The sequence below is a fragment of the Pseudomonas sp. FEMGT703P genome (genome assembly GCF_002786345.1).
GTDB classification, from domain to species: Bacteria; Pseudomonadota; Gammaproteobacteria; order Pseudomonadales; family Pseudomonadaceae; genus Aquipseudomonas; species Aquipseudomonas peli.
In genome coordinates this window covers 336,304-393,974 of sequence record NZ_PGCM01000003.1, presented here as the reverse complement: position 1 = coordinate 393,974, position 57,671 = coordinate 336,304, and the positions used below count along the sequence as shown (strand labels likewise).

Below are 57,671 nucleotides of genomic sequence, written 5' to 3'. Positions count from 1 at the left end.
CACCTCAGCACCTGCCAGGTACTGGAAGCTCATCGGATCGACCACCAGACTCACGCCTTCGCGCTCGATGATGGTGTCATCCTCGGCCACTTCTTCATCGAAGGTGAAGCCGTACTGGAAGCCGGAACAACCGCCTCCCGTTACAAACACGCGCAATTTCAGACGCGGGTTGCCTTCCTCATCGACCAGGCTCTTCACCTTGTTCGCTGCGCCCTGCGTAAATTGCATAGCGCTAGGGGTGAAGGTTTCGACGCTCATGCTGATTAACTCCCGGCGCTACGCGCCATACTGCATTCTGATCGGCATTATCCGCTTACCCGAGAAAAGCGGTCAACTATTGTGCAGCATCCAGCGTTTCTGGTAATTCCAACGGCCGCGCTTCGTCCTGCAAGCGGCAGAGGCGGCCTTCGATCTGCGCACCCATGGCCATTTCCATCAACGCGTAATACAGATTGCCGCGCACTCGCGCTCGCGCGCCCAACTCAAGGTGACCACTGGCGTGCACATCGCCCATCACCTCACCGTCAATCACGATATGGGGGGCGCGAAGCTCACCTTCAACCCGTCCCTGCACACTGACGCGCACCATGCCTTCGCTGGCCACCAGGTTACCGATGACTTTGCCATCGACCTGCACCGCGCCTTGAAAGCGCAAATCGCCATGCAGCTCGGCACCTACCGCAATCAGGCTCGTCTTGCCCGCGAAACGCTGCACGTCGGTACGCGCCTTGTCTTTATTCCACATAAGGAACAGTTACTCCTCTTTGTTCCACTTGAATGTGCGCAGCAGAGGCTTCTCGCCCTGCACCTCGGCACGCACCTTGATCTCGCGCGGGACAAACCCTTCTGGCAACTTTAGCTCGGCAAACCGCCCAGCTTCAGGAATAGCCTGAAAGTGCTTGAACACGAAGATAATAGGCTGCTCAGGCAACGCATCGGGCAGGTCCGCAGACAGCGCAGCCAGTTCGAGCGTAACGTCCTGCTCGCCTTGCTTGCCGACGATCGACACATGCAACTGCCCTTCCAGCGGCGCCTCACCTTTGCCCACGCGACTGAGGAGTATCTTGTAGCGGAAAAGCTCGGGGCTGTCCGTGGCCTGCAGCTCAAAGGCCCGGATGCGCAAACCTTCACGACGACTAGCAGGGGCCAATACACCTTTGTAGAAGGCCAGATCCTGCTGCTGTTTATAGATCTGCTCTTCCAGCAGCTTGATACTCAGCCGGCTCTGCTCGTTGGCCTGCTGGCTGACTTTTTCTGCACTGCTCAATACCGCCACACGCTGCCGCAGCTCTTCGAGGTCACGCAGCAGTTGCTCATCGCGCTCTGATTCGACTGGCTGCCCCACTGTCACGGCAGGTTGCGTGTAATGCTGCCACCAGCTGCCCGCATAAAACGCCAGCGGAATACACAGCACCAGCAGCAGGACGAATACACGCCGGCGCCTGGCGCGCCCGGGATCGCTGAGGCGGACCTCCCAGCCCGCCATCAGGGCAGCATGGCTGCGTGAGATAAGCCCAGGCGCTCATCGAGTCCGAAGAGAATGTTCATGTTCTGCACCGCCTGGCCCGACGCACCTTTGACCAAGTTGTCGATCACCGAGAGCACCACCACTAGGTCGCCATCCTGTGGACGGTGCACGGCGATCCGACAGACGTTGGCACCGCGCACGCTGCGCGTTTCCGGGTGGCTACCAGCGGGCATAACATCAACGAAAGGCTCGTTGGCATAACGCTGCTCGAACAACGCCTGTAGGTCTACCGAGCGGTCGACAACGGTGGCGTAAAGCGTGGCGTGAATACCGCGGATCATCGGCGTCAGGTGCGGCACAAAGGTCAGGCCGACATCCTTACCCGCAGCCCGACGCAGACCCTGGCGGATTTCCGGCAGATGCCGATGACCTTTCACCCCATAAGCCTTCATGCTCTCACCGGCCTCGCTGAACAGCGAACCCACGCTGGCACCGCGCCCGGCACCGCTAACCCCGGATTTGCAGTCAGCAATCACCTGCGTGGTATCAGCCAGCCCGGCCTCAAGCAGCGGAATCAGCGCCAGCTGCGCGGCAGTGGGGTAGCAGCCCGGCACGGCGATTAGACGCGCCTGCTTGATCGCGTCACGGTTAACTTCCGGCAAGCCATACACCGCTTCCGGCAGCAGGTCCGGCGCGCCGTGCGGCTGACCGTACCACTTGGCCCATTCATCGGCGTCCTGCAGGCGGAAGTCGGCGGACAGGTCGATCACCTTGGTGCCGGCGGCCAGCAGCTCACCGGCCAGGGCATGCGCAACACCATGCGGGGTGGCGAAGAACACCACATCGCAGGCGCCCAGGGTAGCAACGTCCGGCACGCTGAACGCCAGGTTGTCGTAATGACCGCGCAGGTTCGGGTACATCTCATCGACACGTATGCCGGCCTCGGAGCGCGAGGTAATCACCTCGACCTGCGCTTGCGGGTGTTGCGCCAACAAACGCAACAGCTCGACACCGGTATACCCCGTGCCGCCGACGATTCCGACCTTGATCATCACTTGCCCCTTTGCAATACCAGCAGTGGAAAGCTGCCGATGATACGGCCGCTTCGGCCAGGGGCCAACACTTGAGCGCGGCATGTGATGACGGAGGCAGTCATGCCCACTACTATCGGGACACTTTCCTGTAACGAGTGCGCACGATGCTCTATCTATGGCTCAAGGCTTTTCACATCATCGCCATGGTCTGCTGGTTCGCCGGCCTGTTTTACCTGCCGCGCCTGTTCGTCTACCACGCTATGAGCACCGATGAAGTCAGCCGCGAACGCTTCTGCATCATGGAGCGCAAGCTCTACCGCGGGATCATGTGGCCATCACTGATTCTCACCGTCGGCCTAGGCCTTTGGCTGCTCAGCCTTAACCCGAGTTACTACTTCAGCCAGGGCTGGATGCACGCCAAGCTAAGCCTGGTGGCGCTGCTGGTGGTCTACCAGTTTATGTGCGGCGCCCAGCTCAAGGCCTTTGCCCGTGGCGAGAACCAACGCGGCCATGTGTTCTACCGCTGGTTCAATGAAGCGCCCGTGCTGGCCTTGCTCGGCATTGTCATTCTGGTCGTGATTCGCCCTTTCTAAATACTCCAAGAGGATTACCGCATGTCGCTTCCGGCCCTGCTTGAACAACGCCTGCGCCTACCCGTCGTCGCGGCGCCGATGTTTCTGGTGTCCAACCCACAACTGGTTCTGGCCTGCTGCAACAGCGGCATCGTCGGCAGCTTTCCGGCGCTCAACCAGCGTGACAGCGGCGGTTTCAAGGCCTGGCTGGAGGAGATTCAGGCGGGCCTCGACGCCAACTCCGCGCCCTATGCGGTCAACCTGATCGTGCACGGCAGCAACCCGCGCCTGCAGGCGGACCTCGCCATCTGCGTTGAACAGTGCGTGCCCATCGTGATTACCAGCCTCGGCGCGGTGAAGGACGTGGTCGATGCGGTGCACAGCTATGGCGGTCTGGTGTTTCACGACGTGACCACTCGCCGGCATGCTGAGAAAGCCGCCGAAGCCGGCGTCGACGGCCTGATCGCGGTAGCCGCTGGCGCAGGCGGACATGCCGGCACCTGGAGCCCGTTTGCGCTGATCGCCGAGATACGCCAGTTCTTCGACAAGACCCTGCTGCTGGCTGGTTGCCTCAATCAGGGCCATGAAGTGCTGGCCGCCCAGCTGCTCGGCGCCGACCTCGCTTACCTTGGCACCCGCCTGATCGCCACCCAGGAAAACGCCGCTTCCGCCGCTTACAAGCAGATGATTCTCGACGCCAAAGCCGCCGACATCATCCACACCCCGGCGGTCTCCGGGGTGCCCGCAAGCTTTATGCGCCAGAGCCTGGAGCTGGCCGGCTACGACCTCAAGCAGCTGCAGAACAAAGGCGAGGTCAACTACGGCGAGAAGCTCAAGCCGATGGACGAAGAAGCCAAGGCCTGGAAAACCGTGTGGTCGGCCGGCCAGGGTGTTGGCACTATCAACGACCTGCCCAGCGTCGAGCAGCTGATCGCCCGCCTCGACAGCGAATACCGGGCCGCCCTCAAGCAAAGCCTGCAGTTGCAACAACGCTGGGCGCGGTGAAGCGACGCAATCTGCTCGGTCTCGGCGCGCTGGGGCTGTTAGGTGGCTGGGCGCTGCGCCCGGGCGATCTCGGCCTGCCGCACGCGCCCTACTTTGCAGCACTCAACCAGTTACTGCGGCGTGCCGGCACTGGACTGCCGCTGCTGGTGGTAGACCTGGAACGCCTCGATCAGAACGCCGACCTGCTTGCTAGCCAACTCGGTCAGCAACTGCCACTGCGCCTAGTGGCCAAATCACTGGCCTCCACCGGGCTGCTCGACTACCTAGCAAAGAAGCTCAGCACGCAGCGTTTTATGGTGTTCCACCAGCCACAGATCAATCAGCTGGCAGTCAACTTCCCCCAGTCCGACCTGCTGCTCGGCAAACCCTTGCCCAGCGCCGCGGCCCTGAGTTTCTACCAGCAACTGCCACAAGGCAGCGGCTTTGTCCCGGCTGAGCAGCTGACCTGGCTGATCGACAGCCAAAACCGTCTGCAGGAATACGCCGCACTGGCCAACGCCCTCAACCAACCGCTACAGATTGCCTTTGAAATCGACATCGGCCTGGCACGTGGCGGTTTTGCGACGCCCGCAGAACTTGGCGCCGCACTCACCTGGCTGCGTAATACACCCAATCGGCTACGCATACGCGGCCTGATGGGCTATGACGCGCACCTCGCCCATACGCCGTTCTGGACAGACCCAACCAGCGCCTTTACCCAGAACGCCGCACGCTACCGCGCATTTATCACCAGCGCCGCCGCATTCAGCGAGCTATGGCCGCAACAACCGCTGCTCAATGGCGCTGGCAGCCTGACCTATGCCCTGCACACCCAGCTCGATACGCCGCTGAATGAAGTCGCAGTCGGCTCCGCACTGCTCAAACCCAGTGATTTCGACAGCGACCTGCTGGCCGCCCAACAAGCCGCCCTGTGGATTGCCAGCCCGGTGCTCAAAGCGTTACCCGGGCAGCTACCGTTTCTCGACGGCTCACAGCAACTGCTGCAGTGCTGGAATCCCAATCGCCAGCAGGCTTACTACCTGTATGGCGGGCAATGGCCAGCAACTCCGGTATCCCCGGCGGGGCTCAGTTATGACTCACTGTATGGACGCAGCGCCAACCAGGAACGCCTGATCGGCTCAGCCGGCACAGGCTTACAGGTCGACGACTGGGTGTTTCTCCGCCCACAGCGCTCGGAGGGCCTGTTCGAGTTATTCAACCAACTCGTTCTTCTGCGCAACGGCCGCTTGGTAGGCAGCTGGTCCGCCAGCAGAGCGTGAAGCGCCTCTAGACCCAGGCACATTTGCGCGCAGGCGGCTTGTTTACTGGCCTGCAGGCCGGCTAGTCTGTAGCGCAACTCTACCCTGGCACCGACAAGGACGCCGACATGACCCAAGCCCGCTTCAAGATTGTGTTTAACGGCGAGTTGATGCCTGACGTCAGCCTGGAAACAGCCAAAGAAAACCTCGCACGCCTGTTCAAGAGCGACCTGACCCGGATCAACTCGCTGTTTAGCGGCGGCAATGTCGATATCAAGCGCGACCTCAGCGAAAACGAGGCAGACCAGTACCTCAAGGCACTGCAGAGCGCCGGGGCCAAAGTGCGCAAGGAACAGGACCTGGCCGCCAGCCTGAGCCTGGTGGAAACCGATGATCATCGTACGGAAAGCAGCGAAGCCGAAAGCAACGTACTGATGACATGCCCAAAGTGCGGTCACCAGCAAAGCAAAGCCATCGAATGCTCGGCCTGCGGCATTGTTATCGAGAAATTTATCGCCCGCCAGGCCATGCTCGCAGAAAACCCGCCTGAAGTGGTCAGCGCGGCAGCCACGCCCTACGCCACACCGAAAGCAGCAGTAGCAGAAGCCCTGCCGGAGTTCGGCGAGCTCAAGGCTTTTACCACCGACGGGCGCATCGGTCGTTTGCGCTACCTGGCCTGGTCGATGGTGCTGATGCTGGCCTGCTTGCCGTTGTTCGGCATCGCCGGTGGGTTCTTCGCCGCATCGGAGATTCTCGGCGGTCTGCTGATGGTGGTCGTGGGTATCGCCGTGGCGGTAGTCGGCATCATGTTCGGTGTGCAACGGCTGCATGACATCGGCTGGTCGGGCTGGCTGCTGCTGGTCACCCTGGTGCCGATTGTCGGCGGCGTATTCTCCTTGCTGATGTTTATCATCCCCGGCAGCACCGCCGCTAACCGCTTTGGTCCGCCGCCACCGCCGAATAGCCGCGCGGTGAAAGTCCTCGCCCTGCTCTGGGTGGCCATCATCGTCATCGGTATTGTTGCGGCCATCGCCCTGCCTGCCTATATGGGCTACGCCGACGCTGGTCTGTAACCCACTCGCAACCTTGCGCGGTACATGGGGTCGAAAGGCCCCATCACGGAGAACCCTATGACCCGTTACGCGCTTATTACCGGAGCCTCCAGCGGTATTGGCTTGGCCCTGGCTGAAGCACTGGCTCGACGTGGCCGCAATCTGATTCTGGTGGCGCGCCAGCGCGACGCGCTGGAAAGCATTGCCTGCGAACTGACTCAACGCTTTTCCGTGGAAGTGCTGTTTCGCGTCTGCGACCTTAGCCAGCCACTGCAGGTCAGCGGTCTGCTGCATGAGCTGGAGCAAGGCGAACGCACCATCGACCTGCTGGTAAACAACGCCGGTGTTGGCACCTCGGGTGCCTACGTGGCCCAGGATTGGGCTCGCGAGCAACAGCTGATCGAACTGAATATCCTGGCACTCGCCCGCCTGTGCCACGCCATCGGCACTATCATGGCCGGCCAGGGCAGCGGACAGATTCTCAACGTCGCATCGGTCGCCGGCTTTCAGCCAGGACCAGGCATGAGCAACTACTACGCGAGCAAGGCCTATGTGCTGCACTTCTCCGAAGGCCTGCGCGAAGAGCTTAAAGCGTATGGCGTCAAAGTCTCCGTACTCTGCCCGGGACCAACCCGCAGTGCGTTTTTCCGCACTGCACAGATGGATATACAGGCCCTGCAGGGCGGCAAGCTGATGATGAATGCCGAGGAAGTGGCCCTGATCACCGTCAAGGCGCTGGAGAAGAACCGCGCGATCATCATCCCGGGCTGGCGCAATCGCCTGATTGCGCTCAGCCCTAGATTAGGACCGCGCTGGCTGGTACGGCGCATCAGCGCACGGCTCAATCGCCAGTTTGGCAAGCCGGTTAGGTAGCTAGCCGGCGTTGACCGTGCGTCCGTCCGCCCAGGCACGCAGGGCCGCCAGGTCTTCAGCCATCACCACCGACAGCGGCGCGGTGCTTTGAATGCTCTGCAGCAGCAACGCCTGATTGACCGTTTGTTGCTGGGCTTGCGCGGCATACAGGGCACTGACCACCGCCTGCTCGATCTCCGCACCGGAAAAGCCATCACAAGCGGCGGCCAGCTGGCTCAGATCAAACCCCGCCACATCCAGCTCACGCCGCGCCAGGTGAATACGGAAGATGTCGGCCCGCACCTCCGCGTCCGGCAAATCGACAAAGAACAGCTCATCGAAACGGCCCTTGCGCACCAGCTCCGGTGGTAGCCGCGAGATGACGTTAGCGGTCGCCACCATAAACACCGGTGCCTTGCGCTCGGCCATCCAGGTCAATAGGGTGCCGAGTACGCGCTGGCTGACGCCACCATCGTGATCACCACTGGCCAGGCCTTTCTCGATCTCGTCTATCCACAGCACACAGGGCGCCATCTGCTCGGCGAGCTTCAAGGCTTCACGCAGGTTGCGCTCGGTCTCGCCGAAGAATTTGTTGTACAGGCAGGCAAAATCCAGACGCAGCAGAGGCAAGCCCCACAGACCCGCGATGGCCTTGGCGGCCAGACTCTTGCCGCCGCCCTGCACACCCACCAACAGCACGCCTTTGGGCAAATCGACGCCTTTACCTTCAAGAAAAATGCTCTGCCGGTCACCCAACCAGCGCTTGAGGTTGCTCAGCCCACCAACCTCGGCGAAACGCGCGGTGTCGTACTCGAAACTCAACACACCATCGAGATCGAGCAACTTGAATTTGGTCTTGTTCAGCTCCGGCAGGTCTTCCTGGGTAATAGCGCCGTCATCGCAGATTACATTGCGCGCCAGCGCACGGGCTTCGGCATGGCTGAGACCACGGAGGTTTTTCACCACTTGCTGCAAGGTGCGGTTATCGGTGCGCACCCGGGCATTGCAGTTGCGCGCACTCCAGCCGGTGGCTTCCTCGCGCACGATGGCCAGCAACTCCTCCTCGGAAGGCAGAGACAGGCTGAAGCGTGAGGCGTATCGCTGCACCTCAGGCGGCAACTTGCAGGCATGGGACACCAGCACCAGCGTCGGCTTGCTGGGCTCCTCACTCATGGCTATTTCCTTGAGCAGGCGCACCAGTTTGGGGTTGTCGTCTAGAAACGGATGCAGATCGCACAACACATACAGCGTCGGCTGCGTGTCCGCTTTGATCAGACGCAGCGCAGTTTCCGGCTCCAGGGTGGCGCTGTCGACCGGTTCCTGAATGGAATAGCCCACACGCTGCAAACCCTCGGTCACCGACCACACCTGCAAACCAAGGCTGCGGCGCACGGCCAAGCTGGTCAGGGTTTCCAGCACCCGCGGCTCATCCCAGGATTCGATCAGCACCAGTTTGGTCTTGGAGTCCAGTACCAAGCCCAAATCATGAATATCGTTTTTCACCCACGCTCCTTGTCCACTAAACTCGGGCCTCTTTAAATACCGGCCGGGAGACTGTCCATGGACTGTCTATTTTGCAAGATCGTCGCTGGTGAAATACCGGCGCGCAAGCTTTATGAAGATGATCAGGTGATTGCCTTTCACGATATCGGCCCGCAGGCACCAGTGCACTTTCTGGTTATCCCGAAAAAACACATCAGCACCCTCAATGATCTGAGCGAGGCAGACAAGCCGCTGGCTGGGCATATCCTCTTTACCGCGCAGCGCCTGGCCAAGGAGCAAGGCTGCGAGGAAGGCTTTCGCGTGGTGATGAACTGCAATGACCTGGGCGGCCAGACGGTGCACCACATCCATATGCACGTGCTGGGTCAGCGGCAGATGGCATGGCCACCGGGTTGAGTCGTTCCTTACTCGGCGCACTGACCGTGCTCGCCCTGCTGGTCATCAACACTGCGCAGGCACATACGGTTGGCAGCGTATTCAGCGACGCCTTACCCAAGGGCCAGCAAGGGCCACAGTTGGTGGTGGTGCCTGCCGGGCGCTATCTGCTCGGTGATCACAGTGGCCGCGGCAACCATAACGAACGCCCGCTGACTCCGATCGAAATTTCTCAGCCATTTGCCATCGGTCGTTATGAGGTGACGTTCAGCGACTGGCAGCAGTATGCCGAGGCCACCGCGACGCCAATGCCAGATAACGAAGGCTGGGGCCTGTCAGCGCAGCGGCCGGTAATCCATGTGTCCTGGCATCAGGCCGCGGCCTACAGCCAATGGCTCTCAAAGGTCACCGGCCAGCGCTACCGTTTGCCCACCGAAGCCGAATGGGAATATGCCGCCCGCGCCGGCAGCACCAGCTATTACTGGTGGGGCGAGCAGCTCGACAGCCCAGAAAATCGGCCGCGTGCGCATTGCCGTGGCTGCGCCACCTCACGGCTGATCCAGAGCAAGACCGAACGTGTCGGCCAGTTCGCCGCCAATGCCTTCGGCCTGCATGACACTGCCGGCAATGTCTGGGAGTGGACCGCTTCGCGCTTCGCCAGCCCGTTCGATGGCAGTGAGCAACGCAGCGCCGGTTTAATGGATCAGAGCCCGCGAGCAGTTCGTGGCGGCGCCTGGAACAGTGGCCCAACCTACCTGCGCAGCAGCCAACGCGACATGAAGCAGCCCCAGCACAAGGACTACGCTCTGGGTTTTCGCGTGCTGCGCGAACTCTAATGGCGCCGACGTGCGGCAAGGCTGCGACGAAACGTCAACAGACCTTCTCCCGCGCGTGGAGTAAACTGAACGCCGTCATCATCGCCGGAGGTCCTTATGGCCAGCGAACGTCACTTCTCACCCGTTGATCGCCTGCTGCTGCAAGCCGATGCCGCCCTGCGCACGTTGCTGCCCTTTAGCGGTCAACCGACGCGGCCATCGCCGGCCATCGTGCAACCGGAAAGCGAGCTGGATGAGCAGCAAGCACAACACATCGCGGGCTTGATGCGTATCAACCACACGGGCGAAGTCTGCGCTCAGGCGCTCTATCAGGGCCAGGCGCTGACTGCCAAACTGCCGCAGGTGCGCCAGGCCATGGAGCATGCGGCTGATGAAGAAATCGACCACCTGGCCTGGTGCGAACAGCGCATCCGTCAGCTGGGCAGCCAACCGAGCATCCTCAATCCGCTGTTCTACGGTCTGTCCTTCGGCGTCGGCGCTGCGGCTGGCCTGATCAGCGACCGGGTCAGCCTGGGTTTTGTCGCCGCCACCGAAGATCAGGTGGTCAAGCACCTCGACGACCACCTGCAGCAGCTGCCTCAGGAAGACCAGAAATCCCGCGCGATACTCGAACAGATGCGCGCCGATGAAGAACAACATGCCTGCAACGCTCTTGAGGCCGGCGGCCTGCGCTTCCCGGCGCCGGTGAAGTTCGGCATGAGTCTGTTGGCCAAGGTGATGACCAGCACCACCTACCGCGTATAAGGCTGAATCGGCGGCACAAAAAAGGGCACTGATGTGCCCTTTTGCATCAACGGCGTTATCGCAGCAGGCTACTCGCCCAACTCGATAATTTCGTAGTCATGGGTGATTTCAACCCCGCCGCGGCCCAGCATGATTGAAGCGGAGCAGTACTTCTCGGCGGACAGCTCCACCGCACGTTTCACCTGAGCCTCCTTCAAACCGCGGCCCTTGACCACGAAATGCAGGTGAATCTTGGTAAACACCTTGGGTTCTTCCGTGGCGCGTTCAGCTTCCAGAAAGGCTTCGCAGCTCTCGACCGCCTGGCGGGATTTTTTCAGGATGCTGACCACATCGAAGTTGCTGCAGCCGCCCAGGCCGATCAACACCATTTCCATCGGGCGCACGCCCAGGTTGCGTCCACCGCTCTCCGGCGGGCCATCCATCACCACTGCATGGCCGCTGCCTGACTCTCCGATAAACAGGGCTTCACCGGCCCACTGAATACGCGCTTTCATTACCCAGGCTCCGCTGTTAAAAAGGGAGGCAGCTTAGCACAGCGCTTTTACTCGCCACCCAGCAGTCAGCGTGTAAAAAGTTCCGGGCTGAATGTTAGCCAGGTCGCAAAACAGGACCTCGCTACAGAGGGTTTGTTAAGCTGGCGCCTGATTACTGGCACACTTGTACGGATAACTATTATTAGAACTAGCCGCACAACGGCTCACCTTTATACATTCGGGATTCGGGCATGGTAGCTATTACCCTTACACCTAAAATAAAAAATCTCGACAAGCTTCTCGCACATTGCCACCGCCGTCGTTATACCGCCAAAAGCACCATTATCTACGCGGGCGATCGCTGCGAAACGCTGTTCTTCATCGTCAAAGGGTCGGTCACTATCCTGATCGAAGACGATGATGGTCGTGAAATGATCATTGCTTACCTCAACTCCGGCGACTTTTTCGGAGAAATGGGCCTGTTCGAGAAGGACGGAGCCGAGAAAGAACGCAGTGCCTGGGTGCGCGCCAAGACTGAGTGCGAGGTGGCGGAGCTGAGCTACGCCAAATTCCGCGAACTCACCCAACAAGACCCGGACATTCTCTACGCCCTGGGCAGCCAGATGGCTGAACGCCTGCGCAACACCACGCGCAAAGTGGGCGACTTGGCCTTTCTGGATGTCACCGGTCGTGTTGCGCGCACCCTGCTCGACCTGTGCAAGCAACCCGACGCCATGACTCACCCGGACGGCATGCAGATCAAAATCACCCGTCAGGAAATCGGCCGTATCGTCGGCTGCTCGCGTGAGATGGTCGGCCGCGTGCTCAAGGCTCTGGAAGAACAGGGCCTGGTCAACGTCAAAGGCAAGACCATGGTGGTGTTCGGTACACGCTGAGTACCAAAGCTGCAGCCATAAAAAAGCCGACGCATGCGTCGGCTTTTTTATGGCTTGATGATTTCAGTCCACGTCAGGAGCCGCGATCACTCGCTTGCGCTCCGGAAAAAACAGACGTTCTAGCTCAGCCCCTGGATTGTCGGCACGCATAAATGCCTCGCCAACCAGGAAGGCAAACACCTCACTGATTTCCATCAACTCGACATCGGCACGGTTGAGGATGCCGCTCTCGGTGACCACCAGGCGGTCACGCGGAATGCGGGGCAGCAGGTCGAGGGTGGTTTCCAGACTCAACTCGAAGGTATGCAGGTTGCGGTTGTTGATCCCCACCAGCGGCGTATCCAGGGTTTTCAGCGCCCGCTCCAGCTCATCGCCGTCGTGCACTTCCACCAGCACATCAAGATCGAAGGCTTTAGCCGTCGCGGCCAGCTCGGCCATCTGCGCGTCGTCCAGGGCCGAGACGATCAACAGCACACAGTCGGCACCCAAGGCACGGGCTTCAACGATCTGGTACGGATCAATCATGAAATCCTTGCGAATCACCGGCAGTGAACACGCCCCACGGGCTTCCTGCAGGTAACGATCCGCGCCCTGAAAGAAATCGATATCGGTCAGCACTGACAGGCAGGTGGCGCCACCGGCCTGATAACTCTCGGCAATCTCGGCTGGCACGAACTGCTCGCGCAGCACGCCCTTGCTCGGCGAGGCTTTTTTGATTTCAGCGATCACCGCCGGCTGCTTGCGCTTGGCCTGGCTTATCAGCGCCTCGGCAAAGCCGCGCACCGGATCGGCAGCACGGGCTTGCTGCTCAAGCTCGGCCAGCGAAACAACGGCGCGGCGTGCGGCGACTTCTTCAGCCTTACGCGCGAGAATCTTCTCCAGAACGGTTGGAATACTCACCCGGCATTCTCCTCTTTGAATACAGCGGTAAAGGACACCAACTCCTGCAATTTTTCCCAGGCCAGGCCAGTGTGCAAGGCGTCATGGGCCAGCTGCACACCCTGCTTGAGGCTGCTCGCCAGGTCCGCCGCATACAGCGCCGCACCGGCATTCAGGGCAATCATGTCGGCCGCTTTCTGCCCGGCTTCGCTCTTACGCTTCGTCAGGGCATCACGAATCAGTGCCAACGAGGCCTCCGGACTTTCCACCGCCAGGCCGACCAAACTCTGGCTCTTCAGCCCGAGGTCCTCCGGCAGCACTTCGTATTCGGTGATCTGGCCGTCCTTCAGCTCAGCGACATGGGTCGCCGACGCCAGACTGAATTCATCCAGGCCATCACGCGAATGCACCACCAGGATGTGTTGGCTGCCGAGGCGCTTGAGTACTTCGGCCAGCGGCCGGCACAGCGCCTGGCTGAAAACGCCCACCACCTGATGCTTGACCCCGGCCGGATTGGTCAGCGGGCCGAGCATATTGAAGAGGGTGCGCAGGCCCAGCTCACGACGTGGCACGGCGGCATATTTCATCGCCGAGTGATGCACCTGGGCAAACATAAAGCCGACCCCGACGCTCTCGATACAGCGTGCCACCTGCACAGGCGTCAGACTCAGGTAGATCCCTGCAGTCTCCAGCAGATCAGCACTGCCGCTCTTGCCAGAAACCGCACGATTTCCGTGTTTGGCCACCTTGCCGCCTGCAGCCGCAACCACAAAGCTTGCCGCCGTGGAGACGTTGAAAATATTCGCGCCATCGCCACCGGTGCCGACCACATCCACCACATGATCGAGGGTCTGCAAGTGCACATGGCTGGCCAGCTCACGCATGACCGAAACGGCACCGACGATCTCGTCGATGGTCTCGCTTTTCATGCGCATGCCCATCAGAAAGGCGCCGATCTGCGCATCCGTGCACTGGCCCGTCATGATTTCGCGCATGACGTCCTGCATTTCTTCGGTGCTCAGGTCGAGCTGGTTGACCACTCGATTGAGGGCTTCCTTGATGTTCATCAGCGCTGGCCTCCTTGTTGTTTGAGGAAGTTGGCAAACAGCTCGTGGCCCTGTTCGGTGAGGATCGACTCCGGGTGGAACTGCACGCCCTCAATATGCAGGGTCTTGTGCCGCAGGCCCATGATCTCATCTACCGAACCATCTTCATGCTGTGTCCAGGCGGTGATTTCCAGGCAGTCCGGCAAGGTTTCGCGCTTGACCACCAGGGAATGATAGCGGGTCACTGTCAACGGGTTGTTCAGGCCGGCAAAGACGCCCAGATCGCGGTGAAACACCGGGCTGGTCTTGCCATGCATCACCTGGCGCGCACGCACGACATCGCCGCCGAAAGCCTGGCCGATGCTCTGGTGGCCCAGGCACACACCGAGAATCGGCAGCTTGCCGGCGAAATGCATAATGGCCTCAATGGACACCCCAGCTTCGGTCGGCGTGCACGGCCCCGGCGAGACCACGATGCGCTCAGGTTTAAGCGCCTCGATCTCGGCAATCGACAGTTCATCATTGCGGATCACATGCACGTCTGCGCCCAGCTCGCCCAGGTACTGCACCACGTTGTAGGTAAAGGAGTCGTAGTTATCGATCATCAAAAGCATGGCGGGACTCCTCAGCGCGTGGACGGGTCAGTGACGGTTTGCTCGGCGAGCGCCACAGCACGGAACATGGCGCGACGCTTGTTCAGCGTCTCCTCCCACTCCAGCGCGGGCACCGAGTCGGCCACAATGCCGGCACCGGCCTGCACATGCAGCTCGCCGTCTTTGATCACCGCGGTACGAATGGCGATGGCGGTGTCCATATTGCCGTTCCACGCCAGGTAGCCCACGGCGCCGCCGTAGACACCGCGCTTGACCGGTTCCAGCTCATCGATGATTTCCATCGCGCGAATCTTCGGTGCGCCGGACAAGGTGCCCGCCGGCAGAATGGCGCGCAGCGCGTCCATCGCCGTCAGGCCTTCTTTAAGGTGGCCGGTGACGTTGGAGACGATGTGCATCACATTGGAATAACGCTCAATTACCATCTTCTCGGTCAGTTTGACGCTACCGGTGCTGGCTACACGACCGACGTCGTTACGGCCCAAGTCGATCAGCATCAGGTGCTCGGCCACTTCCTTGGCATCGGACAACAGGTCCTCTTCCAGGGCCAGGTCAGCCTCCTCGTTGGCACCACGCGGGCGGGTGCCGGCAATCGGGCGCACGGTGACCAAGCCATCTTCCAGGCGCACCAGCACTTCCGGCGAGCTGCCGACCACGTGGAAGTCGCCGAAGTTGAAGAAGTACATGTAGGGCGTCGGGTTGATGCAACGCAGCGCGCGGTACAGATCAATCGGCGCAGCCTTGAACGGGATCGACATGCGCTGCGAGATCACCACCTGCATGCAGTCGCCGGCGAGGATGTACTCCTTGATCGCCTTGACTGCATTTTCGTAGTCATCGCGTTTGAAGCTGGAGATAAAGTCCGGCTCGGCACCGGCCGGCGCCGCCAGGTCCACGCCCAGGCGCGGGGTAATCGGCTGACGCAGCTTGTGCAGGATGTCCTGCAGGCGCGCTTGGCCCTGCTCCAACGCATCGGCATCGCTCGGATCAACCAGCACGATGGCGTGCATCTTGCCGGCCAGGTTGTCGAACACCACCACCGCATCGGACACCATCAGCAGGATATCCGGTGTACCCAAGGCATCGGGGTTAACACCCTTGGCCAGTTTGGGCTCGACGTAGCGCACGCTGTCATAGCCAAAGTAACCGACCAGACCACCGTTAAAGCGCGGCAAGCCGGCCAGCGTCGGTACCTTGTAGCGATCTTTGAACTGCTCGACAAAGGCCAGAGGGTCTTCGCAGTGATGACGCTCCACTTCGACACCGTCGACGCTAATGGTCACGTCATGCTCGTACGCACGCAACACGGTGCGTGCCGGCAGGCCAATGATGGAGTAACGCCCCCACTTCTCACCGCCCTGCACGGACTCCAGCAGGTAGGTGTTGGCCTCATCGGCCAGCTTCAGATAGATCGACAGCGGGGTGTCGAAATCCACCAGGGTTTCGCAGGCAACAGGAATGCGGTTATAGCCGGCAGCGGCTAAACGCAGGAATTCTTCGCGGGTCATGATCAGCCTCGTGGCTTGAGGTAATTCGGTCGAGTGCAAACGCGCCGCCTAGGCGGCCAAGATCAGATCAGGGGCGCCAGCGCCAACGGGCCAGGGCCTTGATGATTTTCATGTCGGTGCTTGCCGACCAACGCGTGCAGGTAACCACCACGAAGCTCTCTTATTTCAGGCGGGATTGGAGTTCGGCCACACTAGCGCAGGGCCGGACCCGAATCAACCCGCAAACCCCGGCAAAATCAGGGCTCAGCCGGGCGCAGCAAGCCGCTCAGACAATCCAGCACATGCGCAGGATTCTCCTCGGCAATCGGTCGGCCGTGGTTATAGCCGTAACTCAGCGCCACACAGGGCACGCCGGCAGCTCTGGCCGCCAACACGTCATTGCGCGAGTCACCGACAAACAGCGCGTGCGCAGCGTCCACTCGGGCCAGTTGCAGCACATACAGCAGCGCTGCCGGGTCGGGTTTCTGCTGAGGTAGCGTGTCGCCGCCGACAATCCAGCGGAAATAGCCACCGAGGCCTTTATCATCTAGCAACGGCGCGACAAAGCGTTCGGGCTTGTTGGTGACAATCGCCAGCTCCACTTGCTGCTCACGCAGCCAGTCCAGGGTCGGCTTTACACCGGCATAGACCTGGGTCAGCGCGTGGTTTTCGGCGTAATGCTGCATAAACAGCTCCAGCGCCTGCTCGGCGAGGGCCTCATCTACATGCTCATGTTGCAGCCCGCCCGCCAGGGCGCGACGTACCAGCACCCGCGCGCCATTGCCGACCCAATTACGCACCTGTGCCACACCCGCTGCCGGCCGCCCCAAATCGCGCAAAGTCTTGTCGATGGCAGCGGCCAGATCAGGCACCGAATCCACCAAGGTGCCGTCCAGATCAAACATCACCAGGCGCGGCAACTCGCCCAGGAACAGCTCGCGCAGCAGACTCATCCGCGAGCCTGAGCCAATTCAGCGCGCATGGCGTCGATCACTGCTTTGTAGTCCGGCTGATTGAAGATCGCCGAGCCGGCGACAAAGGTGTCGGCACCGGCAGCGGCGATTTCGCGAATGTTCTGCACATTCACCCCGCCGTCGATCTCCAGGCGGATTTCGCGGCCAGAGGCATCGATCAGCGCGCGGGCCTCTTTAAGCTTTTCCAGGGTATGGGGAATGAATTTCTGCCCACCGAAGCCTGGGTTGACGCTCATCAGCAGGATCATGTCGACCTTGTCCATCACGTGCTTGAGCACCTCCAACGGGGTGGCCGGGTTGAACACCAGACCGGCCTTGCAGCCGCCGTCGCGAATCAGCTGCAGCGAGCGGTCGATATGCTCAGAGGCTTCCGGGTGGAAGGTGATGTACGTGGCACCGGCCTCGATAAAGTCGCCGATGATGCGGTCAACCGGCTTGACCATCAGGTGTGCGTCGATCGGCGCGGTGATGCCGTATTTACGCAGCGCAGCACAGACCATCGGGCCGATGGTGAGGTTGGGCACGTAGTGGTTGTCCATCACATCGAAGTGCACGATGTCGGCACCGGCGGCGAGCACCTTGTCGACTTCTTCACCCAGGCGGGCGAAATCAGCGGAGAGAATCGACGGGGCAATGGCGAAGGGTTGCATAACGCACCTCGGTGGCATTCACGAAAGGCGCGCATTGTACCCGAGCGGATTCTCAGGCGTCGCTGGGACGATGGTCGGCAGGTGGCGCGGAGGGTGGATGGCACCATTTCATCCACCCTACGATAACGCAGATAACGAAAGACCCGCCAAAGCGGGTCTTTTGTATGAGCGCTGCGGGCTTACGCCAGTTCGTCGAAGCACTCGGCGATGATCGCCAGGCCACGGTCGAGCAGCGCATCTTCAGCGGTCAACGGCACCAGCACGCGCAGGACGTTGCCGTAAGTACCGCACGACAGCAGGATCAAACCCTTCTCGCGCGCCTTGGCAACAATCTGCCCAGTCAGAGCGGCGTTGGGTTTGTGCACGTCGCCACCTTCACAAAGCTCCATGGCAATCATGGCGCCCAGGGCGCGCACTTCGCCGATGCTGTTGTGCTTGGTTTGAATGGCCTTGAGGCCAGTGACCAGGCGCTCGCCCACTGCTTTGCAGCGATCCAGCAGCTGCTCTTCCTCAAACACTTCCATCACGGCCAGGGCTGCGGCGCAGGCAATCGGGCTGCCGGCGTAGGTGCCGCCCAGACCGCCTGGGGCGATGGCGTCCATGTATTCAGCTTTGCCGCACACGCCCGCCACCGGGAAACCGCCGGCGATGGATTTGGCAAAGGTGGTCAGGTCGGCGGCGACGCCCATCTGTTCCATGGCGAAGAAGGTGCCGGTACGGCCCGCGCCGGTCTGCACTTCGTCAGCGATCAGCAGGATGCCGTGCTGATCACACAGGGCGCGCAGGCGCAGCATGAAATCTTTTGGCGCGACGTAGAAACCGCCCTCGCCTTGCACCGGCTCGATGATGATCGCGGCGATGTCGCGCGGCTCAGCATCATTCTTGAAGATGCGCTCGATGCTGGCGATGGCGTCATCGGTGCTCACGCCGTGCAGCTCGCACGGGTACTGGGCGCGGAAGATGCCGCCCGGCATCAGACCCATACCGGCCGAGTACGGCACGACTTTACCGGTCAAACCCAGGGTCATCATGGTGCGGCCGTGGTAGCCGCCGGTGAAGGCGATCACGCCAGCACGGCCGGTGGCAGCGCGGGCGATTTTGATCGAGTTTTCCACGGCTTCGGAGCCGGTGGTGACCAGCAGGGTCTTCTTGGCGAAGTCGCCTGGCACGCGTGCGTTAACTTTCTCGCACAGTTCAACGTACGGCTCGTACGCCAGCACCTGGAAGCAGGTGTGAGTCAGTTTGGTCAGCTGTTCTTGCACCGCCGCCACCACTTTCGGGTGCAGGTGGCCGGTGTTGAGCACCGCGATGCCGCCGGCGAAGTCAATAAACTCGCGGCCTTCAACGTCGGTTACGGTGGCGTTCTTCGCCGATTCAGCAAAGATCGGGTGGATCTGGCCCACGCCGCGTGGAACGGCAGCGGTGCGGCGTTGCATCAGGGATTCGTTGGTCTTGCTCATGCGGTCCTCGTTAGGAGTGCAGGTTGTTCAGGAGGTGGAAAACGCGTTGCGCGTCTTCCACCTTATGGATTCAGGCCACGCTTAGATTCCGAGGCACAGGTATTTGATCTCCAGGTACTCATCCAGGCCGTACTTGGAGCCTTCACGGCCCAGGCCGGAGGACTTCATCCCGCCAAACGGCGCGACCTCGGTAGAGATCACCCCGGTATTGATGCCGACCATGCCGTACTCCAGCGCCTCGGCCACACGGAATACACGGCCCAGATCACGGGCATAGAAGTAGGCGGCCAGACCAAACTCGGTGTCGTTGGCTTGGCGAATCACCTCAGCCTCATCGCTAAAGCGAAACAGCGGGGCCAGCGGACCGAAGGTTTCTTCACGGGCCACGGCCATCTCGGCCGTCACGCCGGTAACGATGGTTGGTTCAAAGAAATTGCCGCCTAAGCTATTGCCGCCCGCCAGCAGGGTAGCGCCTTTTTCCAGGGCGTCGTGCAGGTGGCGCTGCACCTTGATCACGGCGTCGGCGTTGATCAGCGGGCCGGTGGTTATGCCCTCGTCCATGCCGTTGCCGACCTTGAGCTTGGCCACTGCGGCTTGTAGCTTGGCGGCGAAGGCGTCATACACACCGTTCTGAATGTACAGGCGGTTGGCGCATACGCAGGTCTGCCCGGCGTTACGGTACTTGGAGATGATCGCCCCTTCCACGGCGGCATCCAGGTCGGCGTCGTCGAAGACGATAAACGGCGCGTTGCCGCCCAGCTCCAGTGAGAGTTTTTTCAACGTCGGCGCGCACTGCTGCATCAGTTTGATGCCCACGCCGGTGGAGCCGGTGAAGCTCAGCTTGCGCACGATGGGGTTGTCGCATAGCTCACCGCCGACCTCACGACTGGCGTCCACATCGGCCGGGATCACGCTGAGCAAGCCCGCCGGAATGCCCGCTTGCTCGGCCAGTGCGGCCAGCGCCAGCGCGGAGAACGGCGTTTGCGGCGCAGGTTTGAGTACCATCGCGCAGCCCACGGCCAGCGCCGGGCCGGCTTTGCGGGTGATCATCGCGCTGGGAAAATTCCACGGGGTGATGGCTGCCGTCACGCCCACGGGTTCTTTTTGCACCAGGATGCGCTTATCGCCGGCATGGGCGGGAATCACATCGCCGTAAGCACGCTTGGCTTCCTCGGCAAACCATTCGATAAACGAGGCCGCGTAGGCAATCTCGCCACGGGCCTCAGCCAAGGGTTTGCCTTGCTCGGCGGTCATGATCCGCGCCAGATCTTCCTGGTTAGCCATGATCAGGTTGAACCATTGGCGCAGGCGATTGGCTCGCTCCTTGGCCGTCAGAGCCCGCCAAGCCGGTTGCGCGATTTGCGCAGCTTCAATGGCGCGGCGGGTTTCGGCGCGGCCCATGTTCGGCACGCTGCCGATCACTTCATCGGTCGCCGGGTTACGGATCTCGGTTCGTGCACCGTTGTCGGCCTCACACCACAGGCCGTTCACGTAAGCCTGCTGGCGCAGCAGGCTGGGGTTATTTAATTGCAGGCTCATGGGACTCTCGTGTTCCGGAGGATTCAGGATGGCTGCTGCGTGCGCAGTTTCTCGCTACGGCCACGCAGCCACTCCAGGGTCAGCAGCAGCAGGATGGAGAAACCGATCAGCAGGGTCGCGGCGGCGGCAATGGTGGGCGACAGGTTCTCGCGAATGCCGCTGAACATCTGCCGTGGCAGGGTGGCCTGTTCGGGGCCGGCGAGAAACAGGGTCACCACCACCTCATCGAACGAGGTGGCGAAGGCGAACAATGCGCCACTGATTACCCCGGGTGCGATCAGCGGCAAGGTCACCCGGCGAAAGGCGGTCAGCGGCGAAGCACCCAGGCTGGCGGCGGCGCGTACCAGGTTGTAGTTGAAGCCTTGCAGTGTCGCCGACACGGTGATGATGACGAACGGCACGCCGAGCACCGCATGCACCAGGATCAGCCCCAAGTAGCTGTTGCCCAACCCCATGGGGGCGAAGAACAGGTAGCTGGCCACCCCGACTATGACCACTGGCGCCACCATCGGCGAGATGACCAGGCTCATCACCAGGGCCTTACCACGAAACTCGCCACGGGTCAGGCCGATGGCGGCCAGCGTACCGAAGAGCATCGCCAGGAGCGTGGCGGCGGGAGCAATGATCAGGCTGTTTTTCAGCGAACGCATCCACTCAGCGGAGGTGAAGAAGTCTTCGTACCAGCGCAGCGAGAAGCCCTGCAACGGGTACACCAGAAAACTGCCGGAGTTGAACGACAGCGGAATGATCACCAGAACAGGCAGGATCAGGAACAGCAGCACCAGCGCACACAGGCTGCGGTGGGTCCAGAACCAGGCACGTTCGATCGGCGATTTGTAGGGGCTCAGCATCTGCATTCTCCAATCATTCTCTAGCGGGGCAACGCCCCTCTCCCGCCCTGCGGGCACACTCGCCCGGAGGAGCGAGGGTCATCAGTTGGCCTGCTGCGCAGGCCTTTTTATCCCAGACGCAGGCGGCTCGCGCCCACCAACCAGCTGTACACCACATAGAGCAGCATGGTGGCCAGCAACAGCAGGCCGCCGAGGGCTGTGGCCATGCCCCAGTTGATGGTGGTGTTGGTGTAGAAGGCGACGAAGTAGCTGATCATCTGGTCGCTCGGGCTGCCCAGCAGGGCCGGGGTGATGTAGTAGCCAATGGACAGGATGAACACCAACAGACAGCCGGCACCGACGCCAGCCAGGGTCTGCGGGAAGTACACCCGCCAGAAGCTGGCGAAGGGATGGCAGCCAAGGGAAATCGCCGCACGCATATAGCTCGGTGAGATGCCCTTCATCACGCTGTAGATCGGCAGAATCATAAACGGCAGCATGATGTGCACCATCGCCACATAGACCCCGGTGCGGTTGAACACCAGCTGCAGCGGCTGGTCGATAATGCCCATGGCCATCAGCGCGCTGTTGATCAGCCCGCCCGACTGCAGCAGTACGATCCACGCCGCCACCCGCACCAGGATCGAAGTCCAGAACGGCAGCAACACCAGGATCATCAGCAGGTTGCTGGTGCGGGTCGGCAGGGTGGCCAGCAGGTAGGCCAGCGGATAGGCCAGCACCAGGCAGAGGGCGGTGATCACCAGGCCCATCCAGAAGGTACGGGCGAAAATGTCCAGGTAGATAGCCTGATCCGGGGTAGCCGGGGCCAGTTCGCCAAGGTCGTCAATGCGGTGGTCGAGGGCCGCCAGCAAGTAGTAAGAGGTGAAAGCGCTGTCGTTACGGCGGATCACCTGCCAGTAGGCTGGGTCGCCCCAGCGCTCGTCGAGGCTCTCCAGGGCATTCTTGTAGGAGGCCGGTTCCTGCTTGAACGGCAGCGCACGCCCGGTCTTGGCCATCAGGCTGCGGTAACCGGCCAACTCCATGTTCAGGCGCTTGGACAGATCACCAATGGTCTGCTGCTTGCGCGCCTCGGCCAGGTCGAGGCTGAGAGCCTTGTAGGCCGCCTCTTCCGGCAGGCCACGGCCATCCCAGGTGGCAATCGCCGCAACGGTACGCGGCAGGCTGCTCACCACCTCGGGGTTTTCCACGCTTTTATAGAGAAGAATGCCAATCGGCAGGATGAACACCACCACGAGGAACACCAACAGCGGCAGGATCAGGCCCTGCGCCTTGAGGCGGTTGATCCGCTCGGCACGCGCCAATTTCTGCTTCAGGGTGAGCCCGGCGAATTCGCTGAGGGGGACGGTTTCAGCCATTGCTAGCTCCGCTAAATCTGGCCGCGCGAGGCGGCAGGAAAAAAGAGACAAGGGGGCGCCAACGGCGCCAGCCCCATCCCCAGACCCTCTCCCGTAGGAGAGGGGGTGTTAGCAACTTACTTGGCGGCCCAGGCGTTGAAGCGCTGTTCCAGCTGTTCGCCGAAATCGGCCCAGAACTCCACGTTCATGGCGACCTGGCCGGCGATGTTTTCCGGGGTGGTCGGCATGTCTGCCAGCAGGCCCTTGTCGAGCAGCGCGACGGCGTTCTTGTTGGCCGGGCCGTAGGCGATATTCGACGAGTAGACCTTCTGCTGATCAGGCTGCACGGTGAAGGCAGCGAAGGCCTTGGCCGCATCAAGGTCCTTGGCACCTTTTGGGATAGCCCAGGAGTCGAAGTCGTAGACGCCGCCATTCCACACCACTTTCAGGTTGCTCTCCTTCTGCACGGCAGCGATGCGGCCGTTATAGGCGGAGCTCATGACCACGTCACCGGAAGCGAGGAACTGCGGCGGCTGAGCGCCGGCCTCCCACCACTGGATGTGCGGTTTGATCTGATCGAGCTTTTTGAAGGCACGATCCTGGCCTTCCTGGGTAGCGAGCACGCCATACACGTCTTTCGCTGCCACGCCGTCAGCCATCAGGGCGAACTCCAGGGTGTACTTAGCACCCTTGCGCAGGCCGCGCTTACCGGGGAATTTGGCCACGTTCCAGAAATCGGCCCAGCCGGTTGGGGCGCTGGCCAGCTTGTCGGCGTTGTAGGCGAGCACTGTCGACCAGACGAAGAAGCCCACGCCGCATGGCTGCACGGCACCGTCGATAAAGTTGGCGGCATCGCCGAACAGGGCCGGGTCGAGTTCCTCAAACAGACCTTCGTCACAGCCGCGCGCCAGCTCCGGCGACTCCACTTCCACCAGACTCCACGACACACTTTTGGTATCGACCATAGCTTTGACCTTGGCCATCTCACCGTTGTATTCACCGGCGATCACCTTACCGTTACCGGCCGCTTCCCACGGCTGGTAGAAGGCCTTGGTCTGCGCCTCCTTGTTGGCACCACCGAAGGAAATCACCGTCAGATCGGCGGCGGCCGCTTGGCCGGCGCAGGCCAGGCCGAGAGCCAGGGCGCCGAGGCGCAGGTTGCTGTGCAGTTTGCTCATTGTTGTTCTCTCCACTGTGCAGGGTTGTTAAACAGGCTCTGGGGTACTAAAGCACTCACTCCGCCAGCAGCGGGTCGAGAGCGCGAACGTGCTCCACATGCCAGCCAAGCGGCACCACATCGCCCACACCCATGGTGGGATCGAGCTCGGCGATCGGCTGCTTGACGAAGAAATCGGGCTTGCCGCACACCTCCATACGGATGCGCACGTGGTCGCCCAGGTAGATGAATTCCGCCACGCGCCCGGAGAAGCGGTTGGCGCACTGCTCGCTGGCACCGTTCAGGCGCACGCGCTCGGGGCGAATCGACAGGGTCACCGGCTCACCCAGCCCACCAACGTTCACCGCCAGCGCCTCGACCTGCTCGCCACGAGGCAGGCCAATCACGCAACGCTCGCCGTCGTGGCTGATCAACTGGCCGCTGAGACGGTTGTTTTCGCCGATAAAGTTGGCGACGAAGGTGTTCTTCGGCGACTCGTAGAGGTCACGAGGCGGGGCGATCTGCTGGATCTCGCCCTGGTGGAACACCGCCACGCGGTCGGACATGGTCAGCGCTTCGCCCTGGTCGTGGGTGACGTAGACCACAGTCACGCCCAGACGCTGGTGGATATGTTTGATTTCCATCTGCATATGCTCGCGCAGCTGCTTGTCCAGCGCGCCAAGCGGCTCGTCCATCAGCACCAGCTGCGGTTCGAACACCAGGGCACGGGCCAGGGCCACGCGCTGCTGCTGCCCGCCGGAGAGCTGCGCCGGATAGCGATTACGGAAGCTGTCGAGCTGGACCATGGACAGGGCTTTTTTCACCCGCTCGGTGCTGTCGGTACGCGACATGCCGCGCACACTCAGAGGGAAGGCCAGGTTCTCGGCCACGGTCATGTGCGGAAACAGCGCGTAGTTCTGGAACACCATGCCGATGTCACGCTTGTGCGGCGGCAGGCGGTTGAGCGAGCGACCGTCGAGCAGAATCTCGCCGGCAGTGGGAGTTTCGAAACCGGCCAGCATCATCAGGCTGGTGGTTTTACCCGAACCGGACGGCCCCAACAGGGTGAGAAATTCGCCCTTGCGGATATCCAGATTGAGATCTTTGACGATCAGGTTTTCGCCGTCGTAGCTCTTTTGCACACCACGAAAGCTCACCAGTACATCGTTTGCCTGAGACCCGCTCATCGCCACACCCTTGTTGTTGTCTGCACGCTGATGGCACAAGACTAGGGGGGTTAAAGCGGGGGCATAATCGGGCTGGATGACAACCTGCTGTCAGGCAGCAGGAGAACCTTCTGTAGGAATTGCCCTACAAAAACCAGCCCTCACTCAGCGCGCACAGAAGTCGTGCGCACGCCACGCCGGCCGGGCCTTGCAAGCCGGGCAAGGACACATCAAAGCATCCTTAAAGCACCGTTTTAGAGCAGTTTATGCTCCATGGCATAGCGCACCAGGTCTGCCACCGAGTGCAGCCCGAGCTTCTGCATCAGCCGCGCTTTGTGGGTGCTGACGGTCTTGTTGCTGACGGCCAGGTGCAGGGCAATGTCATTGACCCCTTCACCGCGCACCAGCCGCTCGAACACGGAAAACTCACGCTCGGACAGCTGCACATGGGGTGGGCGTGAGTCCGTCAGGCCCACCTCAAAGACCATGCGGTCGGCCAGTTCCGGATCAATGTAACGGCCGCCACTGGCCACCTTGCGGATGGCGGCGATCAGCAGCGCCGGATCGCTGTCCTTGGTCGCGTAACCAGCCGCTCCGATCTTCAGCGCACGCGCCGCCATCTGCGCTTCATCGTGCATGGACAGCACCAGAATCGCCGGTGGCCGCAGCAGCGCCCGGATCCGCGGAATGGCCTCAAGGCCGTTGACGCCGGGCATGGAAATATCCAGCAGCACCACATCACACTCAACCTTGCGTAAGGTCTCCAGCAACTGCTCGCCATTGCTCGCCTCCCCCACTACCTCAAGGTCGCGCGCCATACCAATCAGCTGCTTGATGCCTTCACGCACGATGGCGTGGTCTTCTGCCACCAATACCCGAATCACGTCAGTGCCTCCTCATCCAGCGCCACATGCGCCAGCAGCGTAGTGCCCTCGCCTGGCTGGCTGTCAATCTGTAAACGCCCGCCCAGCATTAATACCCGTTCCTGCATGCCGACCAGGCCGAACGATTGCCCGGCTTTGCGGGGTGCCTGCGCAAAGCCCTTACCGTCGTCAATCACGCACAGGCACAGCTCGCCCTGCTCCACGCGCAAGTAAACCTGCACGCTCTGCGCACCGGCGTGGCGCATCACGTTGGTCAGCGCCTCCTGCAAGATGCGGAACAGGCCAATGGCCTTGGCATCGCTGAGTGGCGGCAGGTGGTCGGGCACCTCCACCAGGCAGGGAATCTGGGTGCGCGCTTCAAAGCGGCGCACCTGCCATTCGATGGCCGAGGCAATGCCTGCATCCAGGATCGGCGGGCGCAACGCCGTGGCCACATCGCGGACCAACTGGAACAGATTAGCGATCAGCTTTTTCATGCTGGTCAGACGCTCATCCAGGCCCGCGACCTGACCGGCAAAGGCCAGCTCACACATGGCGGTTTCCAGCTTGAGCACGGTCAGCACCTGGCCGAGCTCGTCGTGCACCTCGCGGGCAATCCGGGCTTTTTCTTCCTCGCGGACGCTTTCCAGGTGGGCCGCCAGTTCGCGCAGGTGGGCACGGGACTCAGCCAACGCCAGCTCGACCTGCTTGTTCTCGGTGATGTCCCAGACGATACCGTCCCACACCACCCGCCCTTCACCCAAGCTACGCGCTGTGGCCTTGATGTCCGCCCAGCGCAGCTCGCCGTCGCGAGTCAGAATGCGACCCTGCCATTGCCAATCGCAGTCGCCCAGCAGCGCGGCATCCTGGGTCTGGTGATAGCGCGCTTGATCCTCAGGATGGACCAGGCTGCGGATGCCACGGTCTTCGCGCTGCAACTCGGCCGCTGGATAGCCCACCAACTCCAGGCTGGCTTCGCTGATGTAGGCAAACTCCACCGGTTGCTCGGCGCTGGCCCGCTCCAGCCGGAACACCAACCCCGGCACATTGCCGGCAATCCCTTTGAGGCGCGCTTCGCTTTCCTGCAAGGCGGCCTGTGCGCGGCGCCGTTCGGTGACATCAGTGATAAAAACCACGAGGTATTCCGATTGGTCAAAGCGCAAAAAGCTCAATGACACATCCACCGGCAAGCGGCTGCCATCGGCGCGCTGACAGTCGATCTCAAAGCCAGGCAAAGGCTCCTGGCTGCCACGGGCCTGCCGCCAGAGAGTCAACCAACGGTCCATGCTCAGCGCAGGTTCCAGTTGCACCAGCGGCATGTCGACCAACGCGTCGCGGCCATAGCCCAGCATGCGTTCAGCCGCCAGGTTGGCATAACGCACATGGCTGTCCCAATTGACCCAGAGGATGCCCACGGTGCTGTTATCAATCGAAAACTGGCTCAGCCGCAGCGCCTGCTCGGCAGCCTCGCGCTGGCTCAGCACTGCGCGGGCGTCCAGCAATTGACGCTCCAGGCTGCGGCGTTGCAGTAACAGGTAGCGGACAATCGCAGCCAGCGTCAGGAGGATGAGACCGAGAAACACACTGACGCCTTTCCAAAACGCCAGTGGGTTGCCCAGCTGACGCGTTGACAGGGGAAACCAGCGCGCTTGCAGCTGCTCAAGCTCTCCACCGGGCAACGCTTGCAAGGTGCGCTGGAGAATATCGGCGAGCAGCGGTGCATCGCGGCGACTGCCAATGCGCAGCAACTGCGGCAAGCCAATGTCACCGATGATGCTCAAGCCGGCAAACTGGGTTTCACGCAGCAACAAGCTCAGCCGCGCCTCGTCTACCACCGCGTAACTGACCTCTTGGCGCAACAACAGATCCAGCGCCTCACGTTCATTGCCCACCGGCTGCAACTGCACATTGCTGTGCGTTACGCGCAGGTATTCCTGTACGGCACTAGGCGCACGCACAGCAACTTTTTCATCGCGGCCGATTCGGTCAAGGTCCACCGCACTGCTGCCGCGCCGCTCGCCCACTACCAGATGCGGTACGCGCAAGTACGGATCAGAAAAGCGCCAACGCCTTAGGCCTTGCGGGGTTTGTTGTAGACCGGGGGCCAGGTCGACTTCGCCGCGTTGCAGGGCGGCTTCCAGCGCGTCCTGGCCGGCAAAACGTAGCCACTGCCCCTGCACACCCATGCCTTGCAGCAGGCGATTCATCAGGTCCACGTTGGCACCTGATAGGCGCTGCTGGCGGCGATCAAATTGCGCCCAGGGCGCCTGCATCACCAGACCAACCCGCAGGGTTTGGTGATCGCTCAGCCACGCACGCTGCTCGGCGCTAAAGGCCGGCCTCAGGGGCAACACATTACTCTCGGCCGCGCACAGCAGCGCCGGCCACAGTAAAAGAACAATCAACAGGCGCTTCAACGCAACCACACTCCACAGGGGGGAAACGACCGAGCAGGATCCAGCAACCCTTACCTTACTCCAGTCCTGAAGGGCTTAGAGCTATTCAGCCCTGACAAAGGCACGCCTAGGTATTAGGCTTCAGTGGCCTGCCCCGAGAAGGAATGCCTGATGCGCCGCTTTAGCCCGACATGGCCCACCCTGTTCAGCCTGCTCTTAGCACTGCTGCTGGTTCACCCCCTGCAGGCTGAGGAGAGCGACAGCGCCACCCCTGAAGCCAGCCCAGAGACTCCCGCCGAGACACCTCGCGCGCCCCTGCCCGAACGCAGCGAAGTGGACGCAACGGCGCTGGAGCAACGGGTGGAGCAGAAGGAGCAGCAACAGCTGAAAGCGGGCGAGGAACCCTTTCTGGCGCTCTGGCTGCCAGCCAACGTGGCCGAGCCCAGCGGCGCTGTGATTATTGTCCCGGGCGATGATGAGAGTGCCGACTGGCCACAAGGCGTCGGCCCCCTGCGCAGCAAATTACCCAATGGTGGCTGGCACAGCTTAAGCCTGACCCTGCCCGACCCCAACAGTGATGCACCGCCAGTGCGCATCGCCGAACCAGCGCCCACCGAAGAGCCCGCCGCCGACGCCGCGCCAACGCCAGCAGAGAACGCGGCCGAGAACAGCCCTGCGGCAGATGAAGCCGCTGCGCAAACCACCGACAGCCCGCTCGACAGCGCCGAAACAGCGGAAACTAAACTGAAAGCCATTGAGGAACAGCGCAAGGCGCATGCCGAGCGGGTTTTGGCACGTATCGAGGCGGCCATCGGCTTTGCCGAACAACAACAAGCCAAGCGCGTTGTGTTGCTCGGTCATGGCAGTGGCGCTTACTGGGCCGCACGCTACCTGGCAGAGCGCAAGCCTGACCAAATCAAAAACTTGCTGCTGGTCGCCGCACAGTTGCCTGCTGGCTACACCCCGCCGCTTGATGAGTTGATCCCACAACTGCAACTGGCCACTGGCGACTTCTACTACAAGGACCTCGCCACCGACCGACAAGCCGCACTCAAACGCTCGCAAGCCAGCAAACGCCAGAAACACCCCAGCTACATACAGATCGCCATGAAAGCGTTGCCGGGCAACCGCGAAGCTGAACAAGAGCAGCTCTACCGTCGTATTCGGGGCTGGCTGACGCTGAAACTGGAGGCAAAGTAGCCTCAGCGAAAACCGTGGCGCTGGCGAATCAAATCATAGGCTTGGTGCAATTCACGGGTGCGCTCAGTGGCTTCACGCACACGCTCAGCCGAGGCGCCGCTGCCCGCCAGCTTATCCGGGTGGTGGCGACTCAATAAGCGCCGGTACGCCTGCTTGATCTGCGCAGGCTCGGCATCGGCAGTTACATTCAATAACGTGAGGGCACGCTGATAGGCGTTGCTGGCCGTCGACACCAGAGGGCCTTGTTGCGGCGCATAAGCGTCACTCAGCTGCGCTTGGGTTGCCGAGGAAACCTGCAACCATTTGCCCCAGAGCATGATGAGCTCATGCTCGGCCTGGCTGACCTGGCCATCCACCCAGGCCATCCGCCAGCAGGCACGCAGTAATGCTTCACGACGTGCACGCTGGCGCCGCAGTGGCGCTCGCAGGCTGTCACGGCCCACCTTGCCCTGCGCGAAGGCCGCTATCGCCTGACGCTGCCCCTCGGTGTCCAGCCCAAGACGTGTCATTTCTGCCCGCGCTTGCTGGATATGCACGGGCAGAACACGGCCGCCACTCTTGGCCAAACGCCCCAGCAAGACGAAAAGTAGCCACTCATCACGCGACTCTGCGCGACCACCTAGGCGTTCACGCAAGGCTGCCCACGACTCTAGGCGCAGACGCCGATCCAGTACCTGCCCGAGCAAACCGCCGAGCATGGCGCCCGGAATACTGGCCACTGCCAGCCCCGCAACCGTCCCCAGCAGGGTCGCAGGCCAAAGCATCTCAGCGCCGCGCCTCTAGCAACTGCTCGACCTGGGCCAAACGTTCATGGGTTCCCACATCCACCCAGCAACCATCAAACCGCTCACCGGTTACCTGTCCGGTTGCCATCGCGGCACGCAACAGCGGTGCCAGCGAAAAGACGCCCGGCTGACAATCACTGAACAGCGCGGGGGATAACACCGCCATGCCGCTATAGGTCAGGCTGTCCTGGCCTGCTTGCGCATCCGTAACCTGCCCTTTCTGCAAACAGAAGTCGCCCTTGACGTGATGGCCAGGGTTCTCGATCAGCACCAGGTGCGCCAGGCCAGATAACGGACGGCGCAACTCGGCAAAGGGGTAGTCGGTGAAGATATCGCCATTGATCAGCACAAACGGCTGATCGCCCAGCAAAGGCAAGGCCTGAAAGATCCCGCCGCCGGTTTCCAACGGTTCACCCTCAGCGGAATAGGCAATGCTGACGCCGAAGCGCGATCCATCACCCAGGTAATCCTCGATCTGCTGTCCCAGCCAGGCATGGTTAATCACCAGTTCGGTAAATCCGGCAGCCGCCAACGCGCGCACGTGGTATTCGATCAAGGGCACGCCGGCCGCACGCACCAATGGTTTTGGAGTATGCAGGGTAAGCGGGCGCAGCCGCTCACCTTTGCCAGCTGCCAGAATCATCGCCTTCATACGGGCTCCCGTCGCAAGCTGCCGAGCAACTCAGCCAATTCAGCCAGCTCCGGCCGACGCGCCAATACCGCCTCTATATAAGAGAAGAAACGCGGCACGTCCCCCAAGTACTTGGGTTTACCATCACGATGGCAAATACGCGCGAAGATGCCTATTACCTTGAGGTGGCGTTGCACCCCCATCAAGTCGCTGGCCCGCAGAAAATCATCCAGCACCGGCTGAACCGGCACACCCGCCTCACGTGCCTGCTGCCAATACTGTTCCAGCCAACTGCGCACGCGCGCCTCGGGCCAACTGAGGAAGGCATCCTTGAAGAGACAAGTGACGTCATACGTCACCGGGCCATAGACGGCATCCTGAAAATCCAGCACACCCGGATTCGGCTCGCTGAGCATCAAGTTGCGCGGCATGTAGTCACGGTGCACCAGCACCTTGGGCTGGGCTAGCGCGCTGTCGATCAACAACTGACTGGCACGTTGCCAGAGAGCCTGCTGCTGCTCGCTGAACTCGACACCCAGGTGGCGCTGTACATACCACTCGGGGAAGAGCTGCAGTTCACGACGCAGCAAAGCATCATCATAGTGGGGGAGTGGCGTGGTCATCGGCAGTCGCTGAAACGCCAAGAGCGCTTGCAGCGCGTCAGCAAACAACTCATCAGCATTGTCTTCGTTGATCACATCCAGGTAGGTCTGCCGGCCAAGATCGTTGAGCAATAAAAAACCTCGCTCAAGGTCAGCGGCAAGAATCTGCGGCACATTTAGGTGCGCCTCAGCGAGCATATGCGCCACTTTTACGAACGGCGCGCAGTCTTCCTGCGGCGGCGGCGCATCCATCACGATCAGGGTCCGCCCGGCGCCTTGCCAGCGGAAATAACGGCGAAAACTGGCGTCACTGCTAGCAGAGGTAAGCGTGGCGGCGGGTACAGCGCCCCAACCCTGTTTAGCAAACAGCCCAGGCAGCTGCTGATCCAGCCAGTTTTCGAGAAGTTTTAAGCGTACATCTTCATCAGGCATTACAAGGTCTCCGACGGCGCTAGCCGTTGCGCGGGTCATGCTTTATTATCCAGCATCTTTTCAAGCCCATCGAGAGGCGTGCGGCCTCAGGGCCAATGGCGCGCAGGAAGCCCGGAAAAAATAAGATGGCAGTAAAATACCCCGCGTTTCGTAAAAAATTCCCTCTACTGGTCACTGGCAGCCTTCTGGCGCTACAACCTTTAGCCGTTCCTTTTGCTATCGCTGCCGAGCAGTATGATTGCCAGGTTTCCGCCACCGGCGGCTGGGCATGTGCCCCGAAGACCAGCAATGCTGCACTGCCTGCACGGCCAGTACAACGTGATTCGGTCGCCAGCAACAAAGCCGGCGAAAGCAGCACCGAAGCACCTGAAGGGAAAGCCGCGCAAGCGACCCTGGTGACTGAAAGCCGTGGCAAAGGCCTTGCTTCGCGCAGCGCTGACTACAGCCACCTGGACTGGGTGCCGCGCGAAAACCTCAGCGCTGCTCAGTTAGCTGAAGCCGGCCCTTACTGCGCAGGCGCGTATGTAGAGCCGACGCGCCCGGGCATGGACGACAAAACGCCGATGGACGAGGCACCGATGTTCGTATCGGCCAAAGCCTCGCGTTATGAGCAAGAAGAGCAAGTCGCCACCCTCGCCGGTGACGTGGTTCTGCGCCAAGCGGGCATGCAGGTCGAAGCGGATGAAGCCAACCTGCGCCAGGCGGAAAACCGCGGCGAGCTGATCGGCAATGTGCGCCTGCGTGATCAGGGCATGCTGGTAGTGGGTGACCGCGCCGAGCTGCAGCTGGACAACGGTGAAGCCAAAGTCGACAACGCCGAATACGTCCTGCACAAGAGCCATATCCGCGGCAACGCGCTCTACGCCAAGCGCGAAGAAAGCGCGATTATCCGCCTGAAAGACGGCACCTATACCAGCTGTGAGCCCGGCAGTAACGCCTGGCACCTGAAGGGCAACAACATCACCCTGAACCCGGCCACCGGTTTCGGCACGGCGACCAACGTCACTCTGCGGGTGAAGAATATTCCGGTTTTCTACACACCTTATATCTACTTCCCGATTGATGACCGTCGCCAGTCCGGCTTCTTGCCGCCGAGCATCGGCAGCTCAAGCGATAATGGCCTGACTCTGCAAACACCGTACTACTTCAACCTGGCGCCGAACTATGACGCCACGCTGTACCCGACCTATATGAGCGATCGCGGCTTGATGATGGAAGGCGAATTCCGCTACCTCACCAAGAACAGCGAAGGTCAGGTTGGCGGCGCGTATCTCGACGACAGTAACGATGATCGTAAGCTGCAGTCGGATTACGAAGATCAGCGCTGGATGTACAGCTGGCAACATAAGACAGGCATGACTTCGCGCCTGCTGGCGGAAGTTGATTACACCGACATCAGCGACCCTTACTACTTCCAGGACCTGGATACTGACCTGGGTGTAAGCGCAACGGGTTATGTCAATCAGCGCGGCACATTGACTTATCGTGGCGACAGTTACACCGCGCGCCTGAATGCTCATGCTTATGAGCTGGCCAACATTACTGACATCACCCCGTATAACCGCCTGCCGCAGCTCACGCTGGATGGCGTACTGCCATTTAAACCCGCAGGCGTTAACTTCAGTTATGGCACGGAATATGTGCGCTTCGACCGCAGCCTGCGCAAAGGCAACTTCGTCAATGAAGATGGCGTAGTTGAGCAGCCGTGGTACGACACCGTCGTCAAAGGCCTGGCTCGCGCCAACGGTGATCGCCTGCATGTCGAGCCGGCAGTTAGCCTGCCATTGAACTGGAGCTGGGGCTATTTCAAGCCGCAGGTCAAGTATCTGCAGACCAACTACGACCTGACACTTGATCAGCAAGGCAAGAATACGCTGCTGGCAGAGCAGGAATACAAGAGCAGCCAAAGCCGTGGTGTCGGCATGTTCAGCCTGGACAGCGGCCTATACTTTGACCGCAACACTCAATGGTTCGGCAAGTCCTACCGTCAGACTCTTGAGCCTCGCCTGTTCTACCTCTATGTTCCCGAGGAAGACCAGACAGATATTCCGGTCTTTGACACCAGCGAAAGCAACTTCAGCTACTCCTCGCTGTGGCGTGAAAACCGCTTCTCCGGCAAGGATCGTATCGGCGACGAGAACAAACTCTCTCTGGGTGTGACTAATCGCTGGATTGAGCCAAATGGTTTTGAGCGTCAGCGCTTCAGCATTGGCCAAGCGTTCTATTTTGAAGATCGCCAGGTCCAATTGCCAGGCATTGATTACCGCACTCGCGGTGATGCAACAGCATCGGTATCGCCTTACGCGCTTGAGTACCTGTATCGCTTTAACCGCGACTGGCGCTTCTCGTCGGACTTCAACTGGGATCCAGACAGTGGCAGCACCCGCTCGGGTAGCGCCATGTTCCACTACCAGCCAGAAGACAATCCGAACAAGGTGGTCAACGCCGGGTACCGTTACCGCAATGATACTGTGCGCTATGACGAAGCCAGTGGTAACTGGGTAGTTGGCGGTGGTGACTACGGTACCCCAGGCAGCCCGAACTACATCAAGGACTACTACAAGATCAGCCAGCACGATTTCTCGGTCATCTGGCCTATCGTGCCGCAGTGGAGCGTGATCTCTCGCTGGCAGTATGACTACGGCCGCGACCGTACGCTGGAGGCCTTCGCAGGCTTCGAGTACGACAGCTGCTGCTGGAAACTGCGTCTGATCAACCGCTACTGGATTGACTACGACGAAGTCAGCTTGAACCCGTCACTGAACGACCAGGCTGATCGCGGCATCTTCTTGCAGATCGTACTCAAAGGTCTGGGTGGCGTAGTCGGCAATAAAGTTGAGACTTTCCTCGACCAAGGCATTCAAGGTTATCGTGAACGTGAAGATCAAGCTTTCTGATTGCGTGCGCCCCCTGCTGTTGGGCGCGCTGTTTCTGGGTACCGCAGCAAATGCTGCGGTTCAACCACTCAACCGCGTTGTAGCGATTGTCGACAATGATGTAGTGATGCAAAGCCAGCTCGACTCACGCTTGCGTGAAGTGCAGCAAACCATCACCCAACGCGGTGCAGCCCTGCCGCCGGAGCACGTGCTCAGCCAGCAAGTGCTTGAGCGCCTGATCATCGAGAACATCCAGCTACAGATTGGCGAACGCTCTGGCATTCGCATCACGGATGAAGAGCTGAACCAGGCCATTGGCACCATCGCCCAGCGTAACGGCATGAGCATCGAGCAGTTCCGCGCCGCCTTGGCGGCAGATGGCCTCTCGTACACCGATGCCCGTGACCAAGTTCGCCGCGAGATGATCATCAGCCGTGTGCGCCAACGCCGCGTGGCTGAGCGCATCCAGGTCACCGATCAGGAAGTGCAAAACTTCCTCGCCTCAGACATGGGCAAGATGCAGCTGTCGGAAGAATTCCGCCTGGCTAACATCCTGATCCCGGTCACCGAAGCTGCATCTCCGGAAGATATTCAGGCGGCCGAGCGTCAAGCTCGTGAGCTGTACCAGCAACTGCAACAGGGTGCCGACTTCGCCCAGCTGGCCATTGCCCGCTCGGCCAGCGAAACCGCGCTGGAAGGTGGCGAAATGGGCTGGCGTAAAGCTGGGCAGTTGCCACCGCCTTTCGACAGCATGCTTAGCGCACTGTCGGTGGGCCAGGTGACGGAGCCGATGCGGACTCCCGGCGGCTTTATCATGATCAAGCTGCTGGAAAAGCGTGGCGGTGACAGCCAGGTACGCGACGAAGTGAACGTTCGCCATATCCTGATCAAACCCAGCGAAATCCGTAGCGAAGCTGAAACCAAACGCCTGGTTGAACGCTTGTACCAGCGGATCCTGGCCGGGGAAGATTTCGCCGAACTGGCGAAGAACTTCTCCGAAGACCCAGGCTCGGCGCTGAACGGCGGCACCCTGAGCTGGATCGACCCGAATGTACTGGTACCTGAATTCCGCGCAGTGATGAACAACACGGCAGCTGGCGAGCTGTCCAAACCTTTCAAGAGCCCTTACGGCTGGCATGTTCTCGAAGTCATGGGCCGCCGCGCCACGGACAGCAGCGCACAGTACCGCGAGCAGCAGGCAATGACCGTACTGCGTAACCGCAAGTACGATGAAGAGCTGCAAGCGTGGCTGCGCCAGATCCGCGACGAAGCCTACGTCGAAACCAAACTCTGACAGGCACATCGCGCTCGCGCAGACAACCGAAAAGCCTGGCTCATGCACATGCAGAGCCGGGCTTTTTTGTGGCCGCTCAAACCTGGCGGCTACTCGCCAGGGCGACGCATAATGCCTCATCGCCCTCGTCACCTGATGGGCTAACCCTTATGGCACAGACGTGAGAGCCCCTCCATGAACACCGCCCGCCTTTTTGCGCTAACACCTGGCGAACCAGCCGGCATAGGCCCCGACCTCTGCCTGCTGCTGGCGCGTCACGCACAGCCGCATGCGCTGATTGCCATCGCCAGTCGCGACTTGTTAGCTGAGCGCGCCCAGCTGCTTGGGTTAAGCATTGACCTGATCAACGTCAGCCCCGGTGCCTGGCCAGGCCAGGCTGCGGCGGCAGGTAGTCTGTACGTCTGGGATACACCACTCGCCGCGGCCGTGGTTGCTGGCCAGCTGAACGCACGTAACGCGCCCTACGTACTGGAAACACTGACCCGCGCCGGCCAGGGCTGCCTCGACGGCCACTTCGCGGGCATGATTACCGCCCCCGTGCACAAGGGCGTGATCAACGAAGGCGGGATTGCCTTCTCCGGGCACACCGAGTTTCTCGCCGAACTGACCCACACCGAGCAGGTTGTGATGATGCTCGCTACCCACGGCCTGCGTGTGGCGTTGGTGACCACACACTTGCCACTCAAGGATGTAGCCGCAGCCATCACCCCAGAGCGTCTAAGTCGCGTCACACGTATTCTCGACCATGACCTGCGCACGAAATTCGGCATCACTGCCCCGCGTATTCTGGTTTGCGGTCTCAACCCGCACGCCGGTGAAGGCGGCCATTTGGGCATGGAAGAAATCGAGGTGATAGAGCCCACCCTGCAGCAGTTACGAAGCGAAGGTATCAACCTGATCGGCCCACTACCCGCCGACACGCTGTTCACTCCCAAACACCTAGAGCACTGCGATGCGGTGCTGGCGATGTACCACGACCAGGGCTTGCCGGTGCTCAAATACAAAGGCTTTGGCGCTGCGGTGAACATCACCTTGGGGCTGCCGATCATCCGCACCTCGGTCGATCACGGCACTGCGCTGGACTTGGCGGGTAGCGGTAAAATCGACAGCGGCAGCCTGCAGGTCGCCTTGCAAACGGCCTATGAAATGGCCTCCAGCCAGGTGAAAAGCGCCTGACTGCAACGCCCGGCACGGGGCGTACGCCGCCAATGCTGTTAAACTGACGGGCTTTCTACCCGCGTTAAATTCGCTTCAAGCCGATGCTTTGAAGCCTGGAGCTGCTGCATGTCCGAATACCAACACCGCGCGCGCAAGCGTTTCGGCCAGAACTTCCTGCATGACGCAGGGGTGATTCACCGCATTCTGCGCGCCATCTTCGCCCGCGAAGGTGAACACATGCTGGAAATCGGCCCAGGCCAGGGCGCATTGACCGAAGGGTTGCTGAGCAGCGGCGCGCAGCTCGACGTGATTGAACTCGACCGCGACTTGGTGCCGATCCTGCAACACCAGTTCGGCAGCAACCCGCGCTTTCGCCTGAACCAGGGCGACGCCCTCAAATTCGATTTCAACCAGCTACAGGCTGCACCACGCAGCCTGCGTGTGGTCGGCAACCTGCCCTACAACATCTCCACGCCACTGATCTTCCACCTGCTGAGCAATGCCGCATTGATTCGCGACATGCACTTTATGCTGCAGAAGGAAGTGGTTGAGCGCATGGCCGCAGTGCCCGGCGGCGGCGACTGGGGCCGGTTGTCGATCATGGTGCAGTACCACTGCCGTGTGGAGCACCTGTTCAATGTCGGTCCTGGCGCGTTCAATCCGCCGCCAAAAGTTGATTCGGCGATCGTCCGCCTGGTGCCACACGAGGTGCTGCCGCACCCGGCCAAGGACCACCACCTGCTTGAGCGTGTGGTTCGCGAAGCCTTTAACCAACGGCGTAAGACACTGCGTAACACCTTGAAGAACTTACTGCCGGCCGATGCCATCGAAGCGGCGGGCGTCGATGGCAGCCTGCGCCCTGAGCAACTGGATCTGGCTGCGTTTGTACGCCTGGCGGACAAACTGGCCGAACACCCCAACGCCGACTGACAGCGGCTAGACTGCTTCTGCCTACCGAGTTAATTACGCATGAGCGATTCGCGTTACAACATCGACGTCAGCGTCGTCACGCGCTACCTGCCGGAGCAATCCCAGCCGGAGCAGAACCGTTTTGCGTTCGCCTACACCGTCACGGTGAGCAACAAGGGTGAACTGCCGGCCAAACTGCTCTCGCGCCACTGGGTGATCACCGACGGTGACGGCCGTGTGCAGGAAGTGCGTGGCGCCGGCGTCATCGGCCAACAGCCGCTGATCGAGGCAGGCGCCAGCCACACCTACAGCAGCGGCACGGTGATGGCCACCCGCGTCGGAATCATGCAGGGCAGTTATCAGATGCTCGCCGAAGACGGTAAACGCTTTGACGCACTGATCGCGCCCTTCCGTCTTGCGGTGCCGGGCTCGCTGCACTGATGGCCACCTACGCTGTCGGCGACCTGCAAGGCTGCCTGAAACCGTTGCAATGCCTGCTTGAACGCGTGGCCTTTGATCCAGCGAAGGACAAGCTATGGCTGGTCGGTGATCTGGTTAACCGCGGCCCTGAATCCCTGGCAACGCTGCGTTTCCTCTACAGCATCCGCGATGCATTGACCTGCGTATTGGGTAACCACGACCTGCACTTGCTGGCCGTAGCGCACAATATCGAGCGACTGAAGAGAGGCGATACCCTGCGCGAAATCATCGACGCGCCGGATGCGGCTGACCTGCTCGACTGGCTGCGCCGGCAGAAAATCCTGCATTACGATGAAGCCCGCGATACCGCCCTGGTGCACGCGGGTATCCCGCCGCAGTGGAACATGGACAAAGCCCTCCGCCGCGCGGCCGAAGTGGAAGAAGCCCTGCGTGATGACGCGCGCCTGCCGCTGTTTCTCGACGGCATGTACGGCAACGAACCGGCCAAGTGGGACGGCGACCTGCATGGCGTTACGCGCCTGCGGGTCATCACCAACTACTTCACCCGCATGCGCTTCTGTAAAGCCGACGGCACCCTCGACCTGAAAAGCAAGGAAGGCGTCGGCTCAGCACCACCGGGCTACGCCCCCTGGTTCAGCTACAAACAGCGCAAGACCCGTGGCCAACGGATCATCTTCGGCCACTGGGCAGCGCTCGAAGGGCAATCCACCGAACCCGACGTGATCGCGCTGGATACCGGCTGCGTATGGGGCGCGAGCATGACCCTGATGAATATCGATAGCGGCGAAAAATACAGCTGCGACTGTAAGGAGCAAGCATGAGCGAATTCAAACGCATCCCCCCAGAGCAGGCTCAGGCCCTGCGCCAGCAAGGCGCCGTAGTGGTCGACATCCGTGACCCGCAGAGCTTCGCCGCCGGCCACATCAGCGGCTCGCAACACCTCGACAACCACTCGCTGCATGCCTTTATCACTCAGGCTGATCTCGATGCGCCGCTGATCGTCACCTGCTACCACGGCAACTCCAGCCAAAGCGCCGCGGCCTATCTGGTCGGCCAAGGCTTCAGTGATGTCTACAGCCTCGATGGTGGTTTCGAGCTGTGGCGTGCGACCTTCCCAAGCGACACCGCACAAGCCGCCGAAGAATAATTTTTTTCACCGCACAGGCCGCACCAGCAGCGGCCTGCCGGCCTCCACTGACCAACGGTAATATCCTGTTATCGTTCCCCGCCACTTGACCCCGCCGATTCCGAACTATCCTTTAGCCCAGGCCATCCAAAACAAGGTAGAGCCGGCCAAACGGCATCGGACCATCGGTATGACTATTTGGTGTTCTGGGGGTTTTACCCGGCTGCATCCGCACCGGAGCTGCCAAGCACCTGACCGACCCCGCACCGGCTCTGCGCATCGAGCGAGGTGAAGTCATGAGCATTTTCAGCCACTTCCAACAACGTTTCGAAGCGACTCGCCAGGAGGAGTTCACCCTCCAGGAGTACCTCGAACTGTGCAAACAGGATCGCAGCGCCTACGCCTCGGCAGCAGAACGCCTGCTGCTGGCCATTGGCGAGCCTGAACTGCTCGACACCTCGACCGACCCCCGGCTGTCGCGCATCTTCTCCAACAAGGTGATCCGCCGTTACCCGGCTTTTGCTGACTTCCACGGCATGGAAGAGTGCATCGACCAGATCGTGTCCTACTTCCGTCACGCAGCCCAAGGCCTCGAAGAGAAGAAACAGATCCTCTACTTACTTGGCCCAGTGGGCGGCGGTAAATCCTCGCTGGCGGAGAAGCTCAAGCACCTCATCGAGAAAGTGCCGTTCTATGCGATCAAGGGCTCCCCGGTGTTCGAGTCACCGCTCGGCCTGTTCAGCGACGCCGAAGACGGCGCCATCCTCGAAGAGGACTACGGCATTCCCCGGCGCTACCTGAATAGCATCATGTCGCCCTGGGCTACCAAGCGCCTGCAGGAGTTTGGTGGCGATATCAGCCAGTTCCGCGTGGTCAAACTCTACCCCTCGATCCTTAACCAGATCGCCGTCGCCAAGACCGAACCAGGCGATGAGAACAACCAGGACATCTCCGCCCTGGTCGGCAAGGTGGACATCCGCAAACTTGAGGAATACCCACAGAACGACGCCGACGCCTACAGCTATTCAGGCGCACTGTGCCGGGCCAACCAGGGCCTGATGGAATTCGTCGAGATGTTCAAGGCACCGATCAAGGTGCTGCACCCACTGCTCACCGCCACTCAGGAAGGCAACTACAACAGCACCGAAGGCCTCGGCGCGATTCCCTACAGCGGCATCCTGCTGGCGCACTCCAACGAATCGGAATGGCACAGTTTCCGCAACAACAAGAACAACGAGGCGTTTATTGACCGCATTTACATCGTCAAGGTGCCGTACTGCCTGCGCGTAAGTGACGAGATCAAAATCTACGACAAGCTGCTGTTCAACAGCTCCCTGGCCAAAGCTCACTGCGCACCGGACACGCTGAAGATGCTCGCGCAGTTCTCCACCCTCAGCCGCTTGAAGGAGCCGGAAAACTCCAACGTCTATTCGAAGATGCGCGTCTACGACGGCGAAAACCTCAAGGACACCGACCCCAAGGCCAAGTCGATTCAGGAGTACCGCGATACGGCGGGCGTGGATGAGGGGATGAACGGTCTGTCCACCCGCTTCGCCTTCAAGATCCTGTCCAAGGTGTTCAACTTCGACCCCCATGAAGTGGCCGCCAACCCGGTGCATCTGCTCTATGTGCTGGAGCAGCAGATCGAGCAGGAACAGTTTCCGGCAGAAACGCGTGAGCGCTACCTGCGCTTTATCAAGGAGTACCTGGCGCCGCGCTACATCGAGTTTATCGGCAAGGAAATCCAAACGGCCTACCTGGAGTCCTACAGCGAGTACGGGCAAAACATCTTCGACCGCTACGTGCTGTACGCCGATTTCTGGATTCAGGATCAGGAATACCGCGATCCGGAAACCGGCGAGATTCTCAACCGTGTAGCCCTCAATGAAGAGCTGGAAAAGATCGAAAAACCGGCCGGTATCAGCAACCCGAAGGATTTCCGCAACGAGATCGTCAACTTCGTGCTGCGCGCCCGTGCCAACAACAATGGCAAGAACCCGACTTGGCTGAGCTACGAAAAACTGCGCGTGGTGATCGAGAAAAAGATGTTTTCCAACACCGAGGACCTGCTGCCGGTCATCAGCTTCAACGCCAAAGCAAGCAAGGAGGATCAACAGAAGCACAACGACTTCGTCACCCGCATGGTCGAGCGCGGTTACACCGACAAGCAGGTACGCCTGCTCTCCGAGTGGTATCTGCGGGTTCGTAAATCGCAATAGAGCGGCCTGACGCAACAGACCACGCAGCAGCGCAGCGCGCGGCACAGTGCCCTGCCCGCGTTTGCGCCTGATGCCTGCAGTGCACGGAGGGCAGTTATGAGCCATGTGATCGACCGACGCCTGAACGGTAAGAACAAGAGCACGGTGAACCGCCAGCGCTTCCTGCGGCGTTACCGTGACCACATCAAGAAGGCCGTGGAAGAGGCGGTCAGCCGCCGCTCCATCACTGATATGGAGCACGGTGAGCAGATCAGCATTCCCGGCCGCGATATCGACGAGCCGGTGCTGCACCATGGTCGCGGCGGCCGCCAGACCACCGTGCACCCGGGCAACCGTGAATTCACCACCGGCGAGAAGATTGCCCGCCCGCAAGGTGGAGGCAGCGGTCAGGGCGCCGGCAAAGCAAGCAACTCGGGCGAAGGCATGGATGAGTTCGTCTTCCAGATCACCCAGGAAGAATTCCTCGATTTCATGTTCGAGGACCTGGAACTGCCCAATCTGATCAAGCGTCATCTGACCGGCACCGACACCTTCAAGAGCGTACGCGCCGGCATCAGCAATGAAGGCAACCCCTCACGCATCAATATCGTGCGCACCCTGCGCTCGGCCCACGCGCGGCGCATTGCCCTGTCCGGCAGCAGCCGCAACAAACTCAAGAGTGCTCAGGCCGAACTGGAACGCCTGAAGCTGGAGCAGCCGGATAACCTCGGCGATATCCACGCACTTGAAGAAGAAGTCAGCAAACTGCGCGCGCGGATCAAGCGAATTCCTTTCCTCGATACCTTCGACCTCAAGTACAACCTGCTGGTCAAACAGCCCAACCCCAGTTCCAAGGCGGTGATGTTCTGCCTGATGGACGTCTCCGGCTCCATGACCCAGTCGACCAAGGACATCGCCAAGCGCTTCTTTATCCTGCTGTACCTGTTCCTCAAGCGGAACTACGACAAGATCGAGGTGGTGTTTATCCGCCACCACACCAGTGCCAAAGAGGTCGACGAGGAAGAGTTTTTCTATTCACGGGAAACCGGCGGCACCATCGTTTCCAGCGCGCTGAAACTGATGCAGGAGATCATGGTCGAGCGCTACCCGATCAACGAATGGAATATCTACGCCGCCCAGGCGTCGGATGGTGACAACTGGAATGATGACTCGCCGATCTGCAGGGACATATTGATCAACCAGATTATGCCGTTCGTGCAGTACTTCACTTACGTAGAGATCACCCCGCGCGAGCATCAGGCGCTGTGGTTTGAGTATGAGCACGTGAGTGAGGCATTCGCCGACACCTTTGCCCAGCAGCAGCTGGTGGCGGCCGGTGACATTTACCCGGTATTCCGCGACCTGTTCCAGCGGAGGCTAGCCACATGAGCACGAGCAAAGACAAGCACCGCCAGCCGATCTCCACGGGTTCGGAGTGGACCTTCGAGCTGATCCGCCAGTACGACCGCGAAATCGGCCGCATCGCCGAACGCTATGCGCTGGACACCTACCCCAATCAAATCGAAGTGATCACCGCCGAGCAGATGATGGACGCCTACGCCTCGGTCGGCATGCCGCTGGGTTACCACCACTGGTCCTATGGCAAGCACTTCCTCAGCACCGAAAAGGGCTACAAGCGCGGGCAGATGGGTTTGGCCTACGAGATCGTGATCAACTCCGACCCGTGCATCGCCTACCTGATGGAAGAAAACACCATCTGCATGCAGGCCCTGGTGATCGCCCATGCCTGCTACGGCCACAACAGCTTCTTCAAGGGCAACTACCTGTTCCGCACCTGGACCGATGCTAGCTCGATCATCGACTACCTGGTGTTCGCCAAGCAGTACATCATGCAGTGCGAAGAGCGCCACGGCATCGACGCGGTGGAAGACCTGCTCGACTCCTGCCACGCGCTGATGAACTACGGCGTCGACCGCTACAAACGCCCCTACCCGATTTCCGCCGAGGAAGAACGGCGGCGCATGAAGGACCGTGAAGAACACCTGCAGAAGCAGATCAACGACCTCTGGCGGACCATTCCGAAAAGCGCCAGCAAAGGCGACGGCAAAGACAACAAACGCTTCCCTGCCGAGCCACAGGAAAACATCCTCTACTTCTTGGAAAAACACGCCCCGCTGCTCGAGCCCTGGCAGCGCGAGATTATTCGCATCGTGCGCAAGATTGCCCAGTACTTCTACCCACAGCGCCAAACGCAGGTGATGAACGAAGGCTGGGCCACCTTCTGGCACTACACCCTGATGAACGACCTGTACGACGAGGGCCTGGTCACCGAAGGCTTTATGATGGAGTTCCTGCAGTCGCACACCAGCGTGGTCTATCAGCCGCCATTCGACAGCCCCTATTACAGCGGCATCAACCCCTATGCGCTGGGCTTTGCCATGTACCGCGATATTCGCCGCATCTGCGAAGCGCCTACCGAGGAAGATCGCCGCTGGTTCCCCGACATTGCCGGCAGCGACTGGCTCACGACCCTAAAATTCGCCATGAACAGTTTCAAGGACGAGAGCTTTATCCTGCAGTACCTGTCACCCAAAGTGATCCGTGACCTCAAGCTGTTTAGCATTCTTGATGACGACCAGAAAGACGAGCTGGTTGTGCCCGCGATTCATGACGAGCCCGGCTACCAGCAGATTCGGGAAACCTTGGCCGCGCAATACAACCTGGGCAACCGCGAACCCAATGTACAGATCTGGAGTATCGACCGCCGCGGCGACCGCTCGCTGACCCTGCGCCACCAGCAACATGATCGCAAACCGCTGGGCAACTCCACCGAGGAAGTGCTGAAACACCTGCACCGCCTGTGGGGTTTCAATATCCACCTGGAGATGTACCAAGGAGAACAACTGATCGGCACCCAGCATGTACCGCCCAAGCATGAAACCGAACATGACAGCGACTACCCGCGCCTCGACCTGATGATCCCGCCCATTTGATCGGTTGCGCGCCCACGATGCCAAGCACCAGCATGCGCAGCAGACCAACCGGGAATCTGCTGATGCGCCTGTTTATCGTATTACTGCTGTGCCTGGCACTGGCCACCTGCAGCAGCCAGCTGCCGCGCGCCCAGGTACTGTCACCCGCCAGCGCCGAACTGACCGGCAGACACAGCTTCAGCCTGATCGCCGCCGAACAGGCCGTAGACGGCGATGTGCCCTTTTCCGAGCGCTATACACAGCTTGAACAGTTATTGCGCGAGGGCTTGAGCGCCCGTGGTTACCGGGCTAACCCGCAGGCAGAGATTCAGGTGTATTACTGGCTGGCAGTGCAGGACAGCCCACTGGACTTCAAGGTCGAGGCCGCCCCACCTACCCCGCTTGGCCCCTACCAGGCGATCCACCGCCTGCGCGATGAAACCGGCACCTTGCGCGTCCGCCTGACCACTCCGGCGCAGCACATCCTCTGGGAAGGCTTGGTCAATACCGGCCTGAGCCCCGCCAAAGACAGCGCTGAACTGCTCGAACGCGCCACCCAAGCACTCTTGCAGCAAATCCCCCTAGCCAGCCCGTAGTCCGGATGCAATCCGGGAATACGCTGAACCACTCAGAACTGCATCCAGGCTACCCCTCGTCAGTGGCCAGCCGCTATCCTCCGCACTTAGCGGAGGAACCATGATGCAGATTTACAAAGTCGGCGGCGCAGTACGTGATCGCCTGTTGGGTCGTGAAGTCAGCGAGATCGACTGGGTCGTCGTCGGCGCCAACGCCGAACAGATGCTTGAGTTGGGCTATCGCCCAGTGGGCGCGGACTTTCCGGTATTTCTGCACCCGCAGACCAGCGAGGAATACGCCCTGGCCCGCACCGAGCGCAAAAGTGGGCGCGGCTACGGCGGTTTCACCTTCTTCGCCAGCCCGGAAGTGACCCTGGAGGAAGATCTGATCCGCCGCGACCTGACCGTCAACGCCATGGCCGAGGACGATCACGGCACGCTGATCGACCCCTACGGCGGTCAGCGCGATCTCGACGCCCGACTGCTGCGCCATGTATCCCCGGCCTTCGCCGAAGATCCGCTGCGCGTGCTGCGCGTCGCCCGCTTTGCCGCCCGTTACGCACCACTGGGTTTCAGCGTAGCGCCTGAAACCCTGGTGCTAATGCGCGAACTGAGCGAGTCCGGCGAACTCAACGCGCTGACACCGGAGCGCAGCTGGAAAGAAATCTCCCGCGCCCTGATGGAGCCGCGCCCGGATGTATTTATCCAGGTGCTGCGCGACTGCGGCGCTCTGCGAGAACTGCTGCCCGAGGTCGACGCGCTGTTCGGTGTGCCACAACCCGCCGCCCATCATCCGGAGATCGACACCGGCGAGCATGTACTCAGTGTGCTGCGCCAGTGCGCCGAGCACCAGCAGCCGCTGACCGTACGCTGGGCCTGCCTGCTGCACGATGTCGGCAAAGGTCTGACGCCGGAGGCCGAATGGCCCCGACATATAGCCCATGAACACACCGGACTGAAGCTGATCCGCGCGATCAACCAGCGCTGCAAGGCGCCCAAGGATTGCCAGGAACTGGCTTTGCAGGTCGGCGAATTCCACACCCACGGCCACCGCGCTCTGGAGCTGAAGGCTTCGACCCTGCTCAAACTGCTGCAAGGCTTCGACGTATTCCGCCGCCCTCAACGCTTCGAAGAATTTATCGCGGCCTGTGAAATGGACGCCCGCGGCCGCCTCGGCCTTGAACAACGCGCCTACCCGCAGGCTGACTACCTGCGGGCCGCCATGCACGCCGCCCGTGCAGTGGCCGTGCAACCCCTACTGGCGCAAGGTTTGAAAGGCGCCGAGTTAGGTGAAGCGCTCAACAAAGAGCGCCTGAAGGCACTGACAACATTCAAAGCTGCCGCTTCCGCCAGCCCCACTCCGGACTAAGAAGCCGGGTAAGCGGCTATCAGTTCAGTCGGGGTGAGCGCTTGCTCACGCCAGCTGAATGCCACCGGCCACAGCTGCTGGTCAATCTGCGCCGCATGCCAGAGTTCGGCAAAGCTGCGCTGCTGCGCCGGATGCAGAACATCCGGCACCAACAGGGCCAGGGGCCAAAGGACGAAAGCGTTCTTGAGGATTTCTGCACGCGGAAGGATCAAACCGTCGAAGTTGCCGACCCGGTCGCCATACAGCAGAACATCGATATCCAGCGGCAGTCCCTTGCGCTCAGGCGCATAGCGACCATTGTCGGCTTCGATAAACTTCAGCCGACGGTCCAGCTCACCTAACGGCAGGTCGCTATAGCCGGCCACCACCAGATTGAAAAACGGCCCGCTCTTGATGCCCACCGCCTGGCTTTCGAATACCGGCGAGCAGCGCATCTCACTGAGCAGACCATCAAGCGCATCGAGGCCTGCACACAGGTGTGCTTCGCGGCCGATATTGCTGCCCAGACCGAGTAGTACGGGAGTTAGCGACATCCGCGCTCGATCTCCACGCCCACCCCACCACTGGCCGCCGGTACAGCGCCGGGCTTGGTCAGCTTGAGCCGTACCCAGGGAATCTGGAACTCAGCCATCAGCAACTCGACCAACCGCTCGGCAAAGGTTTCCACCAGGATAAACTGCGACTCGCTGGCAAATGCCTGAATCCGCTGCGAAACCTTGGCGTAATCCAACGCCTTGTCCAGCTCGTCACCGGCAGCAGCGGGACGATTATCCCAGCCCAGGTACAGGTCCAGGCGCAAACACTGGCGAATGGTGCGTTCCCAGTCGTAGGCACCAATCACCGTATCGACTTCCAGGCCCTCGATAAAAACTGTGTCCAAGCACGCTCTCCGCGGCACGACAAGGCTGTCGCACCTAGTTAGAATCAGGGCTCCCTTGCCCCGGAATGGATACCATGTTTTGGCTGTTGGCGTCCTTCGCCTACCTGCTCGGCTCGTTGTCCTTCGCCATCCTGCTCAGCCGCCTAAGCGGCGGGCCGGACCCGCGCGCCAGCGGCTCGGGCAACCCCGGCGCCACCAACATGCTTCGGGTCGCCGGGAAACGCCTGGCTGTCCTCACGCTGATCGGCGACCTGCTCAAGGGCTTGCTGCCGGTGCTGATCGCCAGCCTGCTCAACTTCAATCTGCAACAACAAGCTTGGGTTGGCATGGCCGCCGTTGTCGGCCACCTGTACCCGCTGTACTTCAACTTCCGTGGCGGCAAAGGTGTCGCCACGGCCGCTGGCATGCTCTTGGGGCTTTACCCGCCAGCCGCTTTACTGGCCGTTGGCGCCTGGTTACTGACCTTTGTTCTGACTCGTACCAGCTCGCTGGCTGCACTGATCGCCACACCGCTGACCCTGCCGCTGCTGGCGTGGCAACAACCCGACGCCCTATTGCCGGTCTGCGCGCTGACCGGACTGATCGTCTGGCGCCACCGCAGCAATTTACGCGATCTGTTCGCCGGCCGTGAGCGGCATTTCTAAATCGAATGAACGAACCCAGCCGGCTTACAGCGCCGGCAGTTGCTCCATCGGCCAGCGTGCCTGCACCTTGATGCTCAAATCCTCATGCTGCCCCGCCAGTAAACGCTGGCAGCCGGCATAAGCGATCATCGCGCCGTTATCGGTGCAGAACGCTGGACGAGCGTAGAACACGCCGCCCTTCAGCTCAGCGAGCATCTTCTCCAGCGACTGCCGCAGCGCCTGGTTGGCACTCACGCCGCCGGCGATCACCAGGTTGTTCAACCCGGTTTGCTTGAGGGCCCGCTTGCATTTGATGGTGAGGGTGTCGACCACTGCCTGCTGGAACGCCAGGGCTATGTCGCAGCGAGTCTGCTCGGAGTTGTCGCCCGCCGCCTGACACTGCTGCCAGGTATTCAGGGTAAAGGTCTTCAGGCCGCTGAAGCTGAATTCCAGCCCCGGGCGGTCAGTCATTGGCCGAGGAAATTTGAAGCGCCCAGGCGTACCGCTCAGCGCCAGACGGGCAATCTCCGGACCACCGGGATACTGCAGCCCCATCAACTTGGCGGTCTTGTCGAATGCCTCGCCCGCCGCATCATCCAGAGACTCGCCGAGCAGCTGGTACTGACCGATACCATCGACCCGAACCAACTGGGTATGCCCGCCCGACACCAACAAAGCGACGAACGGAAAAGCCGGCGGCTGTTCTTCCAGCATCGGCGCCAGCAAATGGCCTTCCATATGGTGCACACCGAGCGCAGGAATATCCCAGGCGAACGCCAGTGCCTGGGCACAGGACGCTCCCACGAGGAGCGCACCGACCAGGCCGGGGCCGGCGGTGTAGGCGATGGCGTCGATGTCTGTCGCAACGCAACCGGCTTCGCTCAACACCTGACGGATCAACGGCAGCATTCGCTTGACGTGATCGCGCGAAGCCAGCTCCGGCACTACGCCGCCATATACACGGTGCAGATCAATCTGGCTGAAGAGCGCATCGGCCAGCAGGCCACGTTCGCTGTCGTAGAGCGCGACACCGGTTTCGTCGCAGGAGGTTTCCAATCCCAGAACCAGCATGGGCAGTGCCTTGTAGTAGTGTGTGCAACTTCGAAGGCGCGCATGATAATGGCCGCTGGCGCGAGCCGGCCAGCGCTTTTCGATCAGAGGCTTTGCATTCCTCGCGATGAGGCGGTAACATCCGCAACCCTTAAAAACCTACGTTCTCCAGCGCCATCTGCCAGGAGTAACGTTACCCCCGGTAATAAAGAAGGTAAGCCCTGGATGCCAGCCGTCAAAGTTAAAGAGAACGAACCCTTCGACGTAGCTCTGCGTCGTTTCAAGCGCTCCTGCGAAAAAGCCGGTGTTCTGGCTGAAGTTCGCAGCCGTGAATTCTACGAAAAGCCAACTTCCGAGCGTAAGCGTAAAGCAGCAGCCGCTGTTAAGCGTCACGCCAAGAAAGTGCAGCGCGAGCAGCGCCGCAGCGTTCGCCTGTACTAATCAGTACAAGCAACGCCTGACACCCGGCCTGGCCGGGTTTCGCTTTTAGACTCCGCGCCACCCTCGGGTGACGATCGGAGTCTTTTAGTTTTTGCCCCACCCTGTTCTGCCCCAGCGCATGACAGTATTCTGAGCGCCTATGGCCGGCCTGATCCCACAGTCTTTTATCGATGATCTGCTCAACCGCACCGACATCGTCGACGTGGTCGCCTCGCGCATCCAGCTGAAAAAAGCCGGCAAAAACTACACCGCCTGCTGCCCCTTCCATAAAGAAAAAACCCCCTCGTTCAGCGTCAGCCCGGACAAACAGTTCTATTACTGCTTTGGCTGCGGCGCCGGCGGCAACGCACTGGGTTTTATCATGGACCACGACCAACTGGACTTCCCCCAGGCAATCGAGGACCTGGCCAAGCGCGCCGGCATGGAAGTGCCTCGCGAGGAAGGCGGACGCAACAACAAACCGCGCCAACCCACCGACTCACCGCTTTACCCGCTGCTGACTGCTGCCGCCGAGTTCTACAAACAGGCACTGAAAAGTCATCCGCAGCGCAAAGCCGCGATTGAGTACCTCAAAGGCCGCGGCCTGTCCGGCGAGATCGCCCGCGACTTCGGCATGGGCTTCGCCCCGCCTGGTTGGGACAACCTGCTCAAACACCTGGCCAGCGACAGCCTGCAACAGAAGGCGATGATTGACGCCGGCCTGCTGGTGGAGAATGCCGAAAGCGGCAAACGTTATGACCGCTTCCGCGACCGCATCATGTTCCCGATCCGCGACAGCCGCGGCCGAGTGATTGCCTTCGGCGGCCGGGTGCTGGGTGACGAAAAACCGAAATACCTGAACTCCCCGGAAACCCCGGTATTCCACAAAGGCCAAGAGCTTTACGGCCTGTTCGAGGCACGTAAGCACAATCGCGACCTCGACGAGATTATGGTAGTCGAGGGGTATATGGACGTGATCGCCCTGGCCCAGCAAGGCCTGCGCAACGCCGTCGCCACGCTCGGTACCGCCACCAGCGAAGAACACCTCAAACGCCTGTTTCGCGTCGTGCCGAGCGTATTGTTCTGCTTCGACGGCGACGCAGCCGGCCGCAACGCCGCCTGGCGCGCCCTGGAGGCGACCTTGTCGAGCCTGCAGGACGGCCGCCGCGCGCGCTTTCTGTTTCTGCCCGACGGCGAAGACCCGGACACTCTGGTACGCAGCGAAGGCACTGACGCCTTCCGCGCACGGATCAACCAACACGCCCAACCGCTGGCCGACTACTTCTTCCAACAGCTGAGCGAAGAGGCCGATCCGCGCTCACTGGAAGGCAAGGCGCACCTGATGACCCTGGCCGCGCCACTGATCGACAAGATCCCCGGCAACAACCTGCGCGCCTTGATGCGCCAGCGCCTGAGCGAAATTACCGGCTTGTCCGGCGAAGCCCTGCAGCAGATGGCGCCAACCGCCCGCAGCAGCCAGTCGAGCCAGAGCAGCGCCCCATCCAGTGACTACCCGGATTACCCCGAAATTCCCGACAGCGCCTATTACGATGTCGAGCCAAGCCGCAACGAATACGAAAACCCCAGCCCTGCACCGGAATTTGAACGCAATAAAGGCAAGGGCAACTGGAAGAAAGACGGCGGCAAGTGGAGCAAGAAGGGCCAGGGTGAGTTCGCACCACGCGCACCACGCACTGCCGTCAGCGTCGAATCGCCGCACCTGAGCGCCCTGCGCACCCTGCTGCATCACCCGCAACTGGCGCAGAAGGTCGAAGATGTCAGCCACTTCGCCGCCGAAGACGACACTTACGCCCAACTGCTGGTCGCCTTGCTAGGCGCCCTGCAAAAGAGCCCCAACTTGCGCTCACTGCAACTGATCGCACGCTGGCACGGCACCGAACAGGGCCGCCTATTGCGCGCCTTGGCAGAAAAGGAATGGCTGATTTCAGCCGACAACCTTGAACAACAGTTTTTCGACACTATAACTAGTCTAGTAGCCCGCCAACGCGAGCGCAGCCTGGAACATTTGCTGCGCAAAGCCCGTCAAAGTGAGTTGAGCGCAGAAGAGAAAGACCAGCTGCGCAGCTTGCTGAGCCGTAATGCATCACCGGTAATCCCGAGCTCAACTGGCGCTTAGGGGTGTTACTCGGGTATAATCCGCGGCTTGTTTTTTGCCCGCCAAGACCTTCAGTGGATAGGGTGTTATGTCCGGAAAAGCGCAACAGCAGTCTCGTATCAAAGAGTTGATCACCCTGGGTCGTGAGCAGAAGTATCTGACTTACGCAGAGGTCAACGACCACCTACCGGAAGATATTTCTGATCCGGAGCAGGTGGAAGACATCATCCGCATGATTAACGACATGGGGATCCCCGTACACGAGAGTGCTCCGGATGCGGACGCCCTTATGTTGGCCGACGCCGATACCGACGAGGCAGCCGCTGAAGAAGCAGCTGCAGCGCTGGCAGCGGTGGAGACCGATATCGGCCGCACGACGGACCCAGTGCGCATGTACATGCGTGAAATGGGCACCGTGGAACTGCTGACCCGCGAAGGCGAGATCGAAATCGCCAAACGCATAGAGGAAGGCATCCGTGAAGTCATGGGCGCTATCGCCCATTTCCCCGGCACTGTCGACAGCATTCTGGCCGAGTACACCCGTGTCACCACCGATGGTGGTCGCCTGGTTGAAGTCCTCAGCGGCTATATCGATCCGGATGACGGCATTGTGCCCGCTGAAGCGGCTGCGCCTGTTCCAGTTAAAGACGGCGATGCCGCCGAAGAGACTGACGACGACGACGCCGAAGCCAGCGATGACGAGGAAGAAGAAGGCGATGGCGGCCCGGACCCTGAAGAGGCTCTGCGCCGTTTCACCGCGATCGGTGACGCCCTCGAACTCGCCAAGAAAGCCCTGAAAAAGCATGGCCGTAACAGCAAGCAAGGCACTGCCGCGCTGAAAGAAATGGCCGAGCTGTTCATGCCGATCAAGCTGGTACCTAAGCAGTACGACGCGCTGGTTGTCCGCGTACGCAGCTCCCTTGAGCGCCTGCGCGCTCAGGAACGCGCCATCATGCAACTCTGCGTGCGTGATGCACGTATGCCGCGCGCCGATTTCCTCAAGCTGTTCCCTGGCAATGAAATCGATGCCGAGTGGTCCGTTGGCCTGGCCAAAGGCAAGGCTAAATACGCCGAAGCCATTGGCAATGTGCAAGCTGACATCCAGCGCTGCCAGCAGAAGCTGACTGCACTGGAAGCCGAGTGCGAACTGACCCTGGCTGAAATCAAGGACATCAACCGTCGCATGTCGATCGGCGAGGCCAAGGCCCGTCGCGCGAAGAAAGAGATGGTTGAAGCGAACTTGCGCCTGGTGATCTCGATTGCCAAGAAGTACACCAACCGCGGCCTGCAGTTCCTCGACCTGATTCAGGAAGGCAACATCGGCCTGATGAAAGCGGTGGACAAGTTCGAATACCGTCGCGGTTACAAGTTCTCGACTTACGCCACCTGGTGGATTCGCCAGGCGATCACCCGCTCGATTGCTGACCAGGCGCGGACCATCCGCATCCCGGTGCACATGATCGAGACGATCAACAAGCTCAACCGTATTTCCCGGCAGATGTTGCAGGAAATGGGTCGTGAACCGACCCCGGAAGAGCTGGGTGAGCGCATGGAAATGCCTGAGGACAAGATCCGCAAGGTACTGAAGATCGCTAAAGAGCCGATCTCCATGGAAACCCCAATCGGTGATGACGAAGACTCTCATCTGGGTGATTTCATCGAAGACTCGACCATGCAGTCGCCAATCGATGTCGCCACCGTTGAGAGCCTTAAAGAAGCGACCCGCGAAGTACTCTCCGGCCTCACCGCGCGTGAAGCCAAAGTACTGCGTATGCGCTTCGGCATCGACATGAATACCGATCACACCCTTGAGGAAGTCGGTAAGCAGTTTGATGTAACCCGTGAGCGGATTCGTCAGATCGAAGCCAAGGCGCTACGCAAGCTGCGCCACCCGACGAGAAGCGAGCATCTGCGCTCCTTCCTCGACGAGTAACACCAAAACCCCCAGCCATGCTGGGGGTTTTGCATTCTGGGCAACTACCAAGGCTTGCCAGGCAGGTCTACACTTTTGCTTATTGCCCAGCGAACGAGCCCATCCATGCCGCGTGTTGCAGCCACCCTCCTGTTGTGTTTGGCATGCTGGGCTGCGCCCGTTCTCAGCCTTGAACTGACGTCCATAGAACAGGCCTGGCTAGCCGAAAACCCGCAACTGAGCCTGGGCGTGGACCGTGACTGGCCACCGTACGAGTTCATCGACGGTGACGAACAGTACCAGGGACTCGCCGCCGACTATGTTCGGCTGATCGAACAGCGCCTGCCGGTCACCCTGCGTCCGGCTCCCGCGCAGAACTGGAGCGAAGTGCTGGCCGATGCCCGAACCGGCAAGCTGCACCTGCTGCCCAGCCTGATGGCCACCCCCGAGCGCGAGCAGTATCTGACGTTCACACGCCCCTACCTCGACTTCCCGATTGTCATCCTGAGCCAGGAACAAGGTCCGCAACCCAGCAAAATCCGTGACCTACGAGGGCTGCGTGTGGCCGTGGTCGACAGTTACGCCACCCACGAACTGCTGCGCGACAAACACCCCGAGCTACGCCTCTGGCCGCGCCCCAGCGTAGCCGCTGCCTTACAAGCACTGGCCTCCGGACAGGCCGATGCCATGGTCGGTGACCTCGCCTCCAGCATCTGGCATATGCGCCAACTCAAGCTCGACGGTATTGTCATCAGCGGCCAAACCCCACTCCGCTATCAACTGGCCATGGCCGTCCCCAAGGATCAAGCCATCCTGGCCGGAATACTCGACAGACTTTTGGCCGAACTCACACCCAGTGAAATCGCCGAAATTCAGCAGCGCTGGGTGAGTGATCCACTCGACTCTCGACCATTCTGGCGCAGCCTACTGCTGTTTGGCCTTCCCGGCCTGCTGGCAGCCCTGCTGATCATCTTCAGCATCCTGCGCATCAACCATCGGTTGCGCAGTGAAATGCACAACCGCGAACAGCTGGAAAACGAACTGCGCAACAGCGAGCAGCATTACCGTGGCTTGGTGGAAAGCCTCAACGCAGTCGCCTGGCAGATGGACCCTAGCAACCTTCGCTACACCTACGTTGCCCCCCAGGCGGAAAAGCTCCTCGGCTACCCAGCGCACGCTTGGCTGCAACCTGGTTTTGTCGAGCGCGTCTTGCACCCCGACGATGCACGCTGCGCCATCGACTATTGCCGCAGCGAAACCCAAGCTGGACGCGACCACAGCATGGATTACCGCATGCTCGCTGCGGACGGCCGTGAAGTTTGGGTACGCGACATTGTCACGCTGTCACCCCTAGATGGCAGCCAGACGCTGCGTGGCCTACTGATCGACATCACGGAAACCAAACGCACCGAGCAGGCCCTGGCCCTCTCGGAGCAGAAGTTTGCCTCGGTCTTCCACAACTGCCCGGACATCATCGCCCTGCTCAATCAGCACGACGGCCGCCTGCTCGCCGTCAACAAAACCTTCGAACAACAGTTCGGCATCAGCGCCGCCGAGGCCATCGGCCATACAAGCTCGGAGCTCGATCTGTGGAGCGAGCAAGGCATCGGCCCGCGCATTCTGGACATGCTGCGCCAAGGCAACGTGCACAACATCGAGAGCGCCTTTCGCCGACGCAACGGCAGCCAGTTCACTGCACTCATCTCCGCGCAACAGGTCACCGTGGATGACACCACCACGCTGGTCGTGGCCGTACGCGACATCAGCGAACTGAAAGATACCCAACAGCGCCTGAAACTCTCCGAAGACAAATTCGCCAAGGCCTTCCATGCCTCACCAGATGGCCTGCTGATCACCCGCTTAAGTGATGGTCGATTGCTCGATGTCAACGAAGGCTTCAGCCGCATCACCGGCTACAGCATGAACGAGGCAACCGACAGCTCGACCCTGCAACTGGGCATTTGGGACAACCCGGATGACCGCACACGGATGTTCGAGCACGTGCAACAGCACGGATCGGTCCGCGACTTCCGCGCGCTTATTCGCACCCGCAACGGCTCGCTGCGCACTTGCGAGATGTCAGTGCAGCCGATTCCCATTGAAGGCGACACCTGCATGCTGACCATCGCGCGCGACATCACCGAGCGCGAGCAAATGCAGGAAAACCTCAAGCAGGCCGCTACGGTTTTCGAAAGCACGGCCGAAGGCGTGATGATCACCGACCTGCAGCAACGCATTACTGCGGTCAATCGCGCGTTCACCACCATTACCGGCTACAGCGAGGCCGAAGCCCTCGGCCAGTCGCCGCGCCTGCTCGCCTCCGGCAACCACGACAGCGCCTTCTACGCCGCCATGTGGCACAACCTCAGCGCCTCTGGGCATTGGCAGGGTGAAATCTGGAATAAACGCAAGAATGGTGAGCTCTTCCCCGAGTGGCTGACCATCAGCGCGGTACGTGACAGCAATGAGCACATCACCCACTTTGTCGGCGTCTTCGCCGACATCAGTTCACTCAAACATGCCCAGGCCAGCCTCGACCACCAGGCCCACCATGACCCGCTGACCGACCTGCCCAACCGCATGCTGTTCGAAGCGCGCCTACGCGCCGCCCTTGAAGATGCCCGCGTCGACAAACGCATGGGCGCAGTGCTGTTTATTGACCTCGACCGTTTCAAAAACATCAACGACAGCCTTGGCCACCCGGTCGGCGACCAACTGCTAAGGAGTATTGCCGAACGCTTGAAAACCCACCTGCGTGATATCGATACGGTGGCTCGCCTGGGCGGTGATGAATTCATCATCCTGCTGCCGGGCCTGCAGCACGCAGAGGACGCCGAGCGGGTCGCGCACAAGCTACTCGAGTGCTTCAGCCTGCCCTTCCGGTTCGACGAACAAGAGCTGTTTATTAGCGCCAGTATTGGCATCAGCCGCTACCCCGACGACGGAGAAGATGTCGCCACCCTGGTGAAAAATGCCGACGCCGCCATGTACCGCTCCAAGGCGCGCGGCCGCAACCGCGTGGAGCGCTACACCCGCGACCTGACCTTCCAGGCCACCGAACGCATGGCCCTTGAGCGCGAATTACGCCGTGCCATCGAACTGGAACAACTGCAGCTTTACTACCAGCCTAAACGTAGCCTGAGTACCAACCGCCTGATCGGCGCCGAAGCCCTGCTGCGCTGGCACCACCCGATCTTTGGTGAGATACCGCCGGACCGCTTTATACCCCTGGCCGAAGAAACCGGCCTGATCATCGCCCTCGGTGACTGGGTACTGCGCCGGGCCTGCTGGCAAATGCAGCAATGGCAACAACATCACGCACCGTTCGGCCCGCTGTCGGTCAACCTGACTGGCATTCAACTGCGCCAACCACACCTGCTGGCACGCATTTCTAGCCTGCTGGAAGACCACAACCTAGCCCCCGAACTGCTGCAACTGGAAATCACCGAAAGCTTCATCATGAACCAAGCCGAAGAAGCGCTGAACCTGCTGCATCAGCTGAAAAGCTTGGGCATCCAGCTGGCCATCGACGACTTCGGCACCGGCTACTCCTCGCTCAGCTACCTAAAGCGCTTGCCGGTCGACACCCTGAAAATCGACCAATCCTTCGTGCGCGGCCTGCCCAACGACAGCAATGACGTTGCCATCGTGCGCGCCATCATGGCACTGGGCCGTAGCATG

The 57,671-nt window shown here is 60.8% G+C and carries 53 protein-coding genes (2 of these 53 only partly in view); 27 read left to right on the top strand and 26 right to left on the bottom strand.

All coding sequences use genetic code 11. The features are described 5' to 3' along the window. The 4 genes from erpA to argC all read right to left on the bottom strand — a co-directional run. Positions 1-258 carry the 5' portion of an iron-sulfur cluster insertion protein ErpA gene (gene erpA / locus CUR33_RS02725; RefSeq protein WP_090256106.1) on the bottom strand. It extends 93 nt beyond the left edge of the window, so the window shows 258 of its 351 coding nt (coding positions 1-258); it begins with the start codon at positions 256-258; its stop codon lies beyond the left edge, outside the window. Positions 259-334: 76 nt separating this feature from the next. After that, positions 335-745, bottom strand: coding sequence for a bactofilin family protein (locus CUR33_RS02720; RefSeq protein WP_289238624.1), 411 nt, complete (start codon positions 743-745; stop codon positions 335-337). A 9-nt stretch (positions 746-754) separates the two neighbouring features. Continuing rightward, complete coding sequence (locus CUR33_RS02715; protein ID WP_289238623.1) at positions 755-1,486, bottom strand: DUF6776 family protein; 732 nt, start codon at positions 1,484-1,486, stop codon at positions 755-757. Further along, complete coding sequence (gene argC / locus CUR33_RS02710; RefSeq protein WP_289238622.1) at positions 1,486-2,520, bottom strand: N-acetyl-gamma-glutamyl-phosphate reductase; 1,035 nt, start codon at positions 2,518-2,520, stop codon at positions 1,486-1,488. Before argC ends, CUR33_RS02715 begins: the two co-directional genes overlap by 1 nt. A gap of 146 nt (positions 2,521-2,666) precedes the next feature. Between argC and hemJ the strand changes: the two genes are divergently transcribed. The 5 genes from hemJ to CUR33_RS02685 all read left to right on the top strand — a co-directional run bounded on the left by hemJ (position 2,667) and on the right by CUR33_RS02685 (position 7,242). Further along, positions 2,667-3,095, top strand: a complete 429-nt coding sequence (gene hemJ, locus CUR33_RS02705) for a protoporphyrinogen oxidase HemJ (RefSeq protein WP_289238621.1) — start codon at positions 2,667-2,669, stop codon at positions 3,093-3,095. A gap of 21 nt (positions 3,096-3,116) precedes the next feature. Further along, positions 3,117-4,079, top strand: coding sequence for an NAD(P)H-dependent flavin oxidoreductase (locus CUR33_RS02700; protein ID WP_289238620.1), 963 nt, complete (start codon positions 3,117-3,119; stop codon positions 4,077-4,079). After that, positions 4,076-5,338, top strand: a complete 1,263-nt coding sequence (locus CUR33_RS02695) for an alanine racemase (protein ID WP_289238619.1) — start codon at positions 4,076-4,078, stop codon at positions 5,336-5,338. Before CUR33_RS02700 ends, CUR33_RS02695 begins: the two co-directional genes overlap by 4 nt. A gap of 107 nt (positions 5,339-5,445) precedes the next feature. Next, entirely contained in the window at positions 5,446-6,390 is a 945-nt protein-coding gene (locus CUR33_RS02690) for a DUF805 domain-containing protein (protein ID WP_289238618.1), read from the top strand. A 57-nt stretch (positions 6,391-6,447) separates the two neighbouring features. Further along, the gene (locus CUR33_RS02685) at positions 6,448-7,242 is read left to right on the top strand and encodes an SDR family NAD(P)-dependent oxidoreductase (RefSeq protein ID WP_289238617.1); all 795 of its coding nucleotides are present in this window, start codon (positions 6,448-6,450) and stop codon (positions 7,240-7,242) included. Here the strand turns inward: CUR33_RS02685 and CUR33_RS02680 are convergent, their stop codons facing one another. Beyond that, the gene (locus CUR33_RS02680) at positions 7,243-8,724 is read right to left on the bottom strand and encodes an AAA family ATPase (RefSeq protein ID WP_289238616.1); all 1,482 of its coding nucleotides are present in this window, start codon (positions 8,722-8,724) and stop codon (positions 7,243-7,245) included. Between the two features lie 57 nt (positions 8,725-8,781). On the opposite strand from CUR33_RS02680, the gene CUR33_RS02675 reads away from it, so the two are divergent. From CUR33_RS02675 to coq7, 3 genes are all read left to right on the top strand, one after another. After that, positions 8,782-9,120, top strand: coding sequence for a histidine triad nucleotide-binding protein (locus tag CUR33_RS02675; RefSeq protein WP_090256097.1), 339 nt, complete (start codon positions 8,782-8,784; stop codon positions 9,118-9,120). Next, positions 9,105-9,935, top strand: coding sequence for a formylglycine-generating enzyme family protein (locus CUR33_RS02670; RefSeq protein ID WP_289238615.1), 831 nt, complete (start codon positions 9,105-9,107; stop codon positions 9,933-9,935). The genes CUR33_RS02675 and CUR33_RS02670 overlap by 16 nt, the downstream gene beginning before the upstream one ends. Positions 9,936-10,031: 96 nt before the next feature. After that, a complete protein-coding gene (gene coq7, locus CUR33_RS02665; protein WP_289238614.1) occupies positions 10,032-10,679 on the top strand; it encodes a 2-polyprenyl-3-methyl-6-methoxy-1,4-benzoquinone monooxygenase in 648 nt (215 codons plus the stop codon). 68 nt (positions 10,680-10,747) lie between these two features. On the opposite strand, the gene CUR33_RS02660 is transcribed toward coq7, so the two are convergent. Continuing rightward, positions 10,748-11,173: an OsmC family protein gene (locus CUR33_RS02660; RefSeq protein ID WP_160089400.1), complete on the bottom strand. Its 426-nt coding sequence runs from the start codon at positions 11,171-11,173 to the stop codon at positions 10,748-10,750. Positions 11,174-11,403: 230 nt separating this feature from the next. Between CUR33_RS02660 and crp the strand changes: the two genes are divergently transcribed. Then, a complete protein-coding gene (gene crp / locus CUR33_RS02655) occupies positions 11,404-12,048 on the top strand; it encodes a cAMP-activated global transcriptional regulator CRP (protein WP_090256093.1) in 645 nt (214 codons plus the stop codon). A gap of 63 nt (positions 12,049-12,111) precedes the next feature. Here the strand turns inward: crp and trpC are convergent, their stop codons facing one another. The 14 genes from trpC to CUR33_RS02585 all read right to left on the bottom strand — a co-directional run bounded on the left by trpC (position 12,112) and on the right by CUR33_RS02585 (position 28,454). Beyond that, on the bottom strand, positions 12,112-12,948 hold the full coding sequence (gene trpC / locus CUR33_RS02650) for an indole-3-glycerol phosphate synthase TrpC (RefSeq protein WP_289238613.1): 837 nt from the start codon (positions 12,946-12,948) through the stop codon (positions 12,112-12,114). Next, the gene (trpD, locus tag CUR33_RS02645) at positions 12,945-13,994 is read right to left on the bottom strand and encodes an anthranilate phosphoribosyltransferase (RefSeq protein ID WP_289238612.1); all 1,050 of its coding nucleotides are present in this window, start codon (positions 13,992-13,994) and stop codon (positions 12,945-12,947) included. The genes trpC and trpD overlap by 4 nt, the downstream gene beginning before the upstream one ends. After that, positions 13,994-14,587, bottom strand: coding sequence for an aminodeoxychorismate/anthranilate synthase component II (locus CUR33_RS02640; RefSeq protein WP_090256090.1), 594 nt, complete (start codon positions 14,585-14,587; stop codon positions 13,994-13,996). Before CUR33_RS02640 ends, trpD begins: the two co-directional genes overlap by 1 nt. Positions 14,588-14,598: 11 nt before the next feature. Next, positions 14,599-16,092: an anthranilate synthase component I gene (trpE, locus tag CUR33_RS02635; RefSeq protein WP_289238611.1), complete on the bottom strand. Its 1,494-nt coding sequence runs from the start codon at positions 16,090-16,092 to the stop codon at positions 14,599-14,601. 236 nt (positions 16,093-16,328) lie between these two features. After that, entirely contained in the window at positions 16,329-17,024 is a 696-nt protein-coding gene (locus tag CUR33_RS02630) for a phosphoglycolate phosphatase (protein WP_289238610.1), read from the bottom strand. After that, entirely contained in the window at positions 17,021-17,695 is a 675-nt protein-coding gene (gene rpe, locus CUR33_RS02625) for a ribulose-phosphate 3-epimerase (RefSeq protein ID WP_289238609.1), read from the bottom strand. Before rpe ends, CUR33_RS02630 begins: the two co-directional genes overlap by 4 nt. Before the next feature lie 179 nt (positions 17,696-17,874). Next, positions 17,875-19,155, bottom strand: coding sequence for a 4-aminobutyrate--2-oxoglutarate transaminase (gene gabT, locus CUR33_RS02620; protein WP_289238608.1), 1,281 nt, complete (start codon positions 19,153-19,155; stop codon positions 17,875-17,877). A gap of 81 nt (positions 19,156-19,236) precedes the next feature. Beyond that, the gene (gabD, locus tag CUR33_RS02615; RefSeq protein ID WP_448703063.1) at positions 19,237-20,694 is read right to left on the bottom strand and encodes an NADP-dependent succinate-semialdehyde dehydrogenase; all 1,458 of its coding nucleotides are present in this window, start codon (positions 20,692-20,694) and stop codon (positions 19,237-19,239) included. Positions 20,695-20,717: 23 nt separating this feature from the next. Further along, positions 20,718-21,545: an ABC transporter permease gene (locus CUR33_RS02610; RefSeq protein WP_090256112.1), complete on the bottom strand. Its 828-nt coding sequence runs from the start codon at positions 21,543-21,545 to the stop codon at positions 20,718-20,720. Positions 21,546-21,652: 107 nt separating this feature from the next. After that, a complete protein-coding gene (locus CUR33_RS02605; RefSeq protein WP_289238607.1) occupies positions 21,653-22,900 on the bottom strand; it encodes an ABC transporter permease in 1,248 nt (415 codons plus the stop codon). A gap of 116 nt (positions 22,901-23,016) precedes the next feature. Beyond that, positions 23,017-24,057: an ABC transporter substrate-binding protein gene (locus tag CUR33_RS02600; protein ID WP_289238606.1), complete on the bottom strand. Its 1,041-nt coding sequence runs from the start codon at positions 24,055-24,057 to the stop codon at positions 23,017-23,019. Between the two features lie 55 nt (positions 24,058-24,112). Next, on the bottom strand, positions 24,113-25,222 hold the full coding sequence (locus CUR33_RS02595) for an ABC transporter ATP-binding protein (protein WP_289238605.1): 1,110 nt from the start codon (positions 25,220-25,222) through the stop codon (positions 24,113-24,115). Between the two features lie 233 nt (positions 25,223-25,455). Then, the gene (locus CUR33_RS02590) at positions 25,456-26,085 is read right to left on the bottom strand and encodes a response regulator (protein ID WP_160089422.1); all 630 of its coding nucleotides are present in this window, start codon (positions 26,083-26,085) and stop codon (positions 25,456-25,458) included. Beyond that, entirely contained in the window at positions 26,082-28,454 is a 2,373-nt protein-coding gene (locus tag CUR33_RS02585) for a PAS domain-containing sensor histidine kinase (protein ID WP_448703064.1), read from the bottom strand. Before CUR33_RS02585 ends, CUR33_RS02590 begins: the two co-directional genes overlap by 4 nt. Positions 28,455-28,631: 177 nt before the next feature. Between CUR33_RS02585 and CUR33_RS02580 the strand changes: the two genes are divergently transcribed. Continuing rightward, entirely contained in the window at positions 28,632-29,660 is a 1,029-nt protein-coding gene (locus tag CUR33_RS02580) for an alpha/beta hydrolase family protein (RefSeq protein ID WP_289238603.1), read from the top strand. Positions 29,661-29,662: 2 nt separating this feature from the next. Here the strand turns inward: CUR33_RS02580 and CUR33_RS02575 are convergent, their stop codons facing one another. Genes CUR33_RS02575 through CUR33_RS02565 form a run of 3 tightly spaced genes read right to left on the bottom strand, consistent with a single transcriptional unit; the run spans position 29,663 to position 32,110 of the window. Continuing rightward, the gene (locus CUR33_RS02575; RefSeq protein ID WP_289238602.1) at positions 29,663-30,424 is read right to left on the bottom strand and encodes a DnaJ domain-containing protein; all 762 of its coding nucleotides are present in this window, start codon (positions 30,422-30,424) and stop codon (positions 29,663-29,665) included. A gap of 1 nt (position 30,425) precedes the next feature. Next, on the bottom strand, positions 30,426-31,097 hold the full coding sequence (murU, locus tag CUR33_RS02570) for an N-acetylmuramate alpha-1-phosphate uridylyltransferase MurU (RefSeq protein WP_289238601.1): 672 nt from the start codon (positions 31,095-31,097) through the stop codon (positions 30,426-30,428). Continuing rightward, entirely contained in the window at positions 31,094-32,110 is a 1,017-nt protein-coding gene (locus CUR33_RS02565) for an aminoglycoside phosphotransferase family protein (protein WP_282874169.1), read from the bottom strand. Before CUR33_RS02565 ends, murU begins: the two co-directional genes overlap by 4 nt. 125 nt (positions 32,111-32,235) lie before the next feature. On the opposite strand from CUR33_RS02565, the gene CUR33_RS02560 reads away from it, so the two are divergent. The 12 genes from CUR33_RS02560 to CUR33_RS02505 all read left to right on the top strand — a co-directional run bounded on the left by CUR33_RS02560 (position 32,236) and on the right by CUR33_RS02505 (position 46,989). Then, complete coding sequence (locus tag CUR33_RS02560) at positions 32,236-35,007, top strand: LPS-assembly protein LptD (RefSeq protein WP_289238600.1); 2,772 nt, start codon at positions 32,236-32,238, stop codon at positions 35,005-35,007. Continuing rightward, positions 34,988-36,280, top strand: a complete 1,293-nt coding sequence (locus CUR33_RS02555; RefSeq protein ID WP_289238599.1) for a peptidylprolyl isomerase — start codon at positions 34,988-34,990, stop codon at positions 36,278-36,280. The genes CUR33_RS02560 and CUR33_RS02555 overlap by 20 nt, the downstream gene beginning before the upstream one ends. 174 nt (positions 36,281-36,454) lie before the next feature. Then, positions 36,455-37,456: a 4-hydroxythreonine-4-phosphate dehydrogenase PdxA gene (pdxA, locus tag CUR33_RS02550; protein WP_289238598.1), complete on the top strand. Its 1,002-nt coding sequence runs from the start codon at positions 36,455-36,457 to the stop codon at positions 37,454-37,456. A gap of 108 nt (positions 37,457-37,564) precedes the next feature. After that, entirely contained in the window at positions 37,565-38,368 is an 804-nt protein-coding gene (rsmA, locus tag CUR33_RS02545; protein ID WP_090256072.1) for a 16S rRNA (adenine(1518)-N(6)/adenine(1519)-N(6))-dimethyltransferase RsmA, read from the top strand. Positions 38,369-38,407: 39 nt separating this feature from the next. Then, entirely contained in the window at positions 38,408-38,788 is a 381-nt protein-coding gene (gene apaG, locus CUR33_RS02540; RefSeq protein WP_090256071.1) for a Co2+/Mg2+ efflux protein ApaG, read from the top strand. Continuing rightward, entirely contained in the window at positions 38,788-39,609 is an 822-nt protein-coding gene (locus CUR33_RS02535) for a symmetrical bis(5'-nucleosyl)-tetraphosphatase (protein ID WP_289238597.1), read from the top strand. Before apaG ends, CUR33_RS02535 begins: the two co-directional genes overlap by 1 nt. Further along, positions 39,606-39,935 carry a thiosulfate sulfurtransferase GlpE gene (gene glpE / locus CUR33_RS02530; RefSeq protein WP_090256069.1) on the top strand — a complete coding sequence of 110 codons (330 nt, stop codon included), beginning with the start codon at positions 39,606-39,608 and terminating at the stop codon, positions 39,933-39,935. Before CUR33_RS02535 ends, glpE begins: the two co-directional genes overlap by 4 nt. Positions 39,936-40,210: 275 nt before the next feature. Next, positions 40,211-42,133, top strand: a complete 1,923-nt coding sequence (locus tag CUR33_RS02525) for a PrkA family serine protein kinase (RefSeq protein ID WP_160089444.1) — start codon at positions 40,211-40,213, stop codon at positions 42,131-42,133. 96 nt (positions 42,134-42,229) lie between these two features. Then, the gene (locus CUR33_RS02520) at positions 42,230-43,501 is read left to right on the top strand and encodes a YeaH/YhbH family protein (protein WP_160089446.1); all 1,272 of its coding nucleotides are present in this window, start codon (positions 42,230-42,232) and stop codon (positions 43,499-43,501) included. Beyond that, complete coding sequence (locus CUR33_RS02515) at positions 43,498-45,066, top strand: SpoVR family protein (RefSeq protein WP_289238596.1); 1,569 nt, start codon at positions 43,498-43,500, stop codon at positions 45,064-45,066. The genes CUR33_RS02520 and CUR33_RS02515 overlap by 4 nt, the downstream gene beginning before the upstream one ends. A gap of 62 nt (positions 45,067-45,128) precedes the next feature. Beyond that, entirely contained in the window at positions 45,129-45,641 is a 513-nt protein-coding gene (locus CUR33_RS02510; protein WP_289238595.1) for a hypothetical protein, read from the top strand. A 103-nt stretch (positions 45,642-45,744) separates the two neighbouring features. Continuing rightward, positions 45,745-46,989 (top strand): multifunctional CCA addition/repair protein, encoded by a 1,245-nt coding sequence (locus CUR33_RS02505; RefSeq protein WP_289238632.1) that lies wholly within the window; start codon positions 45,745-45,747, stop codon positions 46,987-46,989. Here CUR33_RS02505 and folK read toward each other — a convergent pair. Beyond that, a complete protein-coding gene (folK, locus tag CUR33_RS02500; protein ID WP_289238594.1) occupies positions 46,986-47,522 on the bottom strand; it encodes a 2-amino-4-hydroxy-6-hydroxymethyldihydropteridine diphosphokinase in 537 nt (178 codons plus the stop codon). The genes CUR33_RS02505 and folK overlap by 4 nt on opposite strands. After that, on the bottom strand, positions 47,513-47,869 hold the full coding sequence (gene folB, locus CUR33_RS02495; protein ID WP_090256062.1) for a dihydroneopterin aldolase: 357 nt from the start codon (positions 47,867-47,869) through the stop codon (positions 47,513-47,515). Before folB ends, folK begins: the two co-directional genes overlap by 10 nt. Before the next feature lie 74 nt (positions 47,870-47,943). Between folB and plsY the strand changes: the two genes are divergently transcribed. Beyond that, on the top strand, positions 47,944-48,513 hold the full coding sequence (plsY, locus tag CUR33_RS02490) for a glycerol-3-phosphate 1-O-acyltransferase PlsY (RefSeq protein WP_170050348.1): 570 nt from the start codon (positions 47,944-47,946) through the stop codon (positions 48,511-48,513). 24 nt (positions 48,514-48,537) lie between these two features. Here the strand turns inward: plsY and tsaD are convergent, their stop codons facing one another. Beyond that, the gene (gene tsaD, locus CUR33_RS02485) at positions 48,538-49,563 is read right to left on the bottom strand and encodes a tRNA (adenosine(37)-N6)-threonylcarbamoyltransferase complex transferase subunit TsaD (RefSeq protein ID WP_289238593.1); all 1,026 of its coding nucleotides are present in this window, start codon (positions 49,561-49,563) and stop codon (positions 48,538-48,540) included. A gap of 204 nt (positions 49,564-49,767) precedes the next feature. On the opposite strand from tsaD, the gene rpsU reads away from it, so the two are divergent. The 4 genes from rpsU to CUR33_RS02465 form a co-directional block, all read left to right on the top strand. Continuing rightward, a complete protein-coding gene (gene rpsU, locus CUR33_RS02480) occupies positions 49,768-49,983 on the top strand; it encodes a 30S ribosomal protein S21 (protein WP_003296736.1) in 216 nt (71 codons plus the stop codon). Between the two features lie 139 nt (positions 49,984-50,122). Continuing rightward, positions 50,123-52,099 carry a DNA primase gene (gene dnaG / locus CUR33_RS02475; protein WP_090256059.1) on the top strand — a complete coding sequence of 659 codons (1,977 nt, stop codon included), beginning with the start codon at positions 50,123-50,125 and terminating at the stop codon, positions 52,097-52,099. 67 nt (positions 52,100-52,166) lie between these two features. Beyond that, the gene (gene rpoD, locus CUR33_RS02470; protein ID WP_090256058.1) at positions 52,167-54,011 is read left to right on the top strand and encodes an RNA polymerase sigma factor RpoD; all 1,845 of its coding nucleotides are present in this window, start codon (positions 52,167-52,169) and stop codon (positions 54,009-54,011) included. A gap of 105 nt (positions 54,012-54,116) precedes the next feature. Next, positions 54,117-57,671 carry the 5' portion of a bifunctional diguanylate cyclase/phosphodiesterase gene (locus CUR33_RS02465; RefSeq protein WP_289238592.1) on the top strand. It continues 180 nt past the right edge of the window, so only the first 3,555 of its 3,735 coding nucleotides appear in the window; its start codon is at positions 54,117-54,119; the stop codon falls past the right edge of the window.

Excerpts from the sequence above, each read along its gene's own strand:
- CUR33_RS02720 (WP_289238624.1), bottom strand. The coding sequence starts at position 745 with ATGTGGAATAAAGACAAGGCGCGTACCGACGTGCAGCGTTTCGCGGGC.
- rsmA (WP_090256072.1), top strand. The coding sequence starts at position 37,565 with ATGTCCGAATACCAACACCGCGCGCGCAAGCGTTTCGGCCAGAACTTC.
- CUR33_RS02690 (WP_289238618.1), top strand. The coding sequence starts at position 5,446 with ATGACCCAAGCCCGCTTCAAGATTGTGTTTAACGGCGAGTTGATGCCT.
- CUR33_RS02630 (WP_289238610.1), bottom strand. The coding sequence starts at position 17,024 with ATGAGTCTGCTGCGCGAGCTGTTCCTGGGCGAGTTGCCGCGCCTGGTG.
- pdxA (WP_289238598.1), top strand. The coding sequence starts at position 36,455 with ATGAACACCGCCCGCCTTTTTGCGCTAACACCTGGCGAACCAGCCGGC.
- gabT (WP_289238608.1), bottom strand. The coding sequence starts at position 19,155 with ATGAGCAAGACCAACGAATCCCTGATGCAACGCCGCACCGCTGCCGTT.
- trpE (WP_289238611.1), bottom strand. The coding sequence starts at position 16,092 with ATGACCCGCGAAGAATTCCTGCGTTTAGCCGCTGCCGGCTATAACCGC.
- CUR33_RS02565 (WP_282874169.1), bottom strand. The coding sequence starts at position 32,110 with ATGCCTGATGAAGATGTACGCTTAAAACTTCTCGAAAACTGGCTGGAT.
- gabD (WP_448703063.1), bottom strand. The coding sequence starts at position 20,694 with ATGAGCCTGCAATTAAATAACCCCAGCCTGCTGCGCCAGCAGGCTTAC.
- rpe (WP_289238609.1), bottom strand. The coding sequence starts at position 17,695 with ATGCAACCCTTCGCCATTGCCCCGTCGATTCTCTCCGCTGATTTCGCC.
- CUR33_RS02525 (WP_160089444.1), top strand. The coding sequence starts at position 40,211 with ATGAGCATTTTCAGCCACTTCCAACAACGTTTCGAAGCGACTCGCCAG.
- murU (WP_289238601.1), bottom strand. The coding sequence starts at position 31,097 with ATGAAGGCGATGATTCTGGCAGCTGGCAAAGGTGAGCGGCTGCGCCCG.
- CUR33_RS02595 (WP_289238605.1), bottom strand. The coding sequence starts at position 25,222 with ATGAGCGGGTCTCAGGCAAACGATGTACTGGTGAGCTTTCGTGGTGTG.
- plsY (WP_170050348.1), top strand. The coding sequence starts at position 47,944 with ATGTTTTGGCTGTTGGCGTCCTTCGCCTACCTGCTCGGCTCGTTGTCC.
- folK (WP_289238594.1), bottom strand. The coding sequence starts at position 47,522 with ATGTCGCTAACTCCCGTACTACTCGGTCTGGGCAGCAATATCGGCCGC.
- CUR33_RS02685 (WP_289238617.1), top strand. The coding sequence starts at position 6,448 with ATGACCCGTTACGCGCTTATTACCGGAGCCTCCAGCGGTATTGGCTTG.
- argC (WP_289238622.1), bottom strand. The coding sequence starts at position 2,520 with ATGATCAAGGTCGGAATCGTCGGCGGCACGGGGTATACCGGTGTCGAG.
- hemJ (WP_289238621.1), top strand. The coding sequence starts at position 2,667 with ATGCTCTATCTATGGCTCAAGGCTTTTCACATCATCGCCATGGTCTGC.
- CUR33_RS02660 (WP_160089400.1), bottom strand. The coding sequence starts at position 11,173 with ATGAAAGCGCGTATTCAGTGGGCCGGTGAAGCCCTGTTTATCGGAGAG.
- rpoD (WP_090256058.1), top strand. The coding sequence starts at position 52,167 with ATGTCCGGAAAAGCGCAACAGCAGTCTCGTATCAAAGAGTTGATCACC.
- CUR33_RS02605 (WP_289238607.1), bottom strand. The coding sequence starts at position 22,900 with ATGGCTGAAACCGTCCCCCTCAGCGAATTCGCCGGGCTCACCCTGAAG.
- CUR33_RS02515 (WP_289238596.1), top strand. The coding sequence starts at position 43,498 with ATGAGCACGAGCAAAGACAAGCACCGCCAGCCGATCTCCACGGGTTCG.
- CUR33_RS02675 (WP_090256097.1), top strand. The coding sequence starts at position 8,782 with ATGGACTGTCTATTTTGCAAGATCGTCGCTGGTGAAATACCGGCGCGC.
- crp (WP_090256093.1), top strand. The coding sequence starts at position 11,404 with ATGGTAGCTATTACCCTTACACCTAAAATAAAAAATCTCGACAAGCTT.
- coq7 (WP_289238614.1), top strand. The coding sequence starts at position 10,032 with ATGGCCAGCGAACGTCACTTCTCACCCGTTGATCGCCTGCTGCTGCAA.
- CUR33_RS02670 (WP_289238615.1), top strand. The coding sequence starts at position 9,105 with ATGGCCACCGGGTTGAGTCGTTCCTTACTCGGCGCACTGACCGTGCTC.
- CUR33_RS02640 (WP_090256090.1), bottom strand. The coding sequence starts at position 14,587 with ATGCTTTTGATGATCGATAACTACGACTCCTTTACCTACAACGTGGTG.
- CUR33_RS02715 (WP_289238623.1), bottom strand. The coding sequence starts at position 1,486 with ATGGCGGGCTGGGAGGTCCGCCTCAGCGATCCCGGGCGCGCCAGGCGC.
- CUR33_RS02610 (WP_090256112.1), bottom strand. The coding sequence starts at position 21,545 with ATGCTGAGCCCCTACAAATCGCCGATCGAACGTGCCTGGTTCTGGACC.
- CUR33_RS02505 (WP_289238632.1), top strand. The coding sequence starts at position 45,745 with ATGCAGATTTACAAAGTCGGCGGCGCAGTACGTGATCGCCTGTTGGGT.
- dnaG (WP_090256059.1), top strand. The coding sequence starts at position 50,123 with ATGGCCGGCCTGATCCCACAGTCTTTTATCGATGATCTGCTCAACCGC.
- trpD (WP_289238612.1), bottom strand. The coding sequence starts at position 13,994 with ATGAACATCAAGGAAGCCCTCAATCGAGTGGTCAACCAGCTCGACCTG.
- CUR33_RS02575 (WP_289238602.1), bottom strand. The coding sequence starts at position 30,424 with ATGCTTTGGCCTGCGACCCTGCTGGGGACGGTTGCGGGGCTGGCAGTG.
- CUR33_RS02700 (WP_289238620.1), top strand. The coding sequence starts at position 3,117 with ATGTCGCTTCCGGCCCTGCTTGAACAACGCCTGCGCCTACCCGTCGTC.
- CUR33_RS02520 (WP_160089446.1), top strand. The coding sequence starts at position 42,230 with ATGAGCCATGTGATCGACCGACGCCTGAACGGTAAGAACAAGAGCACG.
- CUR33_RS02580 (WP_289238603.1), top strand. The coding sequence starts at position 28,632 with ATGCGCCGCTTTAGCCCGACATGGCCCACCCTGTTCAGCCTGCTCTTA.
- CUR33_RS02535 (WP_289238597.1), top strand. The coding sequence starts at position 38,788 with ATGGCCACCTACGCTGTCGGCGACCTGCAAGGCTGCCTGAAACCGTTG.
- CUR33_RS02510 (WP_289238595.1), top strand. The coding sequence starts at position 45,129 with ATGCGCCTGTTTATCGTATTACTGCTGTGCCTGGCACTGGCCACCTGC.
- rpsU (WP_003296736.1), top strand. The coding sequence starts at position 49,768 with ATGCCAGCCGTCAAAGTTAAAGAGAACGAACCCTTCGACGTAGCTCTG.
- apaG (WP_090256071.1), top strand. The coding sequence starts at position 38,408 with ATGAGCGATTCGCGTTACAACATCGACGTCAGCGTCGTCACGCGCTAC.
- glpE (WP_090256069.1), top strand. The coding sequence starts at position 39,606 with ATGAGCGAATTCAAACGCATCCCCCCAGAGCAGGCTCAGGCCCTGCGC.
- CUR33_RS02600 (WP_289238606.1), bottom strand. The coding sequence starts at position 24,057 with ATGAGCAAACTGCACAGCAACCTGCGCCTCGGCGCCCTGGCTCTCGGC.
- CUR33_RS02560 (WP_289238600.1), top strand. The coding sequence starts at position 32,236 with ATGGCAGTAAAATACCCCGCGTTTCGTAAAAAATTCCCTCTACTGGTC.
- tsaD (WP_289238593.1), bottom strand. The coding sequence starts at position 49,563 with ATGCTGGTTCTGGGATTGGAAACCTCCTGCGACGAAACCGGTGTCGCG.